Source organism: Pseudodesulfovibrio cashew (genome assembly GCF_009762795.1).
GTDB classification, from domain to species: domain Bacteria; phylum Desulfobacterota; class Desulfovibrionia; order Desulfovibrionales; family Desulfovibrionaceae; genus Pseudodesulfovibrio; species Pseudodesulfovibrio cashew.
On record NZ_CP046400.1, the window covers coordinates 460,217 to 517,887 of the forward strand.

Sequence of the window (57,671 nt, forward strand, 5' to 3'; positions counted from 1 at the left end):
GGCGGCCACGGCCGCGTCGATACTGTCGATGTAGACTCCCATGCCCACTACCCATCCCCAGGGTTTGAACAGCTTGACGTAGGAGAGCTTGGGAAACGAGCCGGACTCGCCCGGCTTGCTCCAGTTGTAACGAACATACCCCTGACCCTGCTCCCGGGCGACCTGTGTCATCTCGGCAAAGAGCCTCTTGCCGCTGGCATCCTGTATCCCCCCGATATCCTTACCGTCGAGATCCGGGTTGGTCGGATGCATGACCATCTTGGGCGTAAGGTCATTGATCCAGAAATAGTTGCCGTCGCTCAGGCGCATCTTGGCCACCTGACGCAGGGCCTCGGCCTGCATCTCGGGCTCGATGTCCTCAAGCCATGAACCCGTGCCGATGATCCAGCCCGCTTCGGGCAGAAGGCGGACATAGGTAATCTTGAGTTTGGCTTCGGTCTCGCCCGGCTTGGGCCACCAGTAGGAGACCATGCCGGCGCCGTCCTTCCTGGCCACTCCGGTCATGGTCCCGAAGATCATGGTGCCCTTGATATCCTTGAGACTGCTCATGTCCTTGCCAACCAGGGCATCCGAGGGGTGGACAAGCACCACGTCATCCAGATCGTGCACCCAGACATAGTTGTCCCCGTCGTACCTGGCAGGCAGCACGATTTTCTCCAGGCCCCGGACAAGTTCTTCGCGCGATGCACCTTTGTGTTCCTGATAATAGGCCTCGACCTGTCCGTAGACCGCGTCGACTACGCGCTCCAGATCTTTCTTCTTGGCCTTCTTCAGGGCTGCCACGTCCTGGGATCGATCATAGAAACTCTCCACGGTGCCACTGGCCATCTGGACCAGGTCCATGAGCCGCTGTTTTTCCTCCTCCAGCGCCTCCCGCCGGAATGTCTCCATCTCATTTTCCGCATAGTCGGCTATCTGCTGCACGAATATCGAACTGAGCGCAATGATGGCCACCACAACCGTCACAACCTGCATCAACATCAACTTCGTCCTGAGCTTCATACTGCAATTCCTCCCCGAATAACATCCGAACCCATAAAAAGTGGAACCGATACGATTCCATTTTTCCTGCTACATTATAGATGAGACAAAGGTAACCCTATTAGTGAAATTTATAATGAACTCAATCATGGAACACGCGGTCTGGCCCGCCGGGCCAACGGAAAGGGCGGATTGAAAAGAAAAACGGATGCATGTACCTTCTGGCTGTCCATGTAACAATATCCGCCCCGGAGGGACCATGCACCGGATCATCGCCATCACCGCCCTACTTATCTTTCTGACCGCAACGCCAGCAATGGCCGACCGGACAGTGGTTGGCACGGGCGACCCGACCATGGACGTGCGGAATGTCCAGGCGGCGGTGAAAGAAGGCGGCCAGATTCTCCTGCGCGGCAGGTTCAATTTCGGTCAGGACGGACGGGTGAACATCACCAAATCCGTACGTATCCTGGGCGAACGGGACGGTTCGGGCGACCCCAAAACCCGAATCACCGGCGGCTTCTGGACCTTCTACTCCCCCCTGCCGGTAAAGGATGCACCCCCGGCCTCAACCGGACCGATCATCGCGATCCACGACATCCACTTCGACGGAGCCAAGGGCACTCCCCTGCATTTCCCGCTCGTGGGAGGCCTGGATGTGCGCGGTTGCCTGGTAACCGATGTTGCCCCACAGGAGATCAACATCACCTGGAACGACGGGGAAACCCTGCTTTTCCAGGCGGGCATCGTGGTGGGCAACCGTCTGGACAGTCCTAAACGGCGCATCAAGCGGGCAGCCACCGGCACCCTGACCGTCGCTGACAACCGCTTCTTCATGGAGACGGCCAAACCAGACCGCACCGCCGGGTACGGAATCATGGCGGACTGGACCTGGGGTGCCGACCTCAAGCTGACCGGCAACATCATCCACCGCGCCTCGCGCAACGGCATCGAGGCCCTGGACAACACCCTCGGGCCCAAGGGCGAAGGCTCCATCGCCATCGATCGCAACCGAATCATCACGGCCGAAGAGGGCATCCCATACCCGCACAAGTACGGCCCCAACGGCATCGTGGCCGGGTGGTACTTCAGCACAACAGGCGGCGTGGAGTTCTCCAAGAACAACCGGATCACGCTCAATGGTAACCGGATCGAGGGGCGGGGCGACCTGTCCACGGGCATGCTGCTCTACTCCAATGACGTCGTGGCCACCTGCAACGACATCATAATGGCCGGAGGTAGCCAGGCCAGGGGTATCGTCCAGACAGGATCACGAGGCTTCTTCGCAAACAACCGAGTCCGTGGAGAAGCGCGCTACGCCATCTGGTGCCACCCCTTCGAAGCGCTCAAGGCCTCGGCCAACACCTTTGCCTGGACAGACCTGAACGACTTCACCGGCGTCAAAGGCCAGGTCCTGCTGGCCGGAACGGTCAATGTGATCATAGGCCGGGTCCCGGCACTCGTGGATAAGGGAAAAGGCAACCGGGTGGTTGAGACCAAGCCCTGCGCCCTGCCCGAGGCCGATCCCGAAGGCGATGCCTGGGAGCCCGTCTCCACACAATAGGCCCGGCCCGAACCATACTCTTCCCAAAGGCATATTGAACACCTTCCACTGCGAAGGGTGTTCCCCCGAGAGGGAAGGCGCTTTAGACAATTCTTAGAAAGAGCATATTATTTCAGCAAGTTGTCTGAACTCCATCCCGGAAAGAATCCGGGTTGACAGCGTGTACTTTCCTCCGTATTAATTGAAAACGATTTTCAACTTCAATTAAAACATGGGGAGAATGCCATGTGCGCAGCATTGGTGGGCGGAATGGATCGGCTCAAACGGGATTACATGAACGAGGCAAAGAAAAACGGCGTCAAACTCAAATGCTACACCGGCAAGGAACGGAAGATTTCAGGCACGCTGGGCAAGGTCGATTTCGTGGTCCTGTTCACAAACAAGGTCTCGCACAAGGCGCGCAAGGATGTCCTGGCTGCTGTCCGCGGTACGGACACGCCAGTTATCATGCGCCACTCCTGCGGGGTCAGTTCCCTCAGGGAATGCCTGGACGAAGCCGGGGCGTGAAGCCGCCAGGGCGCACCCCTGTGGATCACTCCGCCTGGGCCTGCCAGTCTTTGACCAGGTTGATGACCTTCTGCGTCAGGGAGTTAAACTCGGGCTTGGTGATCTGGGCGTCGGCCATGACGGCCTTTCCCTTGTGCAGCACGGAGTTGGAAATGAGCGAGGAGAACAACGCCACGGGAAGGACCTTGAGCACCGGGTCTTCCTTGATGCGTCGAGTCAGGGTGTAGCCGTCCATCTTCGGCATTTCCACGTCGGAGACCACTACGTCCAGATAATCCAAGGGGCTCTTGCCCTCGGCGGTGGCCTTCGCCTTGATATCCTCCAGCTTGCCCCATGCCTGGGCGCCGTCGCCCACCAGTTCGGTCTCGAAATTGGCGTTGCTGAAGTTGGTTCGCAGCAGTTCCCGAACGGAAGTGGAATCATCAGCGATCAAGGCCCGGTACCGTTCGTCCGAGACCACATCGGAGAGGTTTCCCCGTGTCTGCCCGGACTCGTCCAGATCAGCCAGGACCTGCTCCAGGTCGAGCATGAGCACGAACCGGTCCCGAATCTTGATCGTCCCGGTGATGCAGTTCGTTTCCATGCTGGAAAAGTAGCGGTTGGGCGGCTCCACGTCGGCCCAGTTAATGCGGTGGATCTGGGTGACCCCGGAAACCAGGAACCCGGTGATCATGCCGTTGAACTCGGTAACGATGATCGGTTCGTTGACCTCCTTGCCCCGCGCAATACTCAGCCAGATGGAGAGATCGACCACGGGAAGAATCAGGTCCCGCAGGGGGATCGTTCCCAAAAAGCTCGGATGGGCCGCCGCCTCGGACCCGGTCAGTCCCTCGGGGGCTTCGACCACTTCCAGAACCTTGGCCACGTTGACGCCGAAATAATGGGTCTCGACCTTGTCCCCGACCGTTTCATTGATGAAGAACTCAATTATCTCAAGTTCATTCGTTCCGGTCTCCAACAAAATTTCCTGTTCGCTCATAGTCCCTCCTTGGTCCGACGCGGCCATCTGTAGATCCTATACCATCACACTGATTCGAGATGAATGATTTTTTCCGTCTTGCCTCAAACAAGACAAAACAGCCGTCCCGGCCTGGCCGGAACGGCTGCTCTCATGCAATGGATTCGAAAGGCCTATGATGTCGCTGCGTCAGCGCAGTCGGCCTCGGCCAGGCTCAGGGTTTCCCACTGAACCGGCTCCTCGTGCTTGACCGGTTTCTTGAGCGTGGCACCCAGGACCTCGTCCCAGTGAACCGGAGAGACTCCCACGCGCGGGCTTCGGGTGGCGAGGTCCGCCTCGGTGAGTACATGCCCGGCAGGAAGATCGCGCGAAAAAACGATGCATTTGCGCAGCTTCTTCGCCGCGGCCTGCTCATCGGGGAAGACCACCTTGCCCTTGACCTGCATGGCGCGCTCCACTTCGCGGATCATGCCCACCATCAGGGCCAGTTCGGCAGGCTCGAGGGAGGCCTGATGATCGGTGCCCTTGAGGGTTTTGTCGAGAGTGAAATGCCGCTCCACCACGCAGGCAGCCAGTGCGGCCGCGCCCACACTGGGGCCGATTCCCTGCTCGTGGCCTGAATAGCCAACGGGCAGCCCGTAGCGCTCCCTGAGCCCGTCCATGACGGGCAGCCCGATCTGTTCCTCGGGGCAGGGGTAACAGGAATTGCAGTGAAGCAGGATCACCTGGTCATGAAAATGTCGGATTTCGGCCAGGGCGACGTCGATGTCCTCCAGGGAACTCATGCCTGTGGAGAGGATGATCGGAATCCGGGCCTCGGCGTACTTGCGGACCAGGGGAACGTTGACCAGGTCGGCGGAGCAGATCTTCAGCAGCTCCACGTCCAGCGCGAGTATCTGTTTCAGGCTTGGCTCGTCCCAGGCCGAGGCAAAGAAAACCAGGCCTCGGGATTCGCTGTACTCCTTGAGCTCGGCCATCTGCTCGATGGAAAGCTCCAAGGCGTTGCGATGCTCGCCATAGGTGGGTCCGAAACTGTTGCGCCCGGTGTACGGCGCGGCACGGCCCTCCCGGGTGAGGAGCGCCTCCATGTCCCGTTTCTGGAACTTGACGGCCTGGGCTCCGGCTGCGGCGGCCTCGTCGATCATTTGCTTGGCCACGTCGAATTCACCCTGATGGTTGTTGCCGATTTCGGCAACGATGAAGCAGGGATGGCCCTGTCCGATGGTGACGCCTGAGCGGAGCGTAATGGTCTCGATCTGTTTCATAATCAAAATCTCACGATTTGAAATCCGCGCTTTTCGGAATACGGCTTGAGTTGCTCGTAAATTTCGGCCTGCTTGCCGAACGAGGTGATGACCACGGCGTCGCAGTCGACCTGGTCCATGACGTGCGGTGCAGAGACCACATGTCCGTTGAAAAGCTGTCCCTGTTTCCTGGGATCGTTGTCCAGAAGAATCATGATCTGAAAGTCGGTCTCCCGCAGGGCCGAGAGCACCACCTCGCAGGTCTCGGAAGCGCCGAACAGGGCCAGACGGGTCTTGCCCTCCGCCATGAGCGGGCTAAGACGTTCCAGGACGAAATCCTTGATGGTGGTGTACAGCCTGACCGTCTCCGAGGAATAGTCGGAAAACATCTCGCGCCGGGACTGCCGCCCCTGGTCGGTCAGGGTATAGCGGTAGCTCTTGCCGTTGACGGGCAGGAACTCCACCAGACCGTTCTCCTGCAGATGCTTCAGGTACTGGTTGACCATGGCCCCCGAAAGATTGAGCCGCTTTCCGAGCTCGAACTGGGAGAGGCTGGAGTCGCGGGTCAGCGCCTCAAGTATGGCAAGCACGCGAGTCGACTTGCTCGGCTTGAGATACAGCCCGTCCGTGATCAACATACCCTGACTTCCCTTTGCAGCTAACTGTGGCATTGAAACTCTCGTCCATTCGCTCGGTCAATGATTCATCCGGGTTACAGGACGGTTCCGGCGCTGAGTGTATCACCCTAGTCGCGCACCGCAACCCTGTCAACCGGCCCCCTGTCAACATTTCTCCAGCATTCCGGACTGTTCCCGTCCGGGACCCTTCAGGCGAAAATCGTTGACACACTAAATAATCGGCGCTTTTCGTCTATTTCTTTAGCGAAAGGCAACTTTTTCCTTTTGCGCCGACCTCCAGGTGCTTGCAATATGCCAGCCAAGTATGATGAAGCTATCGCTGTCGTGCATCGCATTTTCCTCAACACTCTAATAAACTTGCATTTTCACAGAGCAAGACCTTTTTGAGCCGACTGGCCGCACCCCATGCTTCTTGCCCCGAACGTCAAAAAAATGTCCGGGCCGGGCCGGGCTTCCCGTCCCGGTTGACCCGGCAAGCCGCCTATTATACGTTCTGCGCGCACTTTTGCCGTCCAACCATAGAGCCTCCGAGGAAATTTCATGGAGCAGATTCCCCGCCCCTGGCTGAACGCATACGACCCCGAAGTTCCGGCCACCATTGACTACGAAAAGGTCCCCCTGTTCCGCTTTTTGGACCGGGCTGCGCACAAGTGGCCGAATCGCAAGGCCATCGTCTTCAAGAACTGGTCGGTCTCCTACGCCAAACTCAAGACAATGAGCGAAGTCTTCGCCGCGAACCTCAAGGCGGCGGGCATCCGCAAGGGCGATAGGGTCGCGCTGATGCTGCCCAACCTGCCGCAGACCATCGTGGCCTTCTGGGGCGTAATCCGGGCCGGGGCCATCGGCGTGCTGACCAATCCGCTGTATATGGAGACGGAAATCGTCCACCAGTTCAACGACGCGGGCGTGCGCTGCTGCATCACCCTGGACCTACTCTGGCCCAAGCTTGAAAAGCTGCGCGATGCCATCCCGGTGGAAAAATTCTACGTTACGACCATCGGCGAGGGACTGAAATTCCCGCTCAACGTTCTGTACAAGCTCCAGGCCAAAAAAGCGGGAACCACGCCGAAGATCCCTTATGACGGAAAGGAAGTGCTTCCCTTCAAGCTCCTGCTGAAAGGCCGCAGCAAATTTACCGAGGAAAAGATCGTCGCCGAGGACACAGCCCTGCTCCAGTACACGGGCGGGACCACAGGCGTGGCCAAGGGGTGCGTGCTCACCCACTTCAACCTCGGCGCCAATCTCCAGCAGTGCCAGTCCATGATCCATTCCCTTGGCAGACAGCGGGAGACATTCCTCGGCATTCTGCCCTATTTCCATATATATGGGCTGACCACCTGCCTGACCTGGCCCACAAGCATGGGAGCCACCTTGGCGCCCTTTCCGCGCTACGTGCCCCTGGACGTGCTCAAGGGCATCCACAAGCTCAAGCCCACGGTGTTCCCGGGAGCGCCCGCGGTCTACATCTCGCTGTTGCAGCAAAAGGACGTCGACAAGTACGACATCTCCTCCATCAACGTCTGCGTGTCGGGCTCCGCGCCCATGCCCGTAGAGTACATGGAGCAGTTTGAGAAGCGCACCGGCACGGCCATCTCCGAGGGCTACGGTCTGACCGAGGCCTCCCCGGTGACCCACTTCAACCCGCTTCACGGCGTACGCAAGAGCGGCTCCATCGGCCTGCCCTTCCCGGACACGGACGCCAAGGTCGTGGACATGGACGTGGGTGGCGAGGCGCTGCCGCCGGGCAAGCTGGGAGAGCTGGCCGTGCGGGGGCCGCAAGTCATGAAGGAGTACTACAACCGTCCCGACGCTACTGCCGACGTGTTGCGCAACGGCTGGCTCTATACCGGCGACATCGCCTACATGGACGAGGAAGGCTACTTTTTCATCGTGGACCGCAAGAAGGATTTGATCATTTCAGGCGGCTACAATATTTATCCGAGAGAAATAGACGAAGTCCTGCATGCCCACCCCAAGATCGACGAGGCCGTGAGCGTGGGCATTCCCCACGAAGCGCGCGGCGAGATCGTCAAGGCATATGTGGTTGTCAAGGAAGGCGAAACCCTGACACGCAGCGACGTCATCGCCTACTGCAGGGAGAAGCTGGCCAACTACAAGGTCCCCCGGAGGGTGGAGTTCCGCAGAGAACTGCCCAAGACCATGGTCGGCAAGGTCCTGCGCCGCGCCCTGCGCGACGAAGAAGTAGCCAAGATGCAGAAAAAGAAGAGCAAACGCCCCCAGCCGGAAGGTAACGATGAACGCTAAATACACTTGCAAATATCGCGGGGAAGTCTGCCGCGAAGACCGGGAGAGACAAAACGGACACCGTGCCGTGACCCTGTGGTTTACGGGCCTCTCTGGCGCGGGGAAATCGACCATCGCCCACGCGGTGGAAAAGAGGCTCTTCGACAGCGGGGTCAAGGTCTACACCTTTGACGGCGACAACGTCCGACACGGACTCTGCGGCGATCTTTCGTTCTCTCCCGAAGACCGCAAGGAGAACATTCGTCGAATCGGCGAAATGACCAAGCTCTTCATGGATGCAGGCACCATCTGCCTCTGCGCTTTCATCACCCCGCGCCACGAGGTGCAGCGGCAACTTCGCGAAGCACACGCCGATGGAGACTTCCACCTCATTCACGTGGACTGCCCGGTGGAGGTCTGCGAATCCCGCGACGTCAAGGGCTACTACAAGCTGGCCCGAGAAGGGAAAATCAAGAACTACACCGGAATCAGCGCCCCCTATGAGGCCCCCCAAAACCCCGACCTCCGTCTGGACTCCGACAAGGAGACCTTGGAAGCCTGCGTCGAGCAGGTCATGACTTTTCTCAAGACAAGAATCGCGTTGTAGCGCCCTTCTTCCTCCACTCAGTCATTTCCGGCGGCGCGCCTTCCTAGCGGAGGCGCGCCGCCAATCGTTTTCCACACAAGAGGGTCTGCCCCATGGTTTCGGCCATGATTTGCCCATACCGTCAGCCGACGATTCTTTGGTTTTTGTCAAAAACTCGGCCCGCACCCCGTCGATTTTACCGCTTTGAAATAACATTTATGAAAAAACACTTTCGTATAAAAAGAAATTTCGACGATTATTCGTATGCCAGAATGGCGTAAACACGAAATTAATTCAAACAAACAGCGATATTTGCAAAAATGTATTGGCCGAAACCCCTTTTCTCCACGCTCTATTTTGTGTATGAATCAGGCTTGTCAACACCATTGGTCAAACCCATTGGTCAGGCCCACTGGTCATCATAATTCCTATGAGAGGAGGAACTACATGAAAGGAAGTTATCGCAACTTCGGTGTACTGGCTCTGGCGCTCATGTTGAGCGTGCTCATTTCCGTCCCGGCCCTGGCCGCCGACGCCATCAAAATCGGTTTCAACCTGCCCCTGACCGGCGATATCCCGGAAGTCGGCGAAGGCTCCAAGAATGCCGCCGAGATGTACCTCAAGGACATCAACGGCAAGGGCGGTCTGGAAATCGCCGGCAAGAAATACCCCCTGGAATTCGTCTACATGGACAACGAGTCCAAGGCTGAATCCGCGGTCAACGTCGCCCTGAAGCTCATCGAGCAGGAAGAAGTCGTGGCCATCATCGGCCCCAACTCCTCCAAGCAGGCCGTGCCCGCCGGTGGTACCTGCAACGACAACCGCACCCCGATGATCACCCCCTGGTCCACCAACCCGGACACCACCAAGGATCGTCCCTGGGTCTTCCGCGCCGCCTTCCTGGATCCGTTCCAGGGCCCGGTCGTCGCTGATTTCGCCGCCCAGAAGTTCGGTGCCAAGACCGCTGCCGTGATCTTCGACATCTCCAACGACTACTCCAAGGGCCTGGCTGAGATCTTCAAGTCCTCCTGGGAGAAGAAGGGCCTCGGCCCGGTCGTGGCCTTCGAGTCCCACGGCACCAAGGACCAGGACTTCTCCGCTCAGCTGACCAAGGTCATCTCCGCCAACCCCGACTTCATCTTCGTTCCCGACAACTACAACCAGGTCGCCCTCATCGTGCAGCAGGCTCATGACCTCGGCTACAAGGGCCACTTCATGGGTTCCGATGCCTGGGGCACCCCCGACCTGATCAAGCTCTGCGGTGAAGACTGCTACGGCCAGTACTTCTCCACCCACTACGCCGCCGCCGGTGCCAAGGGCGCCACCAAGGTCTTCATCGACCGCTACAAGGAAGCCTACGGCGACGTCCCGGCTGACTACGCCGCCCTGACCTGGGACTCCATCGGTCTCCTGGTCCAGGCCATCCAGAACGCCGGCAAGGTCGAGAGCAACCCGCGCAAGATGCGCACGGCCATCCGCGAGGGCCTGGCCGCCATCAAGTCCTTTGACGGCATCACCGGCTCCTCCAAGTTCGACGAGCAGGGCGACCCGATCAAGTGCGCCGTGGTCGTCAAGATCTCCGACAAGGGCGAGTTCGTCTTCGAACAGTCCGTCTGCCCGTAAGCTGGCGAGATCGCAAAACAACGGGGCGGGGGCCGCAGGGTCCCCGCCCTTTTAATAGCATATTGGCTTCGTCCGCCCGGCATGGTGGTGTGCACGCAGGGCACGACGAAGTGAGGGGAAACAACCATTTGACCGATTGCCTGGGAGCGGCGGACACGGTCCAACATCACTTTTTCAATCCTCCGCGCCCGCAATCCGATCAGGAAGAACTATCGTGGACTTTATCATCCAAAATATATTGAACGCGCTCCAGTGGGGCAGCTTCTACGCACTCATCGCGTTGGGCTACACCCTGGTCTACGGCGTTCTGCGACTCATCAACTTCGCCCATGGAGACATCTTCATGGTGGGCGCGTACATCGCCTTTTTCGTGGCCGGGTTCCTGCTCGGTCCCGCCATCGGCCTGTCGCCGCTCATGACCTTCGCCCTGGCCATCCCGCTGACCATGTTCCTGACCGCCTGCGTGGGCGTGTTCCTGGAGCGCGTGGCATACCGCCCGCTGCGCAGAAAGGGGGCGCACAGGCTCTACGTGGTCATCACCGCGCTCATGTGCGGGCTGATCCTCGAATACTCCAACCTGGCAGTGCTCGGCGCAAGCCGCCTCAAGTTCCCGGAGCTGGTGGAAAAGACCGTCTGGCATTTCGGCGGCGTGACCCTGACCAACCTCAAGGTCATTGTCATCGTGGCCGCGGTGGCCGTCTTCGCCTTCCTGAACTTCATCGTCACCAAGACCAAGATCGGCATGGCCATGCGCGGCATCTCCTACGATAAATTTGCCATCCCGCTCATGGGCATTCCCATCGACCAGATCATCGTCTTCACCTTCATTCTCGGCTCCGGCTTCGCCGGACTGGCCGGCCTGCTGTTCGCCATGTCCTACCCGGTCCTGGAGCCCTTCATGGGCATGCTCATCGGCTGGAAGGCGTTCATCGCGGCGGTGGTCGGCGGCATCGGCGACATTCGCGGCGCCTTCTACGGCGGGTTCCTGCTCGGCTTCATCGAGGTCGGCGTGGTCACGGTCTTCCCGTCCACCTACCGCGACCTGTTCGCCTTCACCATTCTGCTGATCATTCTCTGGATCAAGCCAACCGGATTGTTCGGCATGCCGCAATCCACGAAGATCTAGGGGGCGAGTCATGCGAAAATACACTCTCAACGTGCTCATGGCGGCCCTGGCCGTGGTCCTGCTGCTCATGGCCCAGTACCACGTCATCGACAACTACATCCAGGCCGTGGTCATGTTCGTGGGCATCAACATCATGATGTCCACCTCCCTGAACCTGGTCAACGGCAACATGGGTGAGTTCACCTGCGGCCACGCGGCTTTCATGTGCGTGGGCGCCTACGTGGCCTCCATCCTGTCGGTGCTCTGCTTCGGCTCCAAGTTCGGCGATCCCCTGTTCCCCGAGTCCATGGCCATCTTCGTCTTCCCGGTCATCGTGATCATCGGCGGCATCGTGGCGGCGCTCTCGTCCATCCTCGTGGCCCTGCCCTCGTTCAAGACCCGCGACGACTACCTGGCCATCATCACCATCGCGGTTAACTACATGGTCATCTCGGCCATCGAAAACATGGACTTCATCGGAGGCTCTCGCGGCTTTCAGGGCATGAAGGACACGGTCTGGGCCATGGTCGACTCCACTCCGGGCTGGCTTGCGGGAGACAACGACTTCCCGTGGGTCTTCCTGTACGTGGTCCTCTTCACCGGGCTGTCCATCTGGGTCATCCGACGCTTCATCACCTCCACCTACGGCAAGGGCGTCAACGCCATCTGTCAGGACGAGGTGGCGGCCGAGATCATGTCGGTTAACACCAACAAGATCAAAACCGTCAACTTCATGATCGCGGCGGGCATTGCCGGTTGCGCGGGCGGGCTCTTCGCTCACATCGTCGGCTACGTGAACCCGCAATCCTTCAACATCCTCAAGTCCACCGAGGCCATGGTCATGGTCTATCTCGGCGGCATGGGCTCACTCTCCGGCGCGGTCATCTCCGCCGTGGTCTTCACCGGCCTGATGGAAGTGCTCCGCTCCCAGGCCATCATGGACTTCCTGCTGGCCCCGGCCACTTTCGTCTTCCCCGAGTGGGAGCCGTCGGCGGGCGTCATCAAGTGGGTGATGATCCCCCTGATGCTGGTCCTGATCATGCAGTTCAGGCCCGAGGGCATCCTGGGCAACAAGGAGTTGTCGGACGTGTTCCCGAAGCTCAAGAAATACTACACGTTCAAATAGGAGGACCGTCATGTCTTTGCTTAAAATAGACGGTCTGACCCAGCGTTTCGGCGGACTTCAGGCCGTGTCCCAGTTCAGCGTGGAGATGAAGGGCGGCGAGCTCATGGGGCTGATCGGCCCCAACGGCGCCGGCAAGACCACCATCTTCAATCTCATCTCCGGCTTCTACCAGCCCACCGAGGGAACCATCACCCTGGACGGCACCCCCACTGCGGGGCTCAAGCCGCACCAGGTCACTTCCATCGGCGTGGCACGGACCTTCCAGAACATCCGGCTCTGGCACGACATGACCGTGCTGGACAACATCCGAATCGCCCAGCACTACCGCATGGGCTACTCGGTCTGGGACTCCGTGATCCGCGGCAGGAAATACCGCGAGTGCGAGGCCCGCATCCTGAAGATCGCCGAGGAACTCCTGGATGCCATGTCCCTGACCGACGTGGCCAAGGAATACCCCAAGAACCTGCCCTACGGTCTTCAGCGCCGGGTGGAGATCGCCCGCGCCATGTCCATCCAGCCCAAACTGCTGCTGCTCGACGAGCCGGCCGCAGGTCTGAACTCGGCCGACGTGGAGGATCTGATCAAGCTGGTTCACTGGATTCACGACAACTTCGACATCACCATCTTCATGATCGAACACCAGATGAAGGTCGTCACCAGCCTGTGCCAGTGGATCAAGGTCATCGACTTCGGGGCCACCATCGCCGAAGGCACCCCTGAAGACATCCAGTCCAACCCGGCCGTCATCAAGGCCTATCTTGGAGACGACAACATATGAGTACTCCCCTTATCGAAATCAAGGACCTGTACGTCAAATACGGCAACATCGAGGCCCTGCACGGCATCAACTTCACCGTGGGCGAAGGCGAGATCGTCACGCTCATCGGCGCCAACGGCGCGGGCAAGTCCACCACCCTCATGTCCATCGCCCAGCTGCCGCCGCCCGAGGCCCCCAAGGTGACCCAGGGCGACATCCTGTTCAGGGGAGAATCCATCCTGGGCATGTCCCCGGACAAGATCGTCTCCGACCTGCACATCGCCCTGGTACCGGAAGGCCGCCACATCTTCGGCAACCTGACCGTGGAGGAGAACCTCAAGCTCGCCACATACGCCCGCAAGGACACCCAGGCCGACATCGACCGCGACTACAAGCGCGTATACTCGCTCTTCCCGCGCCTGGACGAACGCAAGAAGCAGCGTTCCGAGTCCCTGTCCGGCGGTGAGCAGCAGATGCTCGCGGTGGGCCGCGCGCTCATGTCCGCCTGCAAGGTGGTCATGCTCGACGAGCCCTCCATGGGCCTGGCCCCGCTGCTCATGTACGATATGTTCCGCGCCCTCAAGGAACTCAACTCCGAGGGCATGACCATCCTGCTCATCGAGCAGAACGCCAAGCTCGCCCTTGACTTCGCCCACCGGGGCTACGTCATCGACACCGGCGAGATCGTGGCCGAAGGCCCCTGCGACACCCTCATGGAGGACCCGGAGGTCAAGAAGGCCTACCTGGGCGGCTAATCCCCGAAAGACAACAATAAAAACGGCGCACCATGAAATCATGGTGCGCCGTTTTTATTGTTTTATCCGTCGGGTTGAGGGAAACCCTCTATTCCAGGGTTAGCCCTCGACCACGTAGGCCTTGTTGATGAAGACCGGCTCCAGGGGAACGTCGTCGTGGAAGCCGTGCCGTCCGGTGGCAACGGTCTTGATCTCGTCGACCACTTCCGTGCCTTCGACCACCTTGCCGAACACGGCGTAGCCCCAACCCTGCGGGGTCTCGGATGAGAAGTTGAGGAAGCCGTTGTCCTTGACGTTGATGAAGAACTGGGAGGACGCGGAGTGCGGGTCCATGGTCCGGGCCATGGCCAGGGTGTAGCAGTCGTTCTTCAGGCCGTTGTTGGCCTCGTTCTCGATGGGAGCGCGGGTGGCCTTTTCCTTCATGTCCTTGTCCATGCCGCCGCCCTGCACCATGAAGCCGTTGATGACACGGTGGAAAATCAGGCCGTCATAGAAGCCGTCTTCCACGTACTGCTGGAAGTTGGCCGCGCTTTTGGGGGCCTTGTCGAAGTCGAGTTCGATAACGATATCGCCCATGCTGGTTTCCATCTTGATCATTGTGTATCTCCTTTGTTCCGGGGGACCCGGTGTAGTCTTGTTGGGACTCCCGGTGTATCAGAGGGCGGGCCCGGTGGCAAATGGCGCGGTTTACCTCGGGGTGCCGAATGGGCTATGCTCATCCCCCATGAATGCCCGCAATATCTTCCTCAAGGCAGCCCGGCTTCACCAGACCGGGGGGGCCGCCCAGGCAGTGCCCCTCTACCGTGCCGCCCTCAAGCTCGACCCGGCTCTGGGCGACGCGGCCCTGTATCTCGGCCTGGCCCTTAGGCAGAACGGCGAAACCGAGAACGCAATCGCGGCCTTCCGGGACGCGGTACGGTTGCTGCCCGGCGACGCTGACGCACTCAACGGCCTCGGAGCCGCACTGCTCGACCAGGGCGAGACTGCACAGGCCGAGGAGTGCCACCGACAGGTGCTGGCCCTGCAGCCGCACAATGCGGAAGCCATGGCAGGCCTGGGCAACGCGCACCTTGCCCAAGGGAAAACCGACGCGGCCATCCTCCGTTTTGAAGCGGCCCTGGCCCTCAATCCCGACTCACCCGAGGTGCTTGGCAATCTCGGGGTGGCCCTCAAGGTAGCCGGACACCCCGGTCAGGCCGTGTCCCGATTCGAGGCGGCGCTGGCCCTGGCTCCCGGCGACGCCGACACCCTGTATAATCTCGGCAACGCATGGCAGGTCCTGGGCGACATGCGCAAGGCCTTGGCATGTTACCGGGCCGCCCAAAGCGCCGCCCCCGAGGCCGTAGCGCCCCGATGGGGGGCCTGCTTTGCTCATTTGGACGTGCTCTATGACACGGAAGAGGATATCGCCCGCGCCCGTGCCGCCTACGCGAACGCATTGGGCAAGCTGGATGCCTTCCTTTCGGAGGATTCTCCTGCCCTGCTCCGCGAGGCCGCCGCGTCCGTGGGGGCGAACCAGCCCTTCTACCTCACCTACCAGGGTGGCAATGACCGAGAACTGCAAGCCGTGTACGGCAACATGGTCCACCGGATCATGGGCGCCGCCTTTCCCGAATTCGGCTCGCCGCAGTTCGCGCCCCGCACGCGGAACAAAATCCGCGTAGGCATCGCCACCGGCTTCCTGCACGAACATTCCGTCTGGAAAATCCCGACCCGGGGCTGGGTGCGCCACCTGGACCGAGACCGCTTCGAGGTCTTCGGTTACTACACCGGACACAAGCACGACCATTGCACGGAAGAGGCATACCGACTCTTCGACAAGGTGACCCACGAACCCAACCGGTTCGAGGCCTTGTGCCGGGCCATGTTCGACGACGAACTGGATGTCCTTATCTACCCCGACGTCGGCATGGACCCCACCTGCGCAAGGCTGGCCGGATTACGACTGGCTCCGATTCAGTGCGTCTCGCTTGGGCACCCCATGACCACGGGGCTGCCGACCATGGACTACTATCTCTCCAGCGAGCTGATGGAACCCAAGGATGGCCAGGAAGCCTACACCGAAAACCTGGTCCGGCTGCCCAATCTCTCGGTCCACTACAAGCCCCTGCGACAAGGGCCGCCCGCCTACGGCAGGGACCATTTCGGCCTGCCAGAAGAAGCCCTGCTCTACTTCTGTCCGCAGTCGCTCTACAAGTACCTGCCCCAGTACGACGTGCTCTTCCCTCGCATCGCCCGGCAAATCCCGGAGGCCCGGTTCGTGTTCCTGCGAAACGCCCAGGCCGAAAAACTCAACCGCCGCTTCCTGGACCGCGTCCACCGCGCCTTCGAGGTGCACGGCCTGCACGGACAGGACCACGTGATCATGCTGCCGCGCCAGCCGCCGGACGCATACCACGCCCTCAACTGTCTCTGCGACGTCTTCCTGGACTCAATCGAGTGGTCGGGATTCAACACGGCCATGGAGGCAGCCTCCGCAGGCCTCCCCCTGGCGATCCACCCCAAGGGGCACATGCGCGGCAGGCACTCCCTTGCGGTAGCGGCCAGGCTCGGCCTGACCGAAGTCGTGGCGGAAACCTTTGATGAATACGTAGAGCTGGCTGTCAGGCTGGGGAGAGATAACGCCTTCCGCCAGTCCGTGCGGGAACGGGTTGAAGCGGGGGGGGAAAGACTCTTTGGGGACATGGCCGCCATACGCGGCCTGGAGGAATTTATTCTGCGGGTGGTGCGCTGACTGCGCCGGAGGTGGCGTTCACCTCGGCGCGCACGGCGGCTGTGCCGTTATCCGCCGCCGGGGAGTCGGTCTGAACTTCGGGCGAGGCTGCCAGACCAGCGAGCGGATTTTCCGCTGCGGACACGCCGCCCTCCGCGGAGACGGAGAGCGGCGAGCCGAGCTTCATTACGTTTTTTTCGGTAACCAGGTTCACCTGGCTTTGGGCGATTTCCTCCTGCCGGGCCGCGCGTGGGTTGTCCGGCTGAAAGTGAACGGGAGCGGGCCTGTCCAGAAATCCCGTGACCAGATAGGCCAGGGCTATCCCCGCCAAAACGGGCTTGAGCAGCCGGATGACGGTCGACAGACGCCCCGAGGCCATGCCTCTACCCCTTCAGGACCTTGGCGATGGTTTCCTGGTCTTCGGCCGCAAGGTACGGATACATGGGCAGGCTGAAGATGCGGGAACCGATCTCCTCGCTGACCGGGAAATCGCCGGCGGCGTTACCCAGATAGGCGAAGGCCGTCTGCAGGTGCAGCGGCTTGGGATAATAGATGACCGAAGGGATGCCGGCCTCCTTGAGCTTGCCCATGAGCTCCTCCCGGTGCTCGCTGTTGCGGGCCAGGAGGGAATACTGGGCCCAGGCCGAAGTGTTGCCCTCGGGCACGGAGGGCGTGATCAGGCCGTCGATGCCGGAAAGCAGCTCGTCGTAGCGATCGGCCACGGCCTGCCGCAATTCGAGCTCCTCCGGGAAGATGGAGAACTTGGCCAGGAGCACGGCGGCCTGCATTGAGTCGATGCGGCCGTTGATGCCCATACGCACGTTCTCGTAACGGTCGTCGCCCATGCCGTGGACCCGGATGGAGACCAGCAGCTTATGCAGCTCGTCGTTGTCGGCGAAGACCATGCCGCCGTCGCCGTAACAACCCAGCGGCTTGGCCGGGAAGAACGAGGTGCAGGCCACGTCGCCGATGGAGCAAACAGGACGACCCTTGTAGGTGGCTCCGAAGGACTGGGCCGCGTCCACGATGAGGAACAGGCCGTTGTTGAGCGCCAGGGGCTCGATACGATCGTAGTCGGCGGGCTGGCCGAACAGGTCGACCGCGATGATGCCCTTGGGCGTCAGGTCCTTGCGAGTGTCCTTGATCTCGCCGATCTTGCGGCGCAGGTCGTCGGGATCAATGTTGAAGGTCACGGGATCGATGTCCACGAACACCGGGGTCGCACCGGTCAGGGCGATGGTTTCGGCAGTGGCCATGAAGGTGAACGGAGTGGTGAAAACCGCGTCGCCCGGGCCTGCGCCCAAGGCCATCAGGGCCATGATCAGGGCGTCGGTACCGGATGCGCAGCCCACGCCGTGCTTCACCTTGGAGAATTCGGCAAGCTGCTTTTCCAGCTCGGTGATCTCCGGACCCATAACGTACGCGCCATGGTTCAGGACGCCTTCGATGCCGCTCTTGACGGCTTCGTCTACGCGCTTGTACTGCGCTTTCAGGTCGATAAAGGGAATACCCATAATACTAATCTCTCTGTTGGATTTTATTGTCGCACTTCATAGATGCGTGCAAAGGGAAGCTTGTCCACTACAAGCTTGAAATACTGTGCGATCTCCGGATCTTCGGGATCGCCTGTCAGCAGCCGGACCAACATGCTCCGGTCGGCAGTTCGGTCCAGCAGGGCGCTCTGCCGCGAGACCCGGTTGATGACCAGGTGCCGCCGGTTGGGCAGCAGGCGCGGAGAGAGCGAGTTGATATAGTAGGTGCGCTTCTCTGCGCTCCCCGTGTCGAGCACGGTGATGTCCTTGACCAGTCCGCCCCCGCCTCCGCGGGTCATGACTGCGCCCTTGTCCAGGTTGAATCCGAGACGCCCGGGCTGATAGAAGCTGATGTCGGCCTTGTCCGTCTCCCCGGTCTCCAGATTCCAGTTGCCGTAGAAGGAAATCCACTCGATCAGATCGACGTCCTTCCAGGTCACCACGACGTATTGGGGGGGGGCCGACGGCAGATCCTTTCGCTCCAGCTGGGCCGCGATGGTCTTGTTGACCTGATTGCGGGGCAAGCGGTCCCACTCCATGTCCGGCTGCAGGCCAAACCACTTGCTTTCGTTGTAGGGGAAGTGCGCGCAGTAGCGCATCATCCCGCTGGCCTTGGCTGGAGAATCGACACTCAGGCTGTAGGCCACGGGGTACACATTTCGCCCGGCATGCCGTCCGCCGTCGGCAACCGTCTTCCGCTGACTGAAATATTGAATTGCGTACCCCCAGTCCCACCAGGACCAGACCCTGGCGTCTTCCGGGGCCGTCTCTCCCAGTTCGACCAAAGCCTCGGCATGCGCCTTGGCAATGACAGGCGTGATGGGGATGGCAGAGTATTTTCCATAACAATAGAAAAGCAACGCACCCGCAAGGACGACTTGAAGCCCGGCGCTGGCTAATTTACCCTTTCCGTACCGATCGGTTGCGAGCGAGACCAGCCAGGAGAGTACGACGGACAGGCAGACCATCAGAGCGGCCCCGCCGAACATGGAGAACCTTGCGCCCATTTTGACGGCCAGCAACTGGATGGCGATCAAGGGCAGAAGAAGCAGGGCAACAGGCCGAAACACCAACACGGCCACAAAGCTCGCCAGAGCCAACCATCCCATCCAGGCAAAATACGCTCCCCGCTCCAAAATATCCGAGATGGGCATAAGCCGCGACTCAATGATGCTTTGCACGATGGAGGGATAAATAGGTCCGGTCGCTTCCTTCTGCGCAACACCACTGACGCCAGACTGGTACAAGTACTCGCCCAGCTTGGCCAGCATTGAGGAGAAGATGGACAGATTGCTTCCCAAGAGGATGCCCAAGGCAATAGCTGCCACCACCAGCCAAGCTGCCCACGGGCGCAGGACTTGCTGAGGGATTCGCTTGTGTGCCTGCTGCAGTGCCAGGGTCAGGCACAAGGCGAACACCATATAGAAATAACTAGGATGGACGCCGCTTTTCCACAAGGGGATGAGGGATATCGGCCAGACCTTAATTGCGTTGCTTAGCGAACCCGGCAACGCGGTCAACACCATGACCACGAGCCCCCATCCCACGCAGGCCCGCCTCTCCTTCGGCGTCAAGACCAGGAGCAGTCCGGCCGTCAAAGCCAGGACCATTATATGCATTCTGGCCACGTCTATATGCCAGATACCGCCGAAACGGATAATCAGGCCGATGCCGAAGGCGAACCACAGGGAAGTCCCGAAACCGATCCTCGCTTCTGCGTCGCTTTCCTGGCGGAACCAGCCCGTCCGGATGTTAAGAGACGCCCAATAGGCCAAAAACCAGGTGACCAGCATGGGGGCCAACAGGGTAAACACGTCCGTATCGAAATAACCGAGACGAGAACGGTAAAAAAAGCCCGGTGTCAAGGCGCCGACAAGGCCCGCAAAGATACCCGCTGATCGGCCGCCCAACAGCCAGCCCCAGAAGCAGGCCACGACACCGACCAACGACGAGATCACCGCAGGAGCCCAAAAGCCGACCGCGCCCAGGCCAACCCCAAAAACCTCATGGAGCCATTTCGCCAGGACGGCAAGGGGGTACCCACTCACCGTTCCCACTCCCTTTGCCTTCGCCAGCCAGAAGTAGGCGTCGTGCGTGGACAGGATTCGCTCGCCAGCCACCCAGAGTTCGGGGTGGTCCCAACGCGAGGCAAAGCTCATGCGAAAGGCCAGGACAACGGCATATATGGCGAGGCTGTACAGGGCGACCCAGCGCCAGTCATCTTTCAAGGACGGCATCCCGCCCACTGCATCAACTGCCCGCTGGTACGTATTCTTCAAGGCTTCCATCTAGCTCTCTGTGCTCAGTTTCGATTACAGGTCCTGGCCCTAACCCCGCTTCAGGGTTTGTGCGGCGGCCACGAACCGGGGCGCCCAGCCGGGCACGGCCAGGGCGTGGATATGGTTATACCCTGCGAACGTGTTTTGATAAAGTAGCCCGTCACGGCCTTTCCCGGCACCCATTCCTCGAACCATTTTCATCGTGAAATCGAGATGTTGCATCCCTTCATCCAGACAAACGGAGTAATGAAACTCATGCCCCCGGATCAGGGTGCCCTCTCGATGGAAGACGTTGTCCTTCAGCGACAGGGCCTCGGTGTACCCCAGGCCCTGCGGCTTGGGGCAGAAGGTGGTTGTAGCAGGAAAAACCCCTGCCATGGGATGACGCACACCATCACACTCCAAGGCATCACAGAGGATCATGAATCCGCCACACTCGGCATAAATCGGAAGACCGGCTTGGGACATGGACTTGATCCCGGCAAGAACTTCTCGGTTCCCAGCAATCCGCTCGGCGAAAACCTCGGGGAAACCACCTCCGAGATACAATCCGTCGAGCTTGGGCCAGGGCGTGGGGTCTAACACTGACAAACGGACAAGCTCTGCCCCGGCATGTTCCAGGGCTTCGAGATTCTCAGGGTAGTAAAACCATAGCGCCGCGTCGTCGACGTATCCGATCCGAACAGTTTTCTCCATTGCGGCACCGGCAAAAAGTGGGCCCGGCTCAGGGAGAAACTCGGGTGCGTTTTCCGCGACAGCCAGAATTCCGTCCAGGTCCAGCCACTGCTCCGCCATTCCGGCCAAAATGTTCAACGCCTTCTGGCCGCCACGGTCCGAACCGTATTCCTGGTCCGACAAAAGCCCCATGTGCCTCTCCGGGATGGGATTCGCCGCCATCTTCGGGAGCATGCCGAGCACGGGAACATCCGTATTGGCTTCTATGGACGCTCGCAAAACGGAACGATGGCGCTCACCGGCCGTGCGGTTGAGGATGACTCCGGCCAGGTTGAGACCGGGCTCGAATGTGGCGCACCCCTGGACAATGGCGGCAACGGTACGGGTCATCTTGGTGCAGTCGATAGTCAGGATTACCGGGCAGTCAAGCTTTCTGGCCAGTTCCGCAGTGGAACAGGACCCCTGCTCGTCCTTGCCGTCGAAGAGCCCCCGGTTGCCTTCGATCAGGCTGAGGTCGCACCCCTCGGAGCGGTGCTTGAGCAGCGCATGGAGCGCTTCATCGGTGTGGAAAAAGGGATCGAGATTGGAGCAGGGACGGCGCGCCGCAAGGGAAAGCCATTTGGCATCGATGTAATCGGGCCCCTTCTTGAAGGGAGCCACACACATGCCCATGCGCTCGAAGGCGCGGGCCAGGGCCAGGGAGACGATGGTTTTCCCTGTGCCGCCGGAAAGTCCGGCGAGGATCAGTCTGGGAATCGGCGTGGACACTGGGCTTTCGATGGGGAAAAGTTCAAAAATCAAGAAAGCCTTGCCCGGCGATAAACCACGGGCAAGGCTTGGTAACCGAAATGGCGGTAAGACTAGTCTTCGCCCTCGGAAGCGGCCTGCTTGCCGGCACCGGCAAGACCGTACATGGTGGTGGAACCGGAGGACCAGAACACCATTTTTTCAGCCTGAACCAGTTCGGTCAGGAGCTTCTTGACCGCACGGCTCTTCTCATCGGGGAACAGCTTGGTGAAGTCATTGAAGTAAAACTTGGATTTGCTTTTAGATTTCTCTTCGCAAAATTTGATAATTTCAGCCTTTGCGGCTTCAGGATCGAGTGCCATAACGGACTCCTTCTTTTTTTAAAAACGGGGTACGGCGGAATGCCGTACCCCGAATGGTACCTTATCTTACCACTTGAACTGGGAAGTCTGGCGCCAGGTGTAGTAAGCGGGATCGCGGAAGTCATCGATCAGATGAGCGCTGAATTCCAGATCACACTTCTCGAAGAAGCGCTCCCAACCAATACGGTTGGCCCAGTCGCCCAGGCGTTCGTACTTGTTGGCCTCGGCAGCGTAGGTGTCCAGGATCTTTTTGATGACCTTGGTCATGGTAGGCCAGCGGGGCGGCTCGTTGGGGACGAAGGGAACGACGACCTTGGAGAAGGCCGGCTTGGTGAGACGGTTGGAGATCTTGCCGCCAACCATGATGGCGATACCGTCGCCTTCACCGTCAGACAGGGGCAGAGAGGGGCACATGGTGTAGCAGTTACCACAGAACATGCAGCGCTCTTCCTTAATGGCGACGGTCTTGTAGGTCTCACCATCGATTTCCACCTTGGACGGACGAACAGCGCCGGTGGGGCAGGCTGCGACGGCCAGGGGGATTTCGCACAGGTTGTCCAGGTACTTATGGTCGATGATGGGCGGCTTGCGGTGGATACCGAGGATAGCGATATCGGAGCAGTGAACCGCGCCACACATGTTCAGGCAGCAGGCCATGGAGATGCGCACCGGAGCGGGCAGCTTCATTTCCTTGAAGTCGTCGAAGACGGCGTCCATGGTAGCCTTGACGGTACCGGAAGCGTCAGTCGCCGGGGTGTGGCAGTGGACCCAACCCTGGGTGTGGACGATGTTGGTGACACCGGCGCCGGTGCCGCCCACGGGGAACTTGTAGGAACCACCTTCGAACTTCTGCGCCTCGAGGAACTTCATCAGTTCCTTGGCCTCGTCGAGAGACTCAAGGATGAACTCGATGTTGTTACGAGTGGTGAAGCGGAGGAAGCCGCCGCAGAACTTGTCGGCGATGTCGCAGATCTCACGGATGTGAGTAACGGTCATCAGGCGGGCGGTACCACAACGAACGGTGTAGGCCTTGTCGCCGGAGACACCGGTGTGACACAGCAGGCCCGGCTCCAGGATCTCGTGGTAGTCCCACTTGCCGAAGTTTTTAGCAATGACCGGCGGAAGGAATTCCGTGAAGTGGCGGGGGCCGATATCGGAGATACGACCTTCCATCGGTTTATCAGGATTGTATCCGGAAGAAATAAAAGCCATGTTGTTTTCCTCCAATCTTTAGCGCTGGTGGCGTTTACGGAAATCGTCGATGTCGCGTTCCCAACCGCCTTCAACATCTTCGGCTTTCCAGAAGATGTAGGGGTTGTGACGGGGCTCCTGAACCTGGCGGGGATCGATACCAACGCCGGCGGCCTCAGCCAGGGCGGCGAAGCCGAGACGCTTCATGGTCTCACCGATACGTTCGCGGTTCTTGCCTTCATCCATCCACCAATCCCAGACGTTTTCAATGATGTCCTTGATGGCCTGGTAATCGTCGTCCTTGTTGACTTCAACGAAGGGCACGAGCAGGGAACCCATCTGGGGACCGTCGAGGATGGGGGCCTTGGCGCCACAGAACATGGACACGCCGCGTTCGTCACCGATCTTCAGGGCCTGCGGCATGGTGTTGATGCAGTGCATGCAACGGACGCATTCCTTGTGATCCATGACCAGCTTGCCACCTTCGTAGCTCAGGCACTGAGAGGGGCACAGGTCCACGACTTCCTTCTGGATGTCGAACGCACCCCAGTCACGACCGGCGTGAGCGCCAGCGTTGGGAGCGATTTCACCACCAACGTAGGCGGCGACTTTTTCCTGGTCGATCTTGATCGGGTCCTTCCAGGTGCCGAGGAAGCCGAGGTCGGAACGAGCGATGGCAGCGACGCAGCCGTTGGGGCAGGCGTCGAACTTGAACTTGAACTTGTAGGGGAACGCGGGACGGTGCAGTTCGTCCTGGTACTCCTGAGTCAGGTTGTAGCACAGCTCCTGGGAGTCGTAGCATGCGTATTCGCAGCGGGACATGCCCATGCAGGCGGCGGGGGTACGCAGGTTGGAACCGGAACCGCCGAGGTCGTTGTTCATGTCGTGGGTCAGTTCCCAGAAGATTTCTTCGAGCTGGGGAGTGGTAGTACCGAGCATGACGATGTCGCCGGTGGCGCCGTGCATGTTGGTCAGACCGGAACCGCGGAGGTCCCAGATATCCATCAGCTGACGCAGGAAATCGGTGGTGTACCACTTACCGGTGGGCTGAGCCACGCGGACGGTGTGGAAGTGAGCCACGCCGGGGAACATCTCGGGCTGGTCACAGTAACGGCCGATAACGCCGCCGCCGTAACCGAAAACGCCGACGATGCCGCCGTGCTTCCAGTGGGTCTCACCATCGGTGTAAGACATTTCAAGAACACCGAGCAGGTCTTCGGGGCAGTCCACTGCCACCTGATAGTCAAGACCCTTTTCGTTCTTGGCTCGGTTTTCTGCCTCCTGTTTAATGTCGGACACAAAGCTGGGCCACGGGCCGCTTTCCAGCTGATCCAACAGAGGAGTTTTGTGTTTCGCCATTCCCTTAACCTCCATTGTTTGATTAAGATGTTGCCATCAACCATTCTAATCCGGGCCTGCAACAGATAATTTCTCCGGAGCCCGGACACCTTTGCTACATGACGCATAAAGCGTTGGATCGGGGCACTTGCGCCCCAATTCACAAAGTATGCAGGGGTGTCAATGTACTGGACAAAACGGTTTTGTGTCAACCGGTAATTGCCCAAAAAACATTGTCAATCCTCATCTTGCGGACACTGGCTCCGCTCTTGCCGCCGCCCCTTTTCCCCGTCGGGGGTTGCCATCGGGGCTCATGCGGAGTATCGGTCCTTGGCAGCAGGTTATGGACCGCCATAACCGTTACAACAAATGGTTTTCAGGAGCAACACAAACTTGCAAAATACAAGCGAGAACACACTCCGGTGCAAACGCTGCGGAGCTTGCTGCCGTAACGGCGGACCGGCCCTGCACGAGGAAGACCTTCCCATCCTCGAGGACGGCACCATCCAACTGGCAGACATTGTGACCCTGCGCCCCGGCGAACGGGCCTACGACCAGGTCGCCGAAAGCATCGTCCCCCTGGAAGCGGAGATCCTCAAGATCAGGGGCCGGGACAATACCTGGACCTGCCGCTACTTCAGCCCGGAGGGCCAAAGCTGCGGTATTTACGAAACCCGCCCGCTGGAATGCGAACTGCTCTTCTGCCGCGACACTGAGCCCTTGGCCCAGGTCTATGACAAGGGCAGGCTCACGCGCGCCGACCTCCTCCCCGCCGGGCATCCGCTCCTCGAGCTGGTGGCCGAACATGACGCCAAATGCGCCCCCCACGATATGGAGGCCCTGGCCAAGCGAGCCCGCACAGGAGACGACGAGGCCGGACTGGCGCTCAAGGAAATGGTACTTTTCGACAAGGAGCTCCGCCGGCTGGTGGCGGAAAAAGCCGGCACCGGAACGGACATGACCGATTTCCTTTTCGGTCGCCCGCTCAGCACCCTGCTCGGGGTCATGAATATTAAGGTATATGCAGTGGGCGATTCCATCCGTTTCGGCTTTGCCCAGGGAGACTAGATTTATGAAAGACGAACGCGGCCACTACTACACCCCTTCCCTCCAGCACCCCGAAGTGCGCATGTATGTGCGCGACAACAACGGTTCCATCGAGTTCCGGCTCTTCAATCCCCAGCAGCCCATCATCTGGGAAAAGCATCAATGGGTCCCCTACGAGGCCATTCAACAGGCCGCCGAGGCGTACAAGGAGCGCAACACCGACCGCAACCCCATGGGGCTGTACGATCTGGACATCGCTAAGAAGTTGTTGAGCGACGCGTAGTCGCAAAACCCTTAGAATTGGAAATAAATAAAGGGGTTGAACCCTTCCGGACGGAATGTGACAGCCAAGCCGATCAGGCTGAGCAGCAGGGCGGGCGAGTACCACGCCGGAGCCTCGGGCAGGAACAGTTGCTTCCAAACTCCTTTCGCTTCCAGCGCGAACACTACAGCAGAAGCAACCAGCACAAAGGGTACGAAAGGATAATACCAGGCTATTCCGGGCTCGGGCAGAAACATTTGGCGCAACATAAGAGCGGCCTGCGAAAAATCGGCAGAGCGGAAAAGCACCCAGCCCACGACCACGAAGAACATGGTTCCAACCCAGGCAAGAAAAGCCCTTCCCTTTCCGTCTGTTCCACCTTTTGGCGCGAGTCGGTTCAGACCGAGAGCGGCTCCATGCAGTCCGCCCCAGGCGACAAAGGTCCAGGCAGCTCCGTGCCAAAGCCCGCAAAGCAGCCATGTGACCATGAGATTGACAAAGTTGCGGACCGGGCCCCTGCGACTTCCCCCCAGGGGAATGTACAGATAATCCCGGACCCAGGTCGAAAGGGAGATGTGCCACCGCTGCCAAAACTCTCTTGGTGATTTCGAAAGATAAGGGAAGTCGAAGTTCTCCCCAAGATCATAGCCCAACACCCGTGCCGCACCGATGGCCATATCGGAATACCCAGAAAAATCGAAATAAATCTGCATGGTGTAGGCCAAAGCGGCCAGCCAGGTGGAGGTACAGTCATACAACCCTGCGTTGGCAAAGACGTGATCGGAAAAGATAGCCAGTCTGTCAGCCAAAAAGACCTTCTTGAACAGGCCGTACGAAAACCGCTGGAATCCTTCGTACATGTTCTGCGAGGTAAGGGGACGATAGCTTTCGAGTTGCGGCAGGAAGTGCGAGGCGCGGACAATCGGCCCGGCCACCAGCTGAGGGAAAAAGCCCACAAACAAAGCGAAATCAAGCAGACTGTCATGTGCCTCCATCCGCTTGGAATACACGTCGATGGTGTAGCTCAGCGTCTGGAAGGTGTAGAAGGAAATGCCCACCGGCAGGACAATGTCGAGGGAGCCGGGATGCAGGCCGAGGGTGTTCAGCAAAGGCGTTGCCGAATCAATGAAGAAGTTCAAATACTTGAAGACACCCAGTAGGCCAAGATTGACGACAAGACTCCCTTGAAGCAACCGACGGCGCATGGCGGGATCGGCGGTCACGCTCAGTTGGGAGCCTATCCAGAAATCCATCAGGGTTGAGACGAGAATCAGGCTCAGAAAACGCCAGTCCCAGTAGGCATAGAAGTACCAGCTTGCAGCCAGGAGCAGGACCTTGCGCGCGGTATTGCGCCCTCGCAGCAGTGCCAGGCCGCCCAGAACGGCCAAAAAGAAGAGAATAAACTGGATTGAGGAAAAGATCATCGCGTCCGACCCGAAAAATACTCGATCAGCGAAGCAGCCACCAGCCGCTGACCATCGGCGTTGAGGTGGCCGGTAGGAGGCGCATTAAAAAATCCGCGAGGCATATGCTCGCCTTCCGCATACGCTTTCTTGAAGGCCTGGCTTAAATCGATGAAACCGACACCGCTATCCTGGCAGATCCTCTTGAATAGAATCTTGCTTTCCTCTTCAGGATTGACTGTGACAATCCGTCCCCGCTCTAGTGCCGGCACAATGGGGACATAAACGAAGACCAAGAATCCCGCAGTCTGCCTTTTGAATGAATCGACCAGGAAGGCCCAGGACCGATGCAACTCCGTCTTTGAAAGGTTAGGCACCGGCCGTCTCTCTTCGGCATGCATCGCCGTCAATCTGAATCGATATTTTGCCAAGGATCGATAGAGTTCGAAGAGAGACTCCAGGCGAAACCGGCTTACCAGGGAGGCATACTCAAGTGACAGTTTAGACGGAAGGCATGCCGACTCTTCCAATCGCAACGGGGCTGTCAGAAATCGGCTGTGGCAAGCAACTTGGTGGCCCGGCAAAACATCCTCAAGCCCCACCAAAAGAATGACATGTCCCTCGATATCGTTGCCGAGTCTCTCGTAACGCGGAATCGCAAAATAATAATCCGCTACCGACAATCCCCCATTGGCTACAGTAAAGGCCTTGAGGCGTTGAGACGAGGCGTTGAACAGGTTTGCTGCCCGCAACGAATCGTCAACCTGCACGCCATCCGCGTAGGAGTCCCCCCACAAAATGAATTTGGGTATCCGGGACTTCAACACGGCATCTCCGGAAGCATTCAGCCCGTGGGCTCCTATCCGAGTGTCGGCCCACCCCTCACTGCGCCAGCGCAGGACCGCCCCTTCGGAACGAACATACATCCCCAACTCGGAATCCCACGACATAGGCATGACGCCATTGCAAAAGATGGCAGAGACCGCCCATGTAAAAAGGCAAGCGAAGATGAAGCCTCCACCCCAATGGATGCTCCCCCGTTTTAACACCCAACCTCCGACAAGACCTTTATCGTTTCCTCGATCATCTGTTTTACAGAAAAACGGCTAACGATTCTCTCTCTGGGATCCGGCCATTCCTCGCTTTTTGCGCTCGCCGCCATCTCGATAATGGCCTGAGCCAGACCCTGAACATCGCCCTTGCCCACAACCAGGCCGGTGTCGCCGACCTCGTAAGCGGCATCTCCAACACGTGTTGTTACACAGGGGACACCGCAGGCCATTGCCTCCCCTAGTACATTTGGAAACCCTTCGCTTATCGACGACAAGCAAATGAAGTCCAATGCATTGTAGACAGCTGCCATATTCGAATGGGGGCCGGCCCAAATCACTCTTTCCGACAAGCCCAAACGATGACTCAACGCCCGCAGCTTCTCTTCCAAAGGACCTTCCCCTACACAAACAAAACGGAGACCGGACTCCGACTTGGCCGCAAGCGCCGCAGCCCGAAAAAATGTTTCATGATCTTTCATGGGATCAAACCTGGCAACCATGCCTACCAGTACTCCATTATTGCCCGAAAGCCATTGGGCTCTTAATGCAGCGCCATTTGCCCTGTCCGGAAAGAAACGGTCAGTATCGATCCCGTTGAAAATGACTGACACTTTGTCCATGCAAAATCCGGTATTCTGCGCATGCTCCATACCTGCGTTGGAGTTTACAACGATATGGTCGGCAAAACGCGACAATCTGGCTTCAAAAACCCCGCATACCTGGGCGAGCCTACCATATCGGCTCAAATCAACATCAGAAGCCCGTACTGACCAGACCACGGGAATACGGATGCCAGTGGATTTTAGAATAAGTGTTGAAAGGTTTGGGATGCCTAGAAAGGAATAGATAACATCAGGACGATCTCTACCAACGAAAGTTCGTAGCCGCTTAAGAAAACCAAACAGATCCCAACGCCCTTTCTTCTTCAGGTCATGAACGCGGATATCTGTACGCAGCTCCGAAAGCAGCCCCCCCGTCTTGTGAAACAAGGCTACGCAGACATCGTGACCGCGTTCTGCCAGCCCATTAGCCAAGCATACCAGCTGTCGCTCTGCGCCGCCACGATCCAAGGTGGGAGCCAGAAGTGTGACCCTCAGCAAATCCCCCATACGAGCTACTCCACATTGCAATCAAACATATTAGCGGCAGTATGCCCGTTCAGGGACTCGACGATTAAAAGGGAAGACCCCTGCTTCTTAAGGACCAACACTGCCTCACCATCCTTATACGAATCATTGTTTTGTGAAATGACAATATGACCGCCGTCCTTTAGGCTGTACGCCAGATGATAGATGGCATTGTGGATTTCCTCTTCAGAGAAGTACACGTCATTTAGAATGTTTGAGCACTTAATTATATCGACAGGGCTATCCAGTGTGTCTGTAAACATGTCAAATTTGACGACTTGATAAATCTTGTACCGCTTCTGTAATATAGGATTTATCACATCCAAGACGGTAAAGGACGACACATCTAGCACATGTATGGGATTCAAAAAGAAATAGAAACAGAGAAACTTCACTCCATGTCTTCGTTGTTCACCATCAAGATATAACTGTCCCCCGGGAAAGGCGCGCACATAAAATCGAGTAAAACGGTCAGTAAGGATTATCCGGCGGAACCTATCCACCTCGGACAGAATAGGTAAAGCGGAGCAGCCGTCCGACACGCCTATCTCCATCAAGGAAGGGCAATCCGCTTGCTGGGCGAGTCGAAACACAGCCTCATGGGCCAACGTTGTGCGTTTCAGACCGGTCGTCTTATAAATTCTCCCAATTTTCAACATGGATACGCCAAGAGCATAGCGTCTTCCGATCTCATCAAGTGTCCCCTCAGAATCCAATGCCTTTTGCAGAATCGCTGGAGAGACTCTATACCGCAAAAAAGAAAAAATCGCCTTGAGGTTATGGCGATGAATCCAATCAAGCAACCCCATGCTGTCCACACAAAAACAGTATCTTTGGAGGTGGTCGACAATTCTGCCCCACCTCATGACCATGCCTCCAGCCAGGCTTGGAACATCAGAAGATCCCAAAGATAATATCCCCAGTTGGCCTTGCCAGACAGGTGCTCCCGCCAGACTTGTTCCACCAAGTCGGCATCAAGATAGCCCTGGCGCCGGATGACGGATGGTGCCAGCAGGTCTCCTGCCCATTCTTTCAGATCATCCCGAAGCCAAAGATGCACAGGTACGCCAAACCCCATCTTGGGGCGATCCACCAAGCCCATGGGAACATGCCGGTACAAGACCTGTCTCAACAACCATTTCCCTTGTCCATCACGGACCTTTTGTATTCTCGGCGTCATTGCAGCAAATTCTACCACTCGATGGTCAAGAAGAGGCACGCGAGCCTCAAGCGCCACAGCCATACTCGCCCTATCCACCTTGGTGAGAATGTCCTCAGGCAGATACATCTGCAAATCTTTCAATGCCATCAGCGCATTATGCTCCTCTGGAGAGGCTCCATGCATTGTCAGGGGAGTGGGCAATTCCTCTGCGCCCAATACGAGGTCACACGGATGCTTAAAGTGAGACAAGAGATATTGGTAAAATTCAATAAATTCTGTCATGCCGAGCAAGTCCAGACGCCAGCGGACTTTCTGGCATCTCTTGCCCAACAATTTAAGCAGGGAGGGCGGAGCAACCCTTAACAAACGCTTAACCATCTGCCGGAAAACTAGAGGGATAGCGGCGACTCGCCCCCACCTTTCAGCATAAAAATAACGTTCATAACCAGAGAATAGTTCATCACCCCCATCTCCAGACAAAGAGACAGTGACATGTTCTCTTGTCAAACGGCTGAGGAGATATGTCGGTATCTGTGAAGAATCTGCAAACGGTTCATCCCAATGCTGCGGTATTGACGGCACGACATCAAGCAGGTCTCTCGACGTCACATAGAGTTCCGTATGATCTGTGCCAAGGTGCGCAGCTACATCCTTCGCGTTTTCTGCTTCGTTGAATTTTGCTTCATGGAATCCAATGGAAAACGTCTTCACCGGATTAGGGGAGAGAGATTGCATAAGAGCCACAACCGTCGAGGAGTCAACCCCACCGGAAAGGAATGCTCCGAGCGGGACATCTGACAGCATACGCAGCCTGACGGCATCGGTCAGCAAAGATTCCAGCGAATCCGTGGCCTCTTCGTCAGAAAAGTTTCTCGGCGCCTCATGTCCCTTACGCCATACTTTTTCCAAATCCCACCAGGAAGTCTTCTTCACACCATTCTTCGACAGCACCACGATCTGGCCGGGTTCGACCTTCCAAGTGTCACTATAAATGGTGTAGGGAGCAGGGATATAGTTGTGGCGAAAATAGAGAGCCAAGGCATTTCGATTTAGAGCCGCGGCATAGCAAGGGTGTTTGCGCAAAGCTTTCAGTTCAGAGCCCAAAACCCAGCCATCAGCCGCTCTGCCGTAGTAAAGAGGCTTAATGCCCATCCTGTCTCTAACAAGAAAAAGCTTGCTTTCGTGTCTATCCCACAGCGCAAAAGCGAACATCCCGACGCAACGTTCAATGGCGGACTGCAGCCCCCAAGCGGCAATGACTGCTAAAAGTGTTTCTGTATCTGAAGAGGAACGAAAAGGATATCCCCCCAAGTCCTTGCGCAACTCAGCATGGTTATAGATCTCACCATTATAGGCAACAACATAACGTCCACATGAAGACTGCATAGGCTGATGCCCTAAGGGCGATAGATCCAAGATGGACAAACGGGTATGGCCCAAACCGACACCCTTTGCCTCCTCGACCCAAATACCACGATCATCAGGACCACGATGAGACAGCGTGGCGGTCATACTGATAAGATCGTTCTTGCAGCAATGAGCGTCCGGCGAATAAAATCCAATTATTCCACACATTCCAGATTCATAATCTCCATTAAATACAGCATACCGTCTCCGAATTCACTCCCCCCATTGCCGATTCCAGCTCTTACGAAAGGCTCGCCTCCTTGGTCACCAAGAAATTCGCGGGGATATCCTCAGTCGACATTAGATAAGAAATCTCGCATCCGATCATAGCCACTGGCGATCACCCCATCCTCAAGACGGAGGCACGGAATACCCTGAATCTTCGGATAAGCCCGTAAACTACCTTGAGAGAACAAGGAGTCTCCACAGTCGCTCATCACATCACCATACCGGGGACACGCCAGTTGCGGCCTTGCGGCACTGGCTGCAGGGTTCTTCTCAATAACAAGTATCCCGACCGGATTCACTGATTTCAACATAATCGTATCGAACAGTTCATATTTAACGACTTTCATCCCCAAAGCCTCAGCATGCCCAGGAAGATCACGGCAATATCCATGTTTATCCATTCTCGCGCGAACTTCCTCGGAAACCAGTTCATAGCAAGGCTCGATCAGCACCAGATATCTCGAGGTCACGCGAAAAAGTTCATTTAGAATGAGCCGTTCTTTTCCCCTGTTGGGTTCAATGGCCTGAGAAGTATAAACTACATCAAAAGCTCCGTCGACGTAGGGCAAATGAAGCAAACTCGCAACAGACAGAAAAGTATCCTTATGGCCATTTGCCCAAAGCCATTCCTTACATTCAGCAATCCTAGACCAGGAAAGATCGAAACCATGCACCTCCAAGTTATCAATCCCCCTGTCACCGAACGCGGACATGACATAGGAGAGCGTAGTCCCCTCACCAACCCCAGCTTCAAGCAAACTGCCTGGATTAGTCAGTTCCAGTATTTGATCAACTATCGCCTTCCCATACGCCACTTTCCGCGCATTGTATGAGGGCTTCTCCACTTTCCTTTTATATGTTCCGGCCTGGAGATCATAGGCCGTTTCAATAATTTCCTCTGAATTATCCGCGAGATTCAACAGCTGCTTCATTAACATGGTAATGTTTTCACCGTTCTCGTAAGCCTTTAACAACACCTTTGGATGCATATCATGCCTGCTTTTTTCAATTAACCGTTATAAAAAAAGTTTAACCTCAACCGACTCTATTCGTAGCAGAGTCTACTCTCCATCAAGTCGTTTCCGCACAACGCGGCAAGGGACTCCAACCGCCACGCTAAATGGTGGGATATCTCGGACGACCACCGCGCCTGCACCAATAATGCTGCCATGCCCGATATTGACGCCTGAAGTAATGACCACGTTGGCTCCGATCCATACATCGTCTTCAATAGTGATCGGGGCATATGTCATCCCCTGTTCTCTCATGGGGATATCTGCCCGTGCGTCATTATGCCGAGAAGTATCCATCACCACATTTGGACCGATCATCACGTTGGCCCCTATACGCAGCTCGGCGGTTCCGTTGGAACCCAGCCTGACATTCTTATTCAGATAGCAATTCTCTCCCAATGCCAAAGGGGCATTCGGACAAAGGAGAGTGCATCTGCTCTCGATAACAACATTGCGTCCAAGGGACAGATTTTTCATGCCTAAAATGGCCACCCCGGATTCCATGTCGAACCGATCCCCTGCCGCAAGGAACGGAGAGCAACACTGTCTTCGCAAAAACACACCAAGGCGTCCCGGCAGGGCAAACAAAAATACTTTAAGCAACTCCAGTGGCATCCTCAGGACCGAATCAATTCTCATGGCTTCGCCCCACTTGCTTAATCAGCGCTTCCCACTCATCCATAATTCTTTTCTCGGAAAAGTGGTTCACGATGTCCCTGGCGCTTGCACCCAATCTGTTCCGTAATGTCCGATCTTCAATTAGTAGCCCAATTGCGGCGGCCAGTTCCATTGCATCCCGGACAGGAACTAATAACCCGTTTTCCCCGTGGCTGATAATTTCGTCAGGCCCGCCAGGACAACGCGTCGAAATGCAGGGCAATCCAGAAGCCATTGCCTCACATAAAGCGTTGGGAAATCCTTCGTACAAAGAGGGCAGGACATAAATATCCGCCTGCTCAAGTAGCCCTCCAACATCATCGACCGAACCGAGAAAACGGACATATTCCTCAAGCCCCAAGCCGCAAACGACTTTCTTTAGTTGCGGCAGCAACACACCCTGTCCCGCAATACACAACCGCCACTCGGAGTGAACCTGAACCACTCTGGCAAACGCTTCAATCAGCGTTGGATAGTCCTTTTGTTCATACAGTCTGCCCACCGCCAGTATGGATTTCTCGGGAAGGCGGGGCGCAGTCCCGCGGACGCTCGGCGCAAGGGCAGGATTGGGAATGACGGCAATCCGTTTTCGCATGTACCTTGGGAAAAAATCCCCAGCCGCCATGGTCTGTACGACAATTGCGGACGACGTTGGATAGGTCAGGAGTCGCAAGGCACTCCAGACTTTTCCTATCAGCTCATATTTAGGATGAATCCTTTCGGAAACTATTACCGGCATAGAACTGCCAAACATGGCCAAGAGTACACGGATATTGGCGGTATCAATAAAACTGATTAGGACATCAGGCGCAAACGCCAGGACAACTCGACGAATCTTAACCAACCGCTCCCAATTGTTCTTCAAGCTTGCAAAAAGGGAGTGGGACAACTTCGCCAGACTAAGATACTTAATCGAGACGTCCGCATCTACCGGGTAGTACGAAGGCACGCTGCCGTCTTCAAAGCTGTATAAAACCACATCGTGCCCCGTCCGATTCCAATAATTGGCCATATTGACCATTACCCGGGCGGCCCCCCCTCCCTCAAGGGTTGAGGTCAACAATGCTATTCTCATTTCGAACCGTCCGAATTCTTCACTGCAACGGCAAGAAGATTACCGTAGAAAGCGCGGGTACTATCACAACAATCCAGCAATACGCCTAGCAAATTGACAACAGCCTGTAGAGGGAGGAGCAAAGGGGTAATAAGCATTTTAACCAATGAAGTTGGAGTAGTTGCATCCAATTGCGTATGCAGCCACCCAAGGGAAAGCGTCGCCAAGGAAGTTCCTATGCCACCCTGATGATTCACCCTCTCCACTGTATAACCGGGCAGGAGCCGCCGCAAACCGAACTCCGAAAGACGACGGTAATCGTGCGGCGCCCCATGCACTTGATAAATAAACGGGATAGAGATCACCAGCCGTCCGCCAGGTTTAAGCACACGCGCTATCTCGTCAAGAAAGAAGACTTCGTCTTCAACATGCTCCAATACCTGGGTGCAAAGAACAGCATCGAGCGATTCGTCTAAAAACGGAAACCGCTCGCCGGTCTTTACCAGATAATCGACAAAAGGCCCCGGCACCACGTCCATCCCAACATAGTCGGTCACGGATGGCAGTAAGAAACGATACGGCTGCAGGCCGCACCCAGCATCCAGCACCCTGCCCTCCAATGTAGGCAACACGTCTGCCAAATCCCGATTCAAGTCTCTGATTGCTGTCCATTGGAAATGCCAGGGATAAAGATTCGGATGTTTTCCGCACAACAGTGCCATGGTTTTCTGGTAACAGGCTGTGATGCTAATGATACCAGCTTTGCAAAAACGTATCATGAACTTTTGTTCAGACATTGCAACACTCATCACTCCGGCTTTGACAGAAGGAAGTTAACCATCTCCTCTGAAAAAATTTCCTCGCCCTCCTTGTTCCACCATTCCAGTTTCAGCAGTTCGCTGATGGTTTCGTCTGAGAAGCGCTGCCCTATGGGTTTTGCCGGGACACCACCCAGAATAGTATACGGCTCATACTGTTTCTTTCCCACGACAGCACCAGCTCCGACCACGCAGCCATCCGGAATGACTGCTCCCGCTAAGATCTTAGCATCCCTGCCAATCCAAACATCATTTCCAACAGATATTGGGATGGAGTAGCAATCTGGCGGCAACATCCTCGCCCGCCCCTCTTTCATTATTCGCAAAGAGTACGTCGTTCGATTCCGATGATCATGGTGGGTGGAGAAAATGAAACAGCCTGGTGCAATGGAGCAGTACCTGCCGATACGGACCTCTTTCTCGCCTCCCAGCCTAGAACCGACGCCGACACAGGAATAATTCCCTAACTCTACAAGGTCCCCAACATAGGATTGCCAAACGAGACAACCAGTCCCAATCTTTGCTTTGGAACCGACATCGCTGTCTCCAGAAACATAAGAACCTGGAAAACGTTTCCTGTAGGCTCTGAATTGGAGCCAATTCCAAAAAGCTGGAGAAATAAGACCATGAAGTAGCTTTCTACTTTCATACCTGCTGAGCAATTTTACATATTCAGGAATATACATGCTATTCACTCCCTGCCTGAGGAATCTTGGTACGGTCTGATTTCAACAAACGAGTAAATACGATCTGCACAGCACGGAGATCATCAACGAATTCAGTATCCCAATAGCGCATACCATCACATCGCCCGCAACTATCAAAACAATTCTTATCCACTGCAAGCGCCTTGCGAACGGCCTCTCCTTTCCCTCCGGCATAAAGTTCCACAACAGAATTTATTTGGCTGATGTGTGCCATATGCAAGGCGGAATTGACATTGTTACAGCAAGGCACCAAGTATCCATCACAGTTGAAGTACAGGCCCATATAGGGAGAGTGACACTTTCCTGGGGAAGGAGCGGAGGTGGGGTCGAGCCGGAAGTTTTCCAGTTTAACCTTCAAAATGACATTCTCTTCAGGAATCCCATGCTGCCGTGCAAATTGTATATATGGCTCCCTATCTATATCCACTGACGGGACCAGGAACTGGGGGAAAACATCACAAGCCCCATTGGCAAGTATATCCAAATTTCGCAAAACGTTAACATAATCCCCCCCCACACGATAATTGGGGTATTCGAATGCATCAAGCGTGTCGATTGAGCAAATGATCCGGAGATGATCCCACATTGCCAATTTGTGGGCCCGCCCCTCCTCATAATTCAAATGGGAGGAAAGCCAAGTGGAGAAGCCACGCGTCTTTTCCAACAAATCGCTAAAGCGAGGGTGAAAAGTGGGCTCTCCGAACAGATTTAAAATATACCCCTTGGCTATGGGCTTGGTGACCTCGATAATTCTGTCGAACACATCCATGTCAATGAACTTATTCTCTCGTTTGAGGGTACCCGTTCCGGTTGGGCACAAGGGACATGAAAGGTTACAAATAGATGTGGGCTCAATCAACACCATACATTTATGATGTACTGGAATTCGCCCCGTATTGAACGCAATAGCGTTTGTCAAAAGCGCACTATCCACGCCTTTACTGAACTTTGAACGCAACCCCATTACTCAGTCCTTTGCTCGCCTCGGCATGCTTTGGGTTCACTTTCCAACAACAACTCTCCCCATTTCCGAAACAGATTGTGAGGGATGCGGGCGTAGTCTTGAGCCTTGGCTCCCAAGTCATCCATCTCCCTCGTGCTAAAACTGGTCTTGTATGAAGCCAAAAAATGCGCCCGCAAAGCGTTTTGAGCCCCTTTCGGATCCTCAGAAAAATTATCCAAATATTCCAAAAGCCTTTCCGTGAAATCAGGAGAGTACAAATCGGCATAGAGCAAATTCGGTAGAAAATTATAAAACACCCTTCCCAATACAACGACAGGCCTATTGAGCAGATATGCTTCCCAACCAGCGGTTCCCGTGACCGTCAAGGTTGCGGCACTATTTTTAGATAACTCGAATGTGCTGACGTAAGGATGGATGACTTCAACATTATATAGTGCCTTTAATCGCTTGTAAAATCCCAACTCTCTGTCTCCGACCATAGCAGTATGGTCCTTGACATAGAGGCAGTAATCTGACGGCAACTTTTTTGCTAGTTGAAAAACAAAGCTTTCATGATGGGAGTACTCTTCGCCAAAATACATATCATTGACTTCAGGAGACTTATGCAATGGCAAATAAATATATTTTTTAGAAAAATCCGGCTTACGTACTAGGAAATCGGTATATTCAAGGCGAAACATTCGCAAAGCCTTCCTTGGCCATTTCAGCATGCTGTCCACGGAGGAATCCAATCGCCCGGCATTACGATCAAACTCGTTATTACGATACATCTCTACATTTTTCTTAATAAAAGACATACTCCGTGGAACTGATTTGATATTTTTTAATAAAGATCGAGATCGATGCTCAACGTAGCGGGGAATTTGTGGCTTATTGATAAACCGCTCGTACCACTCATCTGCATCGGCTATATCCTTAGCATCAAAGTCTTTAGTCCCCTCCTTCATTAAGGCATTGAATATCTGCTCCATGCCCTGCTGCCTATTCTTTGAATCATAGGCAAATAAGCGGTGACCAACATGCCTTGTCGGGGCTATTCCCATGGCGGGGATTCTGCGCGATAACCCTATATCAGCCAGAATCTGCCACAAATACAACTCCCGCCCCAGCAAGATGTACCTTATCTCATTTTCATCAAATATTTTTTTTGCAAAAAGCAAATAGATGACTTGTAGATTACGACTTTCACGGTAGTCTTCAATCTGATAAAACATTCTGTCGTAATAGGTAATCATTACATTATTATTAATACTCAGCTCTTCTTCCAATGTCTTCTGCAGAGAATCAAGATCGTCTAACTTCATCCCGCTAATCCTATTTATATTATCAAAATAGAACTGCGGCATGCTATAAAATTTACCGATATTATCTTTTTCCATGCTGGATAGCGTCATCTGGTTCTCGACAAATTGCCACATTACAATGCATACAACAGGCAACTTGAACTCTTCTCGAATAGAAGAGACAACTTTTTCCATATAATCTTGATGCATACAACATAGGATTGAACCACTCATACTAACCTTCCAATTCCCTTTTTTGACCATTGTAGACGATAACCTCGTCCGCAATAGTTCTAACTGCTTGCTGGTGGGACACAATCAGCACAGCCATATTATCTTTCAGTCTAACGATACTATCCAAGATAGATTTCTCGGTCTTTTCATCCAACCCCGAGGTGGCTTCATCAAGAACAAGCAAACGAGGCCGGGCGATCACTGCCCGGGCTATCATCAGGCGCTGCCTCTGCCCCCCGGAAAGGGCTCTACCTTGCTCCCCAACGAAACCATCAAGCCCACCTTCAGAGGTCTCCACGAAGTCTCGTGCGCCGGCAGCGTCCACTGCTCTCCAAACTTCTTCATCCTCGACATCTCTGCCAAGTGTAATATTCATCCGGATGGTGTCATTGAACAAAAAGACCTCCTGCGGGACATATCCTATCTGCTCCCGCCATGCGTTCATGTCCAAATCACTTAGAGGGACGCCATCAACAAGCACTTCACCTTCGTCAGGCCTAACCAGTCCGACGATCAGATCAATCGTTGTTGTCTTACCCACTCCCGATGGGCCGCAAAGTGCGGTAATTCGATTCATCGGCACGGAAAGATTAAAATTTCTGAGCACATCCCGGTCCCCATAACTAAGGGAGACATCGCGCAGCCCGACCTCGCTTTGAAAATCAACTGATTTTTTTCCCGTCCGGCACTCGCTCTGCGAATTGATTTCATTAATTTTTCCAATAAGAGAGATCAAATTCCCTTCAAGTATCCCATAATTCTGCATCGTCTGTTGAAAGCTTGAAACACGTGACAGAATGCGGTGGAAATAAAATGCCATAACAAGAATCAAGGCGGCATCTATCTTCATTAAGACGTATCCCACGTACAAACCGCCTGCGACCAGAACCGTTGTAAACGGCTCCTGGATCGAGCTCATCAACCCCATGCCCATGGCACTTTTTCTTGCGGCCTCTTTAAATTGCTCAGACTGATCCTCAATATGCCCAACAAGAAGCCGTTCCACATTCATAACCTTCAGCGGCTTCACTCCCGCGAGAGCATCAGTGAAAATGGCATTCATGGCATTTAATGCATTGGTTTGCTTTAGCCCGGCGGCGCGTATTCTTTTTATCAAGAAGTTTAAGGAAAACATCATCAAGCTTCCGCAAGCAATACCGGCAAGAACAATCTGCCAAGAAAAAAATGAAGCTACGCCAAGGTAAACCACCGCCTGAATAATGTGCGAAAGAGCAAGCGCCAGTATTCGCAGTCCTCTGCCAGCAAGAGTGCTCTCAGTGGAAAGTGCGTAGGTTAACTTTCCTGCCGGCTGCTTGATGTAGTAGCTCCAGTTTGCCCTGAGGAGACCGCCCAGCAACCTTGTTCTCAGACGAGTAGCAACCTCTGCCTCGACATACCCGACCTGTTTATACGCCAGCAAAAAGATGACGGCTCTTCCAACCATTGCAGCACAAATAATGACAAGAACATTAGTCAGCGAAGGCACAACATCAAAATGGGAAAAAACCATTTCAATGTTTTTCATCAGAGGGTTGGAGGCATTCCCATCGATTAGCGCGCTAAGCAAGGGAACAATACTTACGGCACCAATCGACTCCACGGCTCCAGCAAGCAGAAGCAACAACAAGGTTGCCACTATCTGACGCGGAAATTCGCGGAAATAAAATAAACAAGTATCAATAAACATGCTTTTGCTTAAATAACATCTTAATAGCAGGGAACGGTCCAAGACCAACTCCCAAAGGGTTTTGTCTAGAAGGCAAAATAAATAAAGGGTGCAGCAGTCCCGCGGTAATAAATGGCGGCAAATAATAACAGACCTGCGACGGTTGCCCTTGCTTCCAGCCTTAACTCCAGCCACATTTTTCCCAACAAGGGAAACGCTGTCTCTCCAGCTTGAATAGCTAAAGCCAATGCAAGAGCGGCAATACAACGGATATCGATGGGAGCAGAAAACAGAGTTCGGTATGCTCCAGCATCTAAAAACGATGTAAGAATAGACCCCAGTGTTTCCAAATTTTCAACGCGAAAGATCAGCCAGCCAAAGACGACGAAGATAAACGTCACCCCGATTGCCATAGGCTTGGGCAACCTCACAAATAACCGGGCCACTCTATGCAAAGTCAGCAACAAGCCATGATAGGCTCCCCAAATGACAAAGTTCCAAGCAGCACCGTGCCAGAAACCGCATAGAAGCATGGTTGCCATAAGATTTATTATAGTCCGCCACGCCGAACCTCGACTTCCCCCCATTGGGAAATAAACATAATCTCTCAGCCAGCGTCCGAGTGTAATATGCCATCGGCGCCAGAATTCACTCGGGCTATGAGCCAGGTATGGGGCATAAAAATTCTTTGGCAAGTAAATGCCACAAATCAATGCCGCCCCACGCCCCATATCCATATAGCCGGAGAAGTCACCCCAGATCTGAACGGAATATAAAAGAATGGCCATCCAGAGAGTGACAGGATCAAATTGTTCAGGGGCTGCGAAGATCGGGTCAATTACCTGCGCAACTCGGTCGGCGAGTACCATTTTTTTGAACAGCCCAAGAATGAAAAGCTCCGACCCCTTGAGGACGTCTCTTTCTTGAGCCCGGGGCAGCGCATGGACTTGAGGAATAAGTTCATTATGCCGAACAATAGGGCCCGCAATGAGCTGGGCAAAAAGACTTTGAAACAAGACGAATTCCGTGAAGCTAATCGGCTTTGTTTCACCTCTTGTGTTATCAATGAGATAAGCTATCCCCTGTAGCGTATAGAAGCTTATTCCTATAGGAAGTTGATGAGAGATAAAAAAGCTGGTCTCCCAGCCATCCAATGACAAGGAAGCCAGGGAAGCGACCCATCCCCAATACTTCCACATAAACAGGTTCCCAACCAGTAGGCCTATGCCGCACGCGGTAATAAGCTGAGAGCGTTCAGAGTAACGCCGCGCCAATGACAATACGGCCCAAATCAGAGAGATAACAAGACAAAGCACTATGGTCGTTACGAGACCAGACCAACAGACAAAAACAGCAGAAAACAACAAAAGCACCCATTTTCTTGCTGCTTGGCTGGTGTATTGAAGCAGTATACCAACAAAACCGAGAAGTGCGACGAATTCAAAGGAGGAGTAAATCAACTCGCCTCCTTCAATCTCTTGGCAAGCGCCTTAGAAAACTTGACCGCTCCCAAGGGGTTCAGGTGGTGAAGATCCATCTCACAGTTTCCACGTCCCTTGGCCCCAAAAAAATCTGCATCTGTCAAGCCGAAAGCGGGAAGTGAGGCAATGATGATGTCGTCTCCCACTATCTTACGCACCCGTGGCAGATAATTAAATCCGTCAACGTACGTATAGTACTTCTCGGTCAATGGCATCACCAAATATACTACCTGATGAGCCAATTGCGGAGCAATGTCGGCAATACGGCGCAGTGCATCCATCTGCTCCAGGCTTACCCCTTCCGGGAACCGTTGCTTTGGTGAAGATTCAAACTGTTCTTCTCGCTTCCGAGACTCGACGTTTCCACATGACGCAAGAACACTAAGGTCTTGCTCGGTCACAATCCATTTTTCTCGACTGTGGGTAACAAGTTTTTTGGCTCCTTCTAGAGTTCGTTTCAACGAAGTCAAAAACGAAGGTTTGCTTGAAAGCGACTTAATTTTAGCATCCCACGCCTTTAAATCACTGGAACGAACTGAAAAAGAGGAGTCATCGACGCATATTATCACAACCTTGGACTTGCCCCTTTGCATGACCTTCACTTGTTGCATAAGGAGTTCTTCGGTTGTTGCGCTCGCCGCACTCACGGCAAAATTTAAAACTGTCTCAACGCCCAAAGTTTGAGCCAGCACTTTCGGATTGATTCCATCTCGAGCTCTGGAAGTTCCAAAAATGAGAACGTCCGGAGTTCGTTCCTCCAACAAACGGAAAGGAAGTTCCAAGGGTATATACACATGTGCCTTGCGATCGCTTCCAACCAGTACTGTCGTAAGGGCAAATTCGTCTTCCGAATTCAACGGCGGTCCGGCCTTGTCCAAAACATCTTCATACCCAGGGAACAGTGTCTCGAAAACCGATTCACAAAGTGCTGAATCCCGCTCTGCCACCCCCTTGCTGAATCTCAAAAAATCATCTGGAAGCCCTAAAGCCAACTGTCCATATCCAAACGAGGATACTGCTAGATTGACACCAATTGAACACAGCATGACGATCAGGATCGTCAGATAGTACTTCCTCAAAAGCCCCGTCATGTTATTTCCACTCAACGCCGGTTTATGGCACCATCCCCATGGGACCACTGTCGTCCTGTTCGGCTTTAGAAACTGTTGGCAGCCGAACCACACCTTTATTGACCATAAGTTCAGCCAATTCCCAATCCATCGGGAAATTCAGATCAAATCCCTCATACCCCTCTGAGACGAAGGGGACCATGGGGGCTTCGGCGATGACCCCTTTCATGAGAGGGAGAGATGTCTTCGCTATCTCAAGGCTGGCATTTTGAACAAATATCTCAGGAAGCGACTGATAGGGGGTGCTATGCCAAGGCGTGGCTCCTTCATCCGGATTTACGAAAAGCGGTTGTAATCCGCCATCCTGTATCTTCCACATTTTATACGGATGCTCATGGCATTTTTGGACCGCGCGCAATGAGCTCGCCCACGGGCTCTTTTTCATGGCTTCCCATGCACGTACAATGGTCTCGCTCTGCCTGAACGGATTAGTTGGACGCAAAAGGAAATAATAGTCGGGCAGAGTTCCCCGTTCTGCCAGATAGAGCAAGGCGTGGCGTACCCAGTCAATATCGGGAGACAGGTCGGCGGAATAGGCTTCTGGCCGAAGGAAAGGAACGTGAGCCCCATACGAACGAGCAACTTCCGCAATCTTCTGACACTCGGTCGAAACTATTACATCCGAAAATATCCCAGAACCCAAAGCCGCAGCTATCGTATATGCGAGGAGCGGATGTCCTCCCAACTGCCGTATGTTCTTCCGTGGTATCCTCTTGGATTGTGCTCGTGCAGGGATCAGAGCAACCGGTTTATTCATCGCGCAACACCTCATCAAACCGGTCCACTAACGATTGGGCATCCAAACCGTGATGGGCAAGGACTTGGGAATTTGTCCCGCACACGGCTATTCCTTCGACACCTATTTGCACCAAGCGAGGAGCAGGACTACGCAGAGAGGCAAGAGCTTGGCCCAAAGTCGTCCCCTGCCCACCGTCAACCTGATGGTTATCCAAGCTGAAGAGAATGTCTGTATCCTTGACAAGGTCAGCAAGCCATGCGGAATCCACCGTGCTCAGCCATGGCAGTTCAACCACGCCAATGTCATGCGGAGAAGCGTTGGCAGCAGCCAACGCCTGTGAGACAAGCACTGGACCATAGGCAAAGCATAAGGCCTTCCGCCCAGGCAGCAACACTCGCCCGTGCCCAATAGCGGCAGGAATTGCCTCAATATCAACACGTTCCCAAGGAATAGAGCAAATTCGCAGATACGACGGACCGGCATGATCCAGCAGGGTGGCAAGCAACCACGGGACATCAGCTTCACAGCAAGGCTCTGCCATCAGCATGTCGGGGATACCCCGCAGCGCGGCTATATCTCTGACGGCTTGGTGAGAGTGTCCAGGCCCTCCCGGCACCACTCCGGCTAAAAAACCCGAGTACGTGACATTGGTTCTTTCTGTTGCGTTGTTAAATATCTGTTCGTTGGCTCTTGCAGTAAGAAAACAAGAAAAAGAATGGACGATCGGAAGGAATCCTTTGCCAGCCATCGCTCCAGCTTGTGAGACCATATCCTGCTCGGCTATGCCGCACTCAAAAAAACGTTCACGATGCTCGGCAGCAAACTTTCCAAGCCCGCAATCGAATTTAAGGTCTGCATCAAGAGCCACCAACTTCTTTCGCTCCTTGGCGGCATTAGCCAAGGCATCTTCGTAGGCAGGCACCAGCTTTTGCAGATAAGGCAATGGATTTGCGCATTCCCTGGAAGGGCCTTTGTGAAAAGCGATAGCCGGCCCTCCAGCAGATCGAAAGGCCGCTTCAATTCGCTCCTTAAGTTCCCTAAATGCCTCTGAATACAGTTCAGGATCAACCGCACCACTATGGTAAGGGTAAGGAGTGTCGTCGTTCTCATCCGCTGAATGCAAGAATCGCAAAACGCCATGTCCTTTCCCCGTTTCCGCAAATATGACCTGAGGCCTCTTCCGCTCTTCAGCTACAGAGGAAAAGACTTCTTCCAATCCTTCGAAATCATGACCGTTGACGGTTTCCACCCGCCATCCACATGCACGAAAACGGCTCTTCACATCGCCCTGCGGAGAGGTAAGATCAACCCAGGTATCGGATTGAATGCGGTTGCGATCAACAATTGCCGTTATCTCCCACATGCCCGATTTCACGGCCGAGGCAAGAGACTCCCATAATTGCCCTTCCTGCATCTCTCCATCACCAAGCATGACGAAAATACGCTGTCCCTTCTGTCTGCTCAGGCGGTTGGCCTGTACCATGCCTTTGGCCTTGGAAATTCCCATCCCCAAAGAGCCTGTATTGGCTACAATGCCAGGCGTACTTACATCAGGATGCCCGGGCAGGCCACCGAGCTGACGTAGTGTATGAATGGAATCGAAGGGAATCAGGCCCAAGGCTATCATTACAGAGTACAGCCCAGGAGAATCGTGTCCCTTTGATGAAAAGTAGATATGCTCAACGTCACTACCGAGTTGTAGCTCCTTAAGAAATAACCATGTTACAATATCCAGACTGCTGAAACTGGAGCCGATATGACCACTCCCCGCCCTTTGAATCATGTACAGGGTGTTCAAACGGCACATGTCGGCCAAAAGACGCCCCCGCCAAACAAGAGGCTTGTCCATTTCAACAACATAATCAAAAAACGTCCGGGGTATATACAACGGCTCCATGCCTTCTCCAGTGTTGGACTCTATACTTAGTCATTCTCTACCAGCTCGAATGTAACCAATTGATCTTCTGGCACATTCTCAAGCAACGTCTTGCCTATCAGGTTGTCGATCTCATAGGGAGGAAGACCATTGCCTGGGCATTTAAAAGCAAAATCATCCCATTCTAAAACGTGACACGCAGGCAGGTCTCTTGCGGCGACAATAGATTTCGACATCTTGAAAATAGGTGATTTTTCAGAGGGCGTTGCAACCTTGACTCCATCACCAAGAGCGAGTTTCGCTCTACGTAAGCTTTTTACAGCCAACGAGAGGCCTCTCGGTGTCAAGGAAAAGGAATGATCGGTTCCCTTCCAGGCGTGATTGAGAGTAAAATGTTTTTCCACGATGCGAGCGCCCAGAATGTAAGCAGCCAAGCTCATGGTTGTACCGTTTTCATGATCTGAAAGACCAATTACGGCATTTGGAAACTCTTTGCGATACGTGGAGACAACGGATAAATTCATCTCCGAATAATCCAATATGGGATATGCTGCCGTACATTGCAAAACGGCAACCTGATCATTGATGGCTGTAATTGTCTCATAAGCACGGACAACATCTTGCAAATCCCCGCCCCCAGTACTGATCAAGATAGGCTTTCCGGTCTCCGCAATACGCTTTTGCAAAACAGTATTACGCAAATCCCCGGAAGCTATCTTGTAAAAGGGAATATCGAGCTCTTCAAGGACGTCCACGCTATTTAAGTCAAAAGCCGTCGAGAACATGGAGATGCCTAACTCTTTGCAGTAGGCCTGTATTTCAGCTAATTCTTCGAGCCCCAGTTCTAAAAACTCCCTATGTTCTCCATAGGTTTTCCCATAGCTATTTTCATTTTCATAGGGAGAATTGAATGCTTCTTTGGTTAGGAAGCTCCTATTGTCTCTCTTTTGAAATTTAACAGCATCAGCTCCGCAATCTTTGGCGGCCTTGACCATCTGCTTGGCAATCTCCACATCTCCCTGGTGATTATTGCCAATTTCCGCGATAACGTAGCAATCAGTCTCATCATTAACGAGAACGCCGTCGAGGAATATCTCTCTATCCATGTTTCCTTTTCCTGTAGTTACACCAGATCAGGCAAAATCACTGTGTAAACATCTTTAAGATTTGAATAAACATCCAAAGCCTCGGTTCCTGGCTCACGGGTTCCGTTGCCGGAAAGCTTGAGGCCACCGAAAGGCATGTGCGGTTCGCTGCCGTATGTTCCAGCGTTAATCATTACAACACCGGTCTGTACTCTGTTAACGAACTCGCCAGTTCGATGAACGCTCTTGGTATGAATAGCGGCGGTCAGCCCATAGGGCGAATCATTCACGATCTCAACCGCCTCATGAAAATCCCGCGCAGAATAGAGTACCGTGACCGGGCCGAACACTTCTGCCTTGGAGAGTTCATCTTTTCTTCCCACTTTCTCCAGGATCGTCGGCATCATATAGCAGCCATTCTGATGCGCATCCCCATCGAGACGTTGGCCTCCGGTCAGAAGGCGCGCACCACCGGCAAGAGCGCGTTCAACTGCGCTCTCCATACTCTCCAATTGTTGCCGGTTTATAACCGGCCCAAGATCGTCGTTATCAGTTGGGCCCAATGAAAGCTTCTTTGCAGCTTCAACAAACCGCCCTCTGAACTCTTCATACATGCTTTCAAAAACCACAATTCGGGAAGCGGCGGCACACCGCTGTCCAGCGTTCGAAAATGCTGACAAAAGTGCCCATTTGACAGCATTGTCCATGTCGGCATCATCGCACACGACTAGGGCGTTCTTTCCGCCCAACTCCAAGGATACACGTCCCAGGCGCTTAGCCATAGTAGTGGCGATACGCCGCCCCACAGCAGTTGAACCGGTAAAGCTGACCACATCCACTTCTGGGTTCTCGACCAAAGGAGTTCCAGCCTCTTCGCCATACCCCTGAACGATATTCAAGACGCCGTCCGGCAACCCGGCAACCTTAGCAATGCTGCCTACGATCCAGGCAGTTGCCGGAGTATCTTCAGCGGCTTTAAGTACGACGGTGTTACCACAGATAAGGGCCGGAAAGATCTTCCAAGCAACGTTGGCTATGGGGGTATTCGCGGCGACAATCAGGCCGGCAACGCCAAGAGGTTGACGGACGGTCATGGCGGATTTTCCGTCCACGCCACTTGTAGTGGTCCGTCCGTAAAGTCGCTGCCCCTCCCCCGCATAAAATAAGGCCAAGGCTATAGCACCGTCGGTTTCACCCAGCGCCTCGCTTGGAGCCTTGCCCGTTTCGGCGGCCACGATAGCGGCGACTTCTTCACGCCTGGCCTTAATACCCATGGCGAAATCATGCAAAAGTTGCCCACGCTGAACAGGATTTGTGTTGCTCCACATCGGCCATGCTCTACGGGCCGCACGCACAGCCTCGGCCACCTCTGCCTTATCTGAACGGGTGACTGAGCAAAGCACTTGTCCATTATGAGGGGAAACCTTGTCGAAACACCTATCCCCTGTAGCAAATGTTTCTCCCCCTGCCACCCAGTTGCCAATTTCATCAGGAAAAACTGTATTCATATATCGACTCCGTTCCATTACCAACACGTATAGCCACCATCCACGAGAATCTCCGTCCCGGTAACATAGGACGAAGCGTCAGATGCGAGGAAAACGAGCGGTCCTTTCAGTTCCTCGGCATTCCCCATCCTCCCCATAGGAACTCGGGCACAAAATTTTGACTTGAAAGCCTCGTCCTGTCCTCCAAGAATTCCTCCAGGAGAAAGCGTATTGACGCGCACGCCGTGGGGGGCCCAATGCGAAGCGAGATATCGTGAAAAATTCACTACAGCGGCCTTGGAGGCACCATATGCTGGAGGCTTCAAAAACGGAGGATCCACTTCGATATGATCGTACATGCGCGAATCCGGGGAGATCATTCCGTACATTGAACCTATATTGATGATGCTCCCTCCGCCAGATTCAATCATGCTTTCCCCAAAGACTTGGGCGCACTGAAATGCCCCGATAGAGTTGACCCCAAAGATGGTTTCACACACTTCGAAAGGAACTGTGGTCATGTCATAAGACGTTGACAGGCCTCCAGGAGGCTGATCTATGCCAGCATTGTTTACCAAAATCGAGGGAGGGCCAAACTTTTCCCTGCACCAAGCCAGCACCGCTTGAAGCTCTTTTCGGCTCCTAACATCTGCATGGCGAATCGCAAACCGACCGGAAAACATTCCGCCTAATTGAGCTATCAGGGAATCCGTGTCTTCGGTCTGCAAATCGAACCCGACGACACTGGCCCCTGCCTCCAGAAGGGCCTCGGCCCATACAGGTCCGAGATTTCCCATAACACCAGTTACTATCGCGACCCGACCATCTAAACTGAACTTCGATATTTTTTGCATGATCGTTTATACAACCTTCCAGTTCGGCCTGCTTAAAAATACGTTCCGGCTTAATTCGAATTCATTCGGCCCAATATCAATGGCTCGCACTTTCCGTCCGACCTTGTTTTCCACGATACGGCACAATTCCGCCATACGATCTTTGTCAACATTTCCTACGATAAGCACGTCGATCAGCCCGGAATCCTTTCCTTGCGCGTAATCATCCAAGATATACACGGCTTCCACCTCGCCTAGGCTGGCGACGACTTCGTCCACCAGCTTGTCGATGCCGAGCGACTTTCGGACGATGGAACTGATCTCCGGGAAAAAGGGATGTGCCTTGTTGGCCCGGAAATACACGCTTCGTCCGTTCTGCTCGCGCTCCAGATAGCCCGCCTCGCTCAAACTGTCCAATTCACTTTTCAAGGCATTAGGAGACTGTGAGAATTCCGTGGCCAATTCTCTGAGATAACAAGACACTTCCGGATTGAGAAAGAGCTTGAGAAGCACTTTTATCCGTGTTTTTGAGGTAAAAAGCTCAGTTAGCATGTGTGTTTCGTACAATTTTTTTGTACGGAACGCAACCTTAGTCGGAGGATTGCACCTTGATCGAGCCAAATGATGATATTTCCGAACCAATAGGATTTTTTCCCGCCTCTTTCGTTCAGAAAAGGACTTTCCCCTATTGCCCTCGACCGGTGACTATGGCTTATATGGCCCATATTTTCCCGGCCGCAAAGTCGGGAACTCCCCCCGAAAGGCCTCAATCACCGCCATGAGGCCTTTCTTCTTTTCAACACCGAAAACCATCTTGCCCTGCGGCATGGCTTGCCCTCAGGGCAAAACTTTGGCAATCAGTCGACTGACGATTCGCACTGCAATCCCGATTACATTATGACGCGACTTCTGCTCACCATCGGATTCTTCCTTATCCTCACCCCCGTCGCTCTGATCCGGCGGGCGGCGGGATACGATCCCATGTCCCTGAAACGATGGAAGGATGGGCCCGAGAGTGCTTTTGTCAAACGGAACCACACCTTTGCTCCCGGAGACATGGAGTCTCCCCGCTAGACATGCCTGACGCCATCCTCGGGATTTCCGCCTATTATCACGACTCCGCAGCGGTACTGCTGCTGGACGGCGAGATCGTGGCCGCGGCCCAGGAGGAGCGGTTCACGCGCAAGAAGCATGACGAGGGATTCCCCCACCATGCGGCCAGGTATGTGCTAGATGAAGCGGGGCTCTCCCTGGCGGATTTGAGCGCCGTGGCATTCTACGACAAGCCCTATCTCAAGTTTGAGCGGCTGCTGGAGACCTACAACGGCTTCGCGCCCCGGGGGCTTACCAGCTTCCTCTCGTCCATCCCGGTGTGGATCAAGGAAAAGCTCTTCATGCGCAAGATGCTCAACGAGGAGCTGGACCGGCTGGGCAGGGGCAGACCGAAAATTCTCTTCCCCGAGCATCACCTCTCCCATGCGGCCAGCGCTTTCTATCCCTCGCCCTTCGAGGAGGCCGCCATCCTGACCGTGGACGGGGTGGGCGAATGGGCGACCACCACCATCTGCAAGGGATCGGGCAAGGACATCTCCGTCCTGCGGGAACTGCATTTTCCCCACTCCCTCGGCCTGCTCTACTCCGCGTTCACCGCCTTTTGCGGCTTCCGGGTCAACTCCGGGGAGTACAAGCTCATGGGACTGGCCCCTTACGGCAATCCGGGCGCGGCCAGGGTGGAGCAGTGGAAGCAGGCCATGTACGACGAGCTCATGGACGTGCGCGAGGACGGCTCCCTGCTCCTGAACATGGATTATTTCAACTACGCCACCGGGCTGACCATGTGCAACAACGCCCGCTGGGAGGCCCTCTTCGGCATCCCGGCCCGTCAGCCGGAGAGCGACATCACCCAGCCCTACATGGACCTGGCCCTGGCCATCCAGCAGGTCACCGAGGAAATCGTCTTTTCCCTGGCCGAGACCGCCCGGGAACTGACCGGCTGCGAGAACCTCGTCATGGCTGGCGGCGTGGCCCTCAACTGCGTGGCCAACGGCAAGCTGCTCCGGCGCGGCACCTTCCGCGACATCTGGATCCAGCCTGCTGCGGGGGATGCAGGCGGTGCCCTTGGCGCAGCCCTGGCAGCCCGCCACATCTGGCAGGGCAAGGCACGCTCACCCGAACCTGACGACGCCATGCAGGGCGCGTACCTCGGCCCCGAATTCCACGAGGCCGACATCAACCGCGTAATACGCAAACACAATGCTCCCAACGAGCAGTTCGATGATTTTTCCGCACTTACCGAAAAAGTGGCCGGGCTTCTGGCCGAAGGCAATGCCGTAGGCTGGTTCCAGGGACGCATGGAGTACGGCCCTCGCGCCCTGGGCAACCGCTCCATCCTCGGCGATCCCCGCCACCCGGAGATGCAGAAAAAGCTCAACCTCAAGATCAAATACCGCGAGGGATTCCGCCCCTTCGCTCCCTCGGTCATGGAGGAGGAAGCCGCAGCCTGGTTCGAGCTCGACCGCCCCTCCCCCTACATGCTCATCGTGGCCCCGGTGGCCGAAGACAGATGCAACCCCCTTCCGGACGGCTACGACGCCATGACCATGTACGACCGGCTCTATGTCCAGCGGTCGACCATCCCGGCGGTCACCCACGTGGACTATTCGGCGCGCATCCAGACCGTGAGCAAGCGAACCAACCCGCGTTACTGGCAACTTATCGATGCCTTCAACCGCGCCCAGGGCTGCGGCCTGGTGGTCAACACCAGCTTCAACGTGCGCGGCGAACCGATCGTCTGCACCCCCGAAGACGCTTACGCCTGCTTCATGCGCACCGAGATGGATTACCTGGTCCTCGGCGATTTTCTCTTTGCCAAGGCCGACCAGCCGGACTGGAAAGAAGAAGGCGACTGGCGCGACCAATTCGAACTGGATTGATCCCCCCCGGCCTGCCCATCAGTTTTCTTGCGCGCATCGCTTCCATGGCGATGAAGCAGAAAATCCTGCCTTCCCTGAAAAAGAATAATAAATTCCGTGACAACAACTTTGGGTGAGTTGTAGGCTGAACCCGTTTGGGATCAGGGGGAACACTGTCGTCTGAGAGGTAGGCATGATCTTCGGCATCGTACTCGCTTCCACGCTACTCCAGTTCGCGGCCGGACTGTTCGCGCTCAGGCTGGTCGCCAGTTCGGGCCGGAGCCTCGCCTGGGCCCTCCTCTCGTCGGGCATCTTCATCATGGCCTTCCGGCGCACGCACACCCTCTTCCAACTCTTCCAGGGCGATCCGGGGCCGCCGTTCTCCTACGAGGTCCTGGGCCTGGCCATCTCCGTGCTGGTCTTCGCCGGGATCGCGCTGATCGACCCCCTGTTGCGCGAGCTAAGGACCTCGGCGCAAAAGCTGGCCGAGAGCGAGGAACGCTACCGGACAGTGGCCAGTTTTACTCACGACTGGGAGTATTGGCTCTCCCCGAACGGTCACTACCGGTACATCTCACCTGCCTGCGAACGGATCACCGGATACACGCCGGACGACTTCACTGCCGAACCGCTCCTCCTCCATCGCATCATCCACCCGGACGACAGGGAGCGGGTCCTTGCCAAACTCTCGTCCCTCGCCGCTCTGGGTGAGCCTCTGCACTTCGATTTCCGCCTCATCCGCAAGGACGGGACCGCACGCTGGGTGGCCCATGCCTCGATTCCGGTGACCTCGCCCGAGGGAGCCATGCTTGGCATCCGGGCCTCGGTCAGGGATATCGACCAGCGCAAACGACTGGAAGCGGAGATCAGGGAAAACAGGGCGCTCTACCGGGGACTGGTCGAGAACTCCAGGACCCTGGTTCTTCTGTTCGACGCGTCGGGGAAGGCAACATACGCCAACGCATACGCCCTCAGACGCCTGGGGTACGGAGAAGAGGAACTGCGCGAAAAGACAGTGCGGGATATCCTGCTCCACAGCGCGGCCCAACTTCCGGAAGACGGCGAGAAAAAAATCGAAGCATTTCTTAATTCCGGCCAACGGCTGGAACTGGAAATCGAGACCCGCAGGCCCGACGGCACCACTTTCTGGGGAGAATGGGCCGGCTCCTTCATCGGCAACGTGGAGAGAAAGATCGGCCAGTATATCTGCGTGGGCATCGACGTAAGCCGCAGGAAGGCCCTGGACAAACTCAAGGAAGAAGTTACCCGCATCGTACGGCACGACCTCAAGTCCCCCCTCTCAGGCATCATCGGCATCCCCCGGGTCCTGAGACGAGACGACAACCTCACTCCGCGCCAACAGGATCTGCTGCAAAGCGTGGAGGAAGCAGGCACGGTCATGCTCGACCTCATCAACCAGTCCCTGGCCCTGTACAAGCTGGAGACCGGCACCTACGAATTCGACATGCGCGAGGTGGATATCGCCAAGCTGGTGCGGGAGGTTCTGCGGCACCTCCAGATCGGACGTGAAAAGGCTGTTCCGGTGCACTTCAATCTGAACGGAACTCCGGCGGATGAAGAAGCCTGCGCGATGATCCGTGCGGAATACCCGCTTCTCTTCTCCCTACTCTGCAACCTGATGAAGAATGCCCTGGAGGCCAACGAGGGCCACCCCGTGAGCATAGATGTGGACGTGGAGGAAACAAACGGCTGCGTCATCCGCATAGCCAACGCCGGAGTCGTACCGGAGTCCATCCGGGAGAGATTCTTCGACAAGTACGTCACTGCGGGAAAACCGGGCGGTACAGGTCTGGGCACCTACAGCGCCAGGTTGATCACCCGGCGGCACGGCGGCGACATCTCCATGCACAGTGCCCCTGGCCAGGGCACCACGGTCACGGTAACCCTTCCGGCGCCGGAAGAGGAACCCTGAAAAAACAGCCCGTTGGCATTTCGGCCAAATGGAGCAGGCGCAGGCGTCGCCACACGCGCTAGCTCTCCGCGTCCTGCAGCAGACCGTCGAGAACCTCCTGCAGATTCTTCATCTGAACCGCCAATTCAGCAAGCGCCTCGGATGACTCCGCCACGCTCTGGGTGGTTTCGGCAGAGATGGCATTGATCTCCTCGATGGCACGGTTGATCTCTTCCGAAGTGGAGGACTGCTCCTCGGCGGCAGTGGCGATCCCCTGAATCTGACCGGCCGAGTCCTCGGCTCCCTTGACGATGTCCAGGAGCACGTCACCCGACTTGTGGGACAGGTCCACGGCCTCGCCCAGGTCGGAAAGGGCCTTCTCCATGCTGCCGATATTCTGCTGGGCCACGGCCTGGATGGACGAAATGGATTCGCCCACCTCGTGTGTGGCCTGCATGGTCTTTTCCGCCAGCTTGCGGACCTCATCCGCAACCACGGCAAAACCTCGCCCGGCCTCTCCGGCGCGGGCTGCCTCGATGGCGGCGTTGAGGGCCAGCAGGTTGGTCTGGTCCGCGATATCGGTGATGACCTCCATGACCTTGCCGATACCCTCGGCCTGATCGCCAAGCCTGTTCATGCCGCGCTTGAGGTCTTCGGCAGCGCCATAGGTGGTGTTCATAGCCTCCACGGACCGGCTGACGGACTCGGAACCAAGCACGGCCAGTTTCCTGGCCTCTGCTCCGGTGACCGAAGCGGCAGATGCGTTCTCGGCGACTTCGAGCACGGTCGCATTCATCTCCTCCATGGCCGTGGCCGTACTCTGGACGCGCGCACGTTGTATAGCCGTGCCCCGATCAATGATATCGGCCTGGCTGGCGATCTGGCTGGAGGCATCGTAGACGCGTTCCACCACGGCGTGAATTCTCTCGGCCGCCTGGCGAATGCCCTGTTTGCGGGCCACGTCCGCCTCGGCGCGTGCCCTCTCGGCTTCGGTCATGGCCTCTTCCGCTGCCTCGGCCTTTTCTCCGGCCTCGCGGGTCCGGGCTGCGATCACCTCCATGTTGTCCCGCAGGGTGGCGGCCATGGAGTCGAGTGCGCCCAGCAACTGGGAGGCTTCGTCCCGCCCCGAGGAATCCAGTTGCACTGCATAATCGCCATCGGCAATGGCGTGGGCCGCCTGCGTGGCCCCCTGCAACGGACGGGTGATGCTGCGCCCGATGAACAGGCTCAGGACGAGCACACCCGCGAGCAGGACCGCCAGAACAGCCAGGATACGCACGGTGTTGTCCCTGACGATGGTGCCGATGGCCGCACTTATCCGGCTTTCACTCTTCTGGATATTGTCGATGTATACCCCCGTTCCGATGGCGTATCCGGTGCCGGGTATCATGGTGGAATAGCTGAGCTTGGGCTGATCCCCCGCCTCGGGCTTGGGCCAGATGTAGCGCACGAACCCGCCGCCGCCTTCAGCAGCCTTGGCCAACTCCCTGATCATGTGCACGCCGTTCTTGTCCTTGAGGCCGTCCAGGTCCTTGCCGAGCAAGGAGGTCTTGATATGGGCGATCATGACCGTGCCTTCGGTGACGAAATAATAGCCGGACCCGTCCTTCTCATAACGGAAGTCCGCGATCATCCGTTGCAGTTCCCCGTTTCGCTCCGCAGGGTCGGGGATGTTATTCAGGACTGAACCCAGCGTCGCGGCCATGCTGTCGGTCGCCACCTTAAGCTTGTCCTTCTGCCCCTCGAACATGACGGTGTCGGTCTCGTTCACGCTGAACTCCCTGACCGTTTCGAGGCAATACAGAAACGCCGCACAGGTACCGCCGATAAACAGCACCATGATAAAGATCATGGCGATGATTCGATTGCCTATGGAGAGTGATCTGAGCATGGGTCACCTTCTATGCCGGAGGGTTGGATAGAAATTTTTCAAAGGTAAATAACACGAAACAGGAATTACCACCACACCCGTACCGGAATATATACCCCACTTAGGGACTTACCCCGAAGTGCTGCATATGTTCAGTTCGCGCCTCCACCCGGTGCTATCCTTGACGCCACCCCCTCCCCGGCTTTACTGTCTAGAATCGATACCTATTCCTAATTCTCAATAAAGCGAGGACGTCATGAGCCCCCTGTTCGCCAAGAAGAAAGACAACGACTGGTTCCTCCCCGAGGATGTCCGCAAGCAGTTGACCGAGACCTTCAAGGATCTGCGTGGGCAGGTAGCCCTGGAAGTCTTCACCGAAGGCAAGAAGGATGAGTTCTCCGGCTACATGACCAAGTTCTGCGCCGATCTGGCGAAACTGAGCGACAAGATCACGCTCAGCGAATTCGGACTGGACTCCGACCGGGCGCAAAAGCTGGGTATCACCACATCCCCCACCCTGTGCGTCAACCCGGACGACTACCACATCCGGTTCCTTGGCGCGCCCCTTGGCGAGGAAGGCAAGACGTTCATCACCACCATCTTCCTCGCCTCCCTGGGCATGACCGGCCTGTCCGAAACATCCCAACCCCTGGTCGACCAACTGGATGAAGAGCGCCTGGTTCAGGTCTTCGTCAGCCCCTCCTGCCCCTATTGCCCGGGCCAGGCCATGCACGCCGTCAAGTGCGCCATCGCCAAGCCGGATCTGGTCAAGACCGAGATCGTCGAAATGAACGAAAACCCGGAACTGACCGAACGGTACGACGTCGGCTCAGTGCCGCACACCGTGTTCAACGAAGGCGCGCACCAGGGGCTGGGCCTCATGCCCGAGGAACGATTCGCCGTGGAACTGGTCTACCTGAAGAGCGCGGAAGACCTGCTGGCCGAAGGAGCCCTGCCCGGCATGAAGGACGGCAAGGCCCCGCAGCATTTCGGCTCCATCGAACCCGGCGAGGTGGACCTGGTCATCGTGGGCGCAGGCCCGGCGGGGCTCACGGCGGGCATCTACGCCGCTCGGGCCGGGCTCAAGGCCGTGGTCCTGGAGAAAAACATCGTGGGCGGACAGGTGGCCCTGACCCCGGTGGTGGAGAACTACCCCGGCTTCGCCACGGTGCCCGGCAAGCAGCTCATGGACATCATGAGTGAACACGCCCGCGAATACGCTCCGGTCCAGGAAGGGGAAGGCGTGGACTCCATCGAGCTGGGCGATCCTGGGAAGGGCGAGCCCATTACCGTGACCACCAACCGGGGCGTCTACTCGACCAAAGCGCTCATCCTGG

At 55.8% G+C, this 57,671-nt stretch carries 50 protein-coding genes (2 of these 50 running past the window's edge); 16 read left to right on the forward strand and 34 right to left on the reverse strand.

Annotated features, from left to right (window positions below; translation table 11 throughout):
- Window positions 1–1,002 carry the 5' portion of a methyl-accepting chemotaxis protein gene (locus GM415_RS02065; RefSeq protein WP_242012318.1) on the reverse strand. It extends 1,065 nt beyond the left edge of the window, so the window shows 1,002 of its 2,067 coding nt (coding positions 1–1,002); its start codon is at window positions 1,000–1,002; its stop codon lies beyond the left edge, outside the window.
- 238 nt (window positions 1,003–1,240) lie between these two features.
- On the opposite strand from GM415_RS02065, the gene GM415_RS02070 reads away from it, so the two are divergent.
- Both GM415_RS02070 and GM415_RS02075 read left to right on the forward strand, forming a co-directional pair.
- A complete protein-coding gene (locus GM415_RS02070; RefSeq protein WP_158946181.1) occupies window positions 1,241–2,545 on the forward strand; it encodes a right-handed parallel beta-helix repeat-containing protein in 1,305 nt (434 codons plus the stop codon).
- A 225-nt stretch (window positions 2,546–2,770) separates the two neighbouring features.
- Window positions 2,771–3,052 (forward strand): DUF2325 domain-containing protein, encoded by a 282-nt coding sequence (locus GM415_RS02075; protein WP_158946182.1) that lies wholly within the window; start codon window positions 2,771–2,773, stop codon window positions 3,050–3,052.
- A gap of 25 nt (window positions 3,053–3,077) precedes the next feature.
- Here the strand turns inward: GM415_RS02075 and GM415_RS02080 are convergent, their stop codons facing one another.
- The 3 genes from GM415_RS02080 to GM415_RS02090 form a co-directional block, all read right to left on the reverse strand.
- Window positions 3,078–4,031, reverse strand: coding sequence for a chemotaxis protein (locus GM415_RS02080; RefSeq protein WP_158946183.1), 954 nt, complete (start codon window positions 4,029–4,031; stop codon window positions 3,078–3,080).
- A gap of 152 nt (window positions 4,032–4,183) precedes the next feature.
- Window positions 4,184–5,275, reverse strand: a complete 1,092-nt coding sequence (locus GM415_RS02085; RefSeq protein WP_158946184.1) for an N-acetylneuraminate synthase family protein — start codon at window positions 5,273–5,275, stop codon at window positions 4,184–4,186.
- A 2-nt stretch (window positions 5,276–5,277) separates the two neighbouring features.
- Entirely contained in the window at window positions 5,278–5,892 is a 615-nt protein-coding gene (locus GM415_RS02090) for a winged helix-turn-helix transcriptional regulator (protein WP_242012319.1), read from the reverse strand.
- Between the two features lie 540 nt (window positions 5,893–6,432).
- Here GM415_RS02090 and GM415_RS02095 point away from each other — a divergent pair.
- The 7 genes from GM415_RS02095 (at window position 6,433) to GM415_RS02125 (ending at window position 14,088) form a co-directional block, all read left to right on the forward strand.
- Window positions 6,433–8,157, forward strand: coding sequence for a long-chain-fatty-acid--CoA ligase (locus GM415_RS02095; RefSeq protein ID WP_158946186.1), 1,725 nt, complete (start codon window positions 6,433–6,435; stop codon window positions 8,155–8,157).
- On the forward strand, window positions 8,147–8,743 hold the full coding sequence (gene cysC, locus GM415_RS02100; RefSeq protein WP_158946187.1) for an adenylyl-sulfate kinase: 597 nt from the start codon (window positions 8,147–8,149) through the stop codon (window positions 8,741–8,743). The genes GM415_RS02095 and cysC overlap by 11 nt, the downstream gene beginning before the upstream one ends.
- A 471-nt stretch (window positions 8,744–9,214) precedes the next feature.
- Window positions 9,215–10,345 (forward strand): ABC transporter substrate-binding protein, encoded by a 1,131-nt coding sequence (locus tag GM415_RS02105; protein WP_422393770.1) that lies wholly within the window; start codon window positions 9,215–9,217, stop codon window positions 10,343–10,345.
- 214 nt (window positions 10,346–10,559) lie between these two features.
- Window positions 10,560–11,471 (forward strand): branched-chain amino acid ABC transporter permease, encoded by a 912-nt coding sequence (locus GM415_RS02110; RefSeq protein ID WP_158946189.1) that lies wholly within the window; start codon window positions 10,560–10,562, stop codon window positions 11,469–11,471.
- Between the two features lie 10 nt (window positions 11,472–11,481).
- Complete coding sequence (locus GM415_RS02115) at window positions 11,482–12,576, forward strand: branched-chain amino acid ABC transporter permease (protein ID WP_158946190.1); 1,095 nt, start codon at window positions 11,482–11,484, stop codon at window positions 12,574–12,576.
- 10 nt (window positions 12,577–12,586) lie between these two features.
- The gene (locus tag GM415_RS02120; protein ID WP_158946191.1) at window positions 12,587–13,354 is read left to right on the forward strand and encodes an ABC transporter ATP-binding protein; all 768 of its coding nucleotides are present in this window, start codon (window positions 12,587–12,589) and stop codon (window positions 13,352–13,354) included.
- On the forward strand, window positions 13,351–14,088 hold the full coding sequence (locus tag GM415_RS02125) for an ABC transporter ATP-binding protein (RefSeq protein WP_158946192.1): 738 nt from the start codon (window positions 13,351–13,353) through the stop codon (window positions 14,086–14,088). The genes GM415_RS02120 and GM415_RS02125 overlap by 4 nt, the downstream gene beginning before the upstream one ends.
- A 99-nt stretch (window positions 14,089–14,187) precedes the next feature.
- Here GM415_RS02125 and GM415_RS02130 read toward each other — a convergent pair whose 3' ends face one another.
- Window positions 14,188–14,685 (reverse strand): peptidylprolyl isomerase, encoded by a 498-nt coding sequence (locus tag GM415_RS02130; RefSeq protein WP_158946193.1) that lies wholly within the window; start codon window positions 14,683–14,685, stop codon window positions 14,188–14,190.
- A 127-nt stretch (window positions 14,686–14,812) separates the two neighbouring features.
- Here GM415_RS02130 and GM415_RS02135 point away from each other — a divergent pair, with 127 nt between their 5' ends.
- The gene (locus GM415_RS02135; protein WP_158946194.1) at window positions 14,813–16,822 is read left to right on the forward strand and encodes an O-linked N-acetylglucosamine transferase, SPINDLY family protein; all 2,010 of its coding nucleotides are present in this window, start codon (window positions 14,813–14,815) and stop codon (window positions 16,820–16,822) included.
- Here GM415_RS02135 and GM415_RS02140 read toward each other — a convergent pair.
- The 7 genes from GM415_RS02140 to dsrA all read right to left on the reverse strand — a co-directional run bounded on the left by GM415_RS02140 (window position 16,800) and on the right by dsrA (window position 24,946).
- Window positions 16,800–17,180, reverse strand: coding sequence for a hypothetical protein (locus GM415_RS02140; RefSeq protein ID WP_158946195.1), 381 nt, complete (start codon window positions 17,178–17,180; stop codon window positions 16,800–16,802). The two genes, GM415_RS02135 and GM415_RS02140, sit on opposite strands and share 23 nt — an antisense overlap.
- A 4-nt stretch (window positions 17,181–17,184) precedes the next feature.
- The gene (locus GM415_RS02145; protein WP_158946196.1) at window positions 17,185–18,315 is read right to left on the reverse strand and encodes a DegT/DnrJ/EryC1/StrS family aminotransferase; all 1,131 of its coding nucleotides are present in this window, start codon (window positions 18,313–18,315) and stop codon (window positions 17,185–17,187) included.
- A 23-nt stretch (window positions 18,316–18,338) separates the two neighbouring features.
- On the reverse strand, window positions 18,339–20,621 hold the full coding sequence (locus tag GM415_RS02150; RefSeq protein ID WP_158946197.1) for an STT3 domain-containing protein: 2,283 nt from the start codon (window positions 20,619–20,621) through the stop codon (window positions 18,339–18,341).
- Between the two features lie 39 nt (window positions 20,622–20,660).
- A complete protein-coding gene (locus GM415_RS02155; protein WP_158946198.1) occupies window positions 20,661–22,055 on the reverse strand; it encodes a cobyrinic acid a,c-diamide synthase CobB in 1,395 nt (464 codons plus the stop codon).
- A gap of 92 nt (window positions 22,056–22,147) precedes the next feature.
- A complete protein-coding gene (locus tag GM415_RS02160) occupies window positions 22,148–22,396 on the reverse strand; it encodes a dissimilatory sulfite reductase D family protein (protein ID WP_158946199.1) in 249 nt (82 codons plus the stop codon).
- Window positions 22,397–22,462: 66 nt separating this feature from the next.
- A complete protein-coding gene (dsrB, locus tag GM415_RS02165; RefSeq protein ID WP_158946200.1) occupies window positions 22,463–23,608 on the reverse strand; it encodes a dissimilatory-type sulfite reductase subunit beta in 1,146 nt (381 codons plus the stop codon).
- A gap of 18 nt (window positions 23,609–23,626) precedes the next feature.
- Entirely contained in the window at window positions 23,627–24,946 is a 1,320-nt protein-coding gene (gene dsrA, locus GM415_RS02170) for a dissimilatory-type sulfite reductase subunit alpha (RefSeq protein WP_158946201.1), read from the reverse strand.
- Between the two features lie 372 nt (window positions 24,947–25,318).
- Here dsrA and GM415_RS02175 point away from each other — a divergent pair, with 372 nt between their 5' ends.
- Complete coding sequence (locus GM415_RS02175; protein WP_242012320.1) at window positions 25,319–25,993, forward strand: YkgJ family cysteine cluster protein; 675 nt, start codon at window positions 25,319–25,321, stop codon at window positions 25,991–25,993.
- 4 nt (window positions 25,994–25,997) lie between these two features.
- A complete protein-coding gene (locus GM415_RS02180; RefSeq protein ID WP_158946203.1) occupies window positions 25,998–26,255 on the forward strand; it encodes a hypothetical protein in 258 nt (85 codons plus the stop codon).
- 11 nt (window positions 26,256–26,266) lie between these two features.
- Here the strand turns inward: GM415_RS02180 and GM415_RS02185 are convergent, their stop codons facing one another.
- The 21 genes from GM415_RS02185 to GM415_RS02285 all read right to left on the reverse strand — a co-directional run bounded on the left by GM415_RS02185 (window position 26,267) and on the right by GM415_RS02285 (window position 50,192).
- Window positions 26,267–27,457 (reverse strand): MBOAT family O-acyltransferase, encoded by a 1,191-nt coding sequence (locus GM415_RS02185; RefSeq protein WP_338419786.1) that lies wholly within the window; start codon window positions 27,455–27,457, stop codon window positions 26,267–26,269.
- A 197-nt stretch (window positions 27,458–27,654) separates the two neighbouring features.
- On the reverse strand, window positions 27,655–28,464 hold the full coding sequence (locus tag GM415_RS02190; RefSeq protein ID WP_158946205.1) for a hypothetical protein: 810 nt from the start codon (window positions 28,462–28,464) through the stop codon (window positions 27,655–27,657).
- Between the two features lie 215 nt (window positions 28,465–28,679).
- Complete coding sequence (locus tag GM415_RS02195; protein ID WP_158946206.1) at window positions 28,680–29,798, reverse strand: glycosyltransferase; 1,119 nt, start codon at window positions 29,796–29,798, stop codon at window positions 28,680–28,682.
- A gap of 5 nt (window positions 29,799–29,803) precedes the next feature.
- The gene (locus GM415_RS02200) at window positions 29,804–30,625 is read right to left on the reverse strand and encodes a class I SAM-dependent methyltransferase (protein ID WP_158946207.1); all 822 of its coding nucleotides are present in this window, start codon (window positions 30,623–30,625) and stop codon (window positions 29,804–29,806) included.
- 53 nt (window positions 30,626–30,678) lie between these two features.
- Complete coding sequence (gene asnB, locus GM415_RS02205) at window positions 30,679–32,553, reverse strand: asparagine synthase (glutamine-hydrolyzing) (protein ID WP_158946208.1); 1,875 nt, start codon at window positions 32,551–32,553, stop codon at window positions 30,679–30,681.
- A gap of 122 nt (window positions 32,554–32,675) precedes the next feature.
- Window positions 32,676–33,602: a class I SAM-dependent methyltransferase gene (locus GM415_RS02210; RefSeq protein ID WP_158946209.1), complete on the reverse strand. Its 927-nt coding sequence runs from the start codon at window positions 33,600–33,602 to the stop codon at window positions 32,676–32,678.
- A 72-nt stretch (window positions 33,603–33,674) separates the two neighbouring features.
- A complete protein-coding gene (locus GM415_RS02215) occupies window positions 33,675–34,265 on the reverse strand; it encodes an acyltransferase (RefSeq protein ID WP_158946210.1) in 591 nt (196 codons plus the stop codon).
- Window positions 34,255–35,358, reverse strand: a complete 1,104-nt coding sequence (locus tag GM415_RS02220; RefSeq protein ID WP_158946211.1) for a glycosyltransferase family 4 protein — start codon at window positions 35,356–35,358, stop codon at window positions 34,255–34,257. The genes GM415_RS02215 and GM415_RS02220 overlap by 11 nt, the downstream gene beginning before the upstream one ends.
- A complete protein-coding gene (locus tag GM415_RS02225; protein WP_158946212.1) occupies window positions 35,355–36,134 on the reverse strand; it encodes a class I SAM-dependent methyltransferase in 780 nt (259 codons plus the stop codon). Before GM415_RS02225 ends, GM415_RS02220 begins: the two co-directional genes overlap by 4 nt.
- A gap of 11 nt (window positions 36,135–36,145) precedes the next feature.
- Window positions 36,146–36,841 (reverse strand): CatB-related O-acetyltransferase, encoded by a 696-nt coding sequence (locus GM415_RS02230; protein ID WP_158946213.1) that lies wholly within the window; start codon window positions 36,839–36,841, stop codon window positions 36,146–36,148.
- Window position 36,842: 1 nt separating this feature from the next.
- Entirely contained in the window at window positions 36,843–37,631 is a 789-nt protein-coding gene (locus GM415_RS02235; protein WP_158946214.1) for a radical SAM/SPASM domain-containing protein, read from the reverse strand.
- Between the two features lie 194 nt (window positions 37,632–37,825).
- Complete coding sequence (locus GM415_RS02240) at window positions 37,826–39,343, reverse strand: capsular polysaccharide export protein, LipB/KpsS family (RefSeq protein ID WP_158946215.1); 1,518 nt, start codon at window positions 39,341–39,343, stop codon at window positions 37,826–37,828.
- Window position 39,344: 1 nt separating this feature from the next.
- Entirely contained in the window at window positions 39,345–41,072 is a 1,728-nt protein-coding gene (locus GM415_RS02245; protein ID WP_158946216.1) for an ABC transporter ATP-binding protein, read from the reverse strand.
- A 23-nt stretch (window positions 41,073–41,095) separates the two neighbouring features.
- Entirely contained in the window at window positions 41,096–42,469 is a 1,374-nt protein-coding gene (locus GM415_RS02250) for an MBOAT family O-acyltransferase (RefSeq protein ID WP_158946217.1), read from the reverse strand.
- Window positions 42,466–43,581, reverse strand: a complete 1,116-nt coding sequence (locus tag GM415_RS02255) for a hypothetical protein (protein WP_158946218.1) — start codon at window positions 43,579–43,581, stop codon at window positions 42,466–42,468. Before GM415_RS02255 ends, GM415_RS02250 begins: the two co-directional genes overlap by 4 nt.
- Window positions 43,582–43,603: 22 nt before the next feature.
- On the reverse strand, window positions 43,604–44,377 hold the full coding sequence (locus GM415_RS02260) for an acylneuraminate cytidylyltransferase family protein (RefSeq protein ID WP_158946219.1): 774 nt from the start codon (window positions 44,375–44,377) through the stop codon (window positions 43,604–43,606).
- Complete coding sequence (locus GM415_RS02265; RefSeq protein ID WP_199244325.1) at window positions 44,370–46,256, reverse strand: 1-deoxy-D-xylulose-5-phosphate synthase N-terminal domain-containing protein; 1,887 nt, start codon at window positions 46,254–46,256, stop codon at window positions 44,370–44,372. The genes GM415_RS02260 and GM415_RS02265 overlap by 8 nt, the downstream gene beginning before the upstream one ends.
- Window positions 46,257–46,282: 26 nt before the next feature.
- Window positions 46,283–47,341 carry an N-acetylneuraminate synthase family protein gene (locus GM415_RS02270; RefSeq protein WP_158946220.1) on the reverse strand — a complete coding sequence of 353 codons (1,059 nt, stop codon included), beginning with the start codon at window positions 47,339–47,341 and terminating at the stop codon, window positions 46,283–46,285.
- Window positions 47,342–47,358: 17 nt separating this feature from the next.
- Window positions 47,359–48,828 (reverse strand): aldehyde dehydrogenase family protein, encoded by a 1,470-nt coding sequence (locus GM415_RS02275; protein WP_158946221.1) that lies wholly within the window; start codon window positions 48,826–48,828, stop codon window positions 47,359–47,361.
- A 17-nt stretch (window positions 48,829–48,845) separates the two neighbouring features.
- Complete coding sequence (locus GM415_RS02280; protein ID WP_199244326.1) at window positions 48,846–49,661, reverse strand: SDR family oxidoreductase; 816 nt, start codon at window positions 49,659–49,661, stop codon at window positions 48,846–48,848.
- A gap of 6 nt (window positions 49,662–49,667) precedes the next feature.
- Window positions 49,668–50,192, reverse strand: a complete 525-nt coding sequence (locus GM415_RS02285) for a winged helix-turn-helix domain-containing protein (RefSeq protein ID WP_158946222.1) — start codon at window positions 50,190–50,192, stop codon at window positions 49,668–49,670.
- 345 nt (window positions 50,193–50,537) lie between these two features.
- Between GM415_RS02285 and GM415_RS02290 the strand changes: the two genes are divergently transcribed.
- The 3 genes from GM415_RS02290 to GM415_RS02300 all read left to right on the forward strand — a co-directional run bounded on the left by GM415_RS02290 (window position 50,538) and on the right by GM415_RS02300 (window position 54,485).
- Window positions 50,538–50,714 carry a hypothetical protein gene (locus tag GM415_RS02290; protein WP_158946223.1) on the forward strand — a complete coding sequence of 59 codons (177 nt, stop codon included), beginning with the start codon at window positions 50,538–50,540 and terminating at the stop codon, window positions 50,712–50,714.
- A 2-nt stretch (window positions 50,715–50,716) separates the two neighbouring features.
- A complete protein-coding gene (locus GM415_RS02295; protein ID WP_158946224.1) occupies window positions 50,717–52,573 on the forward strand; it encodes a carbamoyltransferase family protein in 1,857 nt (618 codons plus the stop codon).
- Window positions 52,574–52,745: 172 nt separating this feature from the next.
- Window positions 52,746–54,485, forward strand: coding sequence for a PAS domain-containing sensor histidine kinase (locus tag GM415_RS02300; protein WP_158946225.1), 1,740 nt, complete (start codon window positions 52,746–52,748; stop codon window positions 54,483–54,485).
- Between the two features lie 58 nt (window positions 54,486–54,543).
- Here GM415_RS02300 and GM415_RS02305 read toward each other — a convergent pair whose 3' ends face one another.
- Window positions 54,544–56,355 (reverse strand): methyl-accepting chemotaxis protein, encoded by a 1,812-nt coding sequence (locus GM415_RS02305; RefSeq protein ID WP_158946226.1) that lies wholly within the window; start codon window positions 56,353–56,355, stop codon window positions 54,544–54,546.
- A gap of 235 nt (window positions 56,356–56,590) precedes the next feature.
- Between GM415_RS02305 and GM415_RS02310 the strand changes: the two genes are divergently transcribed.
- Window positions 56,591–57,671, forward strand: the 5' portion of a protein-coding gene (locus GM415_RS02310; RefSeq protein WP_158946227.1) for an FAD-dependent oxidoreductase. Its footprint extends 605 nt past the window's final position; 1,081 of the gene's 1,686 nt are visible here — the first part of the coding sequence; it begins with the start codon at window positions 56,591–56,593; the stop codon falls past the right edge of the window.

Coding starts and splice junctions, on each gene's coding strand:
- GM415_RS02070 (WP_158946181.1), top strand. CDS start 1,241: ATGCACCGGATCATCGCCATCACCGCCCTACTTATCTTTCTGACCGCA.
- GM415_RS02075 (WP_158946182.1), top strand. CDS start 2,771: ATGTGCGCAGCATTGGTGGGCGGAATGGATCGGCTCAAACGGGATTAC.
- GM415_RS02080 (WP_158946183.1), bottom strand. CDS start 4,031: ATGAGCGAACAGGAAATTTTGTTGGAGACCGGAACGAATGAACTTGAG.
- GM415_RS02085 (WP_158946184.1), bottom strand. CDS start 5,275: ATGAAACAGATCGAGACCATTACGCTCCGCTCAGGCGTCACCATCGGA.
- GM415_RS02090 (WP_242012319.1), bottom strand. CDS start 5,892: ATGTTGATCACGGACGGGCTGTATCTCAAGCCGAGCAAGTCGACTCGC.
- GM415_RS02095 (WP_158946186.1), top strand. CDS start 6,433: ATGGAGCAGATTCCCCGCCCCTGGCTGAACGCATACGACCCCGAAGTT.
- cysC (WP_158946187.1), top strand. CDS start 8,147: ATGAACGCTAAATACACTTGCAAATATCGCGGGGAAGTCTGCCGCGAA.
- GM415_RS02105 (WP_422393770.1), top strand. CDS start 9,215: ATGTTGAGCGTGCTCATTTCCGTCCCGGCCCTGGCCGCCGACGCCATC.
- GM415_RS02115 (WP_158946190.1), top strand. CDS start 11,482: ATGCGAAAATACACTCTCAACGTGCTCATGGCGGCCCTGGCCGTGGTC.
- GM415_RS02120 (WP_158946191.1), top strand. CDS start 12,587: ATGTCTTTGCTTAAAATAGACGGTCTGACCCAGCGTTTCGGCGGACTT.
- GM415_RS02125 (WP_158946192.1), top strand. CDS start 13,351: ATGAGTACTCCCCTTATCGAAATCAAGGACCTGTACGTCAAATACGGC.
- GM415_RS02130 (WP_158946193.1), bottom strand. CDS start 14,685: ATGATCAAGATGGAAACCAGCATGGGCGATATCGTTATCGAACTCGAC.
- GM415_RS02135 (WP_158946194.1), top strand. CDS start 14,813: ATGAATGCCCGCAATATCTTCCTCAAGGCAGCCCGGCTTCACCAGACC.
- GM415_RS02140 (WP_158946195.1), bottom strand. CDS start 17,180: ATGGCCTCGGGGCGTCTGTCGACCGTCATCCGGCTGCTCAAGCCCGTT.
- GM415_RS02145 (WP_158946196.1), bottom strand. CDS start 18,315: ATGGGTATTCCCTTTATCGACCTGAAAGCGCAGTACAAGCGCGTAGAC.
- GM415_RS02150 (WP_158946197.1), bottom strand. CDS start 20,621: ATGGAAGCCTTGAAGAATACGTACCAGCGGGCAGTTGATGCAGTGGGC.
- GM415_RS02160 (WP_158946199.1), bottom strand. CDS start 22,396: ATGGCACTCGATCCTGAAGCCGCAAAGGCTGAAATTATCAAATTTTGC.
- dsrB (WP_158946200.1), bottom strand. CDS start 23,608: ATGGCTTTTATTTCTTCCGGATACAATCCTGATAAACCGATGGAAGGT.
- dsrA (WP_158946201.1), bottom strand. CDS start 24,946: ATGGCGAAACACAAAACTCCTCTGTTGGATCAGCTGGAAAGCGGCCCG.
- GM415_RS02180 (WP_158946203.1), top strand. CDS start 25,998: ATGAAAGACGAACGCGGCCACTACTACACCCCTTCCCTCCAGCACCCC.
- GM415_RS02195 (WP_158946206.1), bottom strand. CDS start 29,798: ATGGGGGATTTGCTGAGGGTCACACTTCTGGCTCCCACCTTGGATCGT.
- GM415_RS02200 (WP_158946207.1), bottom strand. CDS start 30,625: ATGGGGTTGCTTGATTGGATTCATCGCCATAACCTCAAGGCGATTTTT.
- asnB (WP_158946208.1), bottom strand. CDS start 32,553: ATGTGTGGAATAATTGGATTTTATTCGCCGGACGCTCATTGCTGCAAG.
- GM415_RS02210 (WP_158946209.1), bottom strand. CDS start 33,602: ATGCATCCAAAGGTGTTGTTAAAGGCTTACGAGAACGGTGAAAACATT.
- GM415_RS02215 (WP_158946210.1), bottom strand. CDS start 34,265: ATGAGAATTGATTCGGTCCTGAGGATGCCACTGGAGTTGCTTAAAGTA.
- GM415_RS02220 (WP_158946211.1), bottom strand. CDS start 35,358: ATGAGAATAGCATTGTTGACCTCAACCCTTGAGGGAGGGGGGGCCGCC.
- GM415_RS02225 (WP_158946212.1), bottom strand. CDS start 36,134: ATGTCTGAACAAAAGTTCATGATACGTTTTTGCAAAGCTGGTATCATT.
- GM415_RS02230 (WP_158946213.1), bottom strand. CDS start 36,841: ATGTATATTCCTGAATATGTAAAATTGCTCAGCAGGTATGAAAGTAGA.
- GM415_RS02235 (WP_158946214.1), bottom strand. CDS start 37,631: ATGGATGTGTTCGACAGAATTATCGAGGTCACCAAGCCCATAGCCAAG.
- GM415_RS02240 (WP_158946215.1), bottom strand. CDS start 39,343: ATGAGTGGTTCAATCCTATGTTGTATGCATCAAGATTATATGGAAAAA.
- GM415_RS02255 (WP_158946218.1), bottom strand. CDS start 43,581: ATGACGGGGCTTTTGAGGAAGTACTATCTGACGATCCTGATCGTCATG.
- GM415_RS02260 (WP_158946219.1), bottom strand. CDS start 44,377: ATGAATAAACCGGTTGCTCTGATCCCTGCACGAGCACAATCCAAGAGG.
- GM415_RS02265 (WP_199244325.1), bottom strand. CDS start 46,256: ATGGAGCCGTTGTATATACCCCGGACGTTTTTTGATTATGTTGTTGAA.
- GM415_RS02270 (WP_158946220.1), bottom strand. CDS start 47,341: ATGGATAGAGAGATATTCCTCGACGGCGTTCTCGTTAATGATGAGACT.
- GM415_RS02275 (WP_158946221.1), bottom strand. CDS start 48,828: ATGAATACAGTTTTTCCTGATGAAATTGGCAACTGGGTGGCAGGGGGA.
- GM415_RS02280 (WP_199244326.1), bottom strand. CDS start 49,661: ATGCAAAAAATATCGAAGTTCAGTTTAGATGGTCGGGTCGCGATAGTA.
- GM415_RS02285 (WP_158946222.1), bottom strand. CDS start 50,192: ATGCTAACTGAGCTTTTTACCTCAAAAACACGGATAAAAGTGCTTCTC.
- GM415_RS02290 (WP_158946223.1), top strand. CDS start 50,538: ATGACGCGACTTCTGCTCACCATCGGATTCTTCCTTATCCTCACCCCC.
- GM415_RS02295 (WP_158946224.1), top strand. CDS start 50,717: ATGCCTGACGCCATCCTCGGGATTTCCGCCTATTATCACGACTCCGCA.
- GM415_RS02300 (WP_158946225.1), top strand. CDS start 52,746: ATGATCTTCGGCATCGTACTCGCTTCCACGCTACTCCAGTTCGCGGCC.
- GM415_RS02305 (WP_158946226.1), bottom strand. CDS start 56,355: ATGCTCAGATCACTCTCCATAGGCAATCGAATCATCGCCATGATCTTT.